Source organism: Clostridium aceticum (assembly GCF_001042715.1).
GTDB classification, from domain to species: Bacteria; Bacillota; Clostridia; order Peptostreptococcales; family Natronincolaceae; genus Andreesenella; species Andreesenella acetica.
Genome location: NZ_CP009687.1, coordinates 288,358 through 346,028, shown reverse-complemented (window position 1 = coordinate 346,028; position 57,671 = coordinate 288,358). Strand labels below are relative to the sequence as shown.

The window sequence follows — 57,671 nt, the reverse complement described above, 5'->3', positions numbered from 1 at the left end:
CTACTCTCTGGAATCAAGCCAATGCCATGATCTAAGGCTTCAGCAGGAGACTTAATCTCTACCTTTTTTCCTTTTAAATAAACTTCCTTTTCTTCTACACCATCAGCACCAATTAATGCTCTTATGGTTTCTGTTCTTCCTGCCCCCACCAATCCAGCAATCCCTAAAATTTCTCCCTTTTTTAGGTGAAAGCTTACATCATTAACGATGCTGTTTTTCAGCTTTTTCACTTCCAGCAAAATATCAGCTTCTTTATTTTCCCATGAGGGTTTCTGTGGAAAACTATTAATGATCTCTCTTCCTACCATCATTTTTACAATATCTTGCTTTGTGCATTCTGTTATATCCTTTGTTGCAACCCATTCACCATCTCTTAAGCAGGTCATCCGATCCGCAATTTTAAAAATCTCATCTAGATGATGGGAAATATAAATCATCGTCACACCATTTTCTTTAAGCGTAGCTATTAATTCAAATAACTTATCTATTTCATTACCCGTTAAACTGGCTGTAGGTTCATCAAAAATCAATATCTTTGTATCTATGGCAATCGCCTTAGCAATTTCAATAAATTGTTGATTAGCAACACTCAATCTAGCCACTGGTTTGTCTAAATCAATCTCTGCATTTAATCTTTCCAGTACCTCACTTGCCTCTTTTTTCATTCTTTTTTTATCTAAAAGTCCGCCGCTTTTTTTAAGTTCTCGACCTAAAAAAATGTTTTCAACAGCACTTAGGTAGGGAATTAAACTAAACTCTTGATGAATAATACTGATTCCCAGCTGTTGTGCTTGTTTTGGATTTGTAAAATTAACTTCTTGACCATTGAATAAGATTCTGCCGGTAGTAGGTCTATAAACACCTGATAAAATCTTCATTAAAGTTGACTTACCAGCACCATTTTCTCCTACTAAGGCATGCACTTCCCCCCGTCTTATATCAAAACTTACACCATTAAGTGCTCGAACTCCAGGAAATTCTCTAGTTATATTTTGAATTTCTAAAATCTTATCCACTTATATCACTTTCCTTTCTATGAGCCCCACTGTGTTTATTGAAGCGCTCCTTTTTGTTGGAGCGCTTCAATATATTAAAGTATGTCTATAAATTTTAATATACGAATCATGCTTCCTGAAACACTAGGCCCCGCATATTAAAACTGAAGTCAAAGAAATATATTACCAGCTAAATCCTCCAGCATTCTCGATGGTTTGTAACTCAACATCGATAGGTACTACTTCTGGTACAACTTCAGCTCCCCATAGTTTAGCTAAAGCCATTCCAAGTCCAATTCTTACTTGGTCACGTGGGAATTGAGCAGTAGTAGCTTTGAAAACACCGTCTTCTAAGATAGCTTCGATTACTTCTGGATGTCCATCTACACTATAAATCCATACATCACGTCCAGAAGCTTCAATAGCTGCAAGAGTACCTAATGCTCCCCCATCATTTACGCTGAAGATGGCATCTAGGTCAGCATGTGCCTGCAACATGTTCTCTGTAACATCCATAGCCACACTTCTTTCTTGTCTACCATTTTGGGTATCTACAATTTCAATCCCTGGGTATTCAGCAACAGCATCCTTAAAACCAGCAACCCTCTCTAAGATAGGTACAACTGGAATACCATCAAGAATCGCTACTTTCCCTGTTCCCCCTAAGTCTTCTGCCATCTTTTTACCTGCTAAGTAACCTGCATCATAGTTTCTAGAACCTACAAAAGAATCAATCGGTCCATTGGCTTGTGCATCAACTGCTACAACAATAATCCCTGCATTTTTAGCAGCAATAACTGCTGTCTCTATCCCTGCACTATCAGCTGGGTTTAATAACAGAATATCAATTCCCTGCTGAATCATATCTTCTATGTCATTTGTTTGTTTACCTACATCATGACGTGCATCAGTAACAATAGCTCTAGCTCCTATTGACTTTGCCGCCTCTTCAAATGCCTCATGCATTGTTATAAAGTATGGATTGTTCATATCTTGAAAAGCCATACCAATTACTAACTGCTCACCTGTACCCCCTGCATTTTCACCTGCTTCAGCGTCCCCATCTACATCTACATTTCCCCCGCTACATCCTATAGCAAATACCATAATTGACATAAGTAATACTAATAATAAAGCAATCGACTTCTTACTCATTGAATTTCTCCCCTTTTCTAATTTTATTCAATTTCGAAACGATTTCCTCATCTACAAAACATATTACCCTCTATGATCAGACACCCTCACCCCCTTGTTCTATATCGTGTTTTAAAGAACTTTTAGATTTCTCAAAAACCCCCTCTCAAACTTGCTTTATTTTTCTGGTTATCTACTGTTTTCTATCTATATATTATCTTGTACCCTTGTATCTTATTGGGGCTTTCTTAAAAAAGACAAAAAAGGGTACCTCATTATACGTATAGCAATTATATAAACCTAAAGCAATACGCAAACAAGGCACCCATAGCCTTAAAGAAATCCTATATCAACCGTAGACATAAAATTCCTAATATATTTTATTGTAGTATACTTTCATCCAAAATCCAATAGCGTAAAACATGATTTAAGTAAGTCTATGCCATCCATAAGCATATAACTATTCATGTAAGTTAACTTTTCAAATTTTCAGTAACTTTGTATTTATTATAATATTTTTGTATTTGGTAGTCAAGTTTCGTTTTTTATTTAACGATATATATTGACTCCGTTTATAAATTGTATCTGCTTTTATTTAAGATGAAATACTACTCAAATTCAAAAAGCTTATCCGCTTCAATAACTTCTTTAGCTACTTCTACTAACTTTTTATTATGATCTCTACTCATTTTTTGTAATCTTTTCATGGCTTCCGGCTCCTTTAAATCCATACGATCCATCAAAATCCCCTTCGCCCTCTCAATATACTTTCGAGCTTCCAAAGCTTTTTTTGTATCCTTAAGCTCATCCTGCAGCTTTGTAAATTCCTCAAATCTAGCTAAAGTGATGTTTATTGCTACTTTGATATCTCTTATATCAATCGGCTTTATCAAATAATAAAGCACACCTTCTTTGGTAGCTCTTTTAATAAGATTTTCATCATGATAGCCACTTACGATGATACTAGGAATAAATAATACTTCGTTCATCTTCTTAATTGCTTCAATACCGTCTAAGATAGGCATATTAATGTCCATGATCACAAGGTCAGGCTTTTTTTCTATAGCTAGCTCCACAGCCTTCATACCATCAGTAGCTTCTGCTACTACTTGATGACCTAATTCTTCAATGTTAGACTTTAAGCCCATTAGACATAAATACTCGTCTTCAGCCACCAAAATTCTCAATGGTTTTCCCATATTTTCCCCTCCAATTCACAACATACAGTGCCTCTTAGGTCATTACTTAATTCTAATCCTTTCATAATTGTTTGATCTTGTGGCACTTGATCACTTTAAAAGAATTTTCTGATCCGGCAGCGTAATTTTAACTTCGGTCCCATCTTCATTATTAAAGTCCATTTTACCATGAAATTCATTGGTAACAATGGCATGTACAATAGATAGTCCTAAGCTGTCTAATTTGCTTAAATCAAATTTTTCTGCCAAACCTACACCATTGTCTTTAACTAACAAGAAAACATCTTCATTGAAACGTTTACATTGAATATGAATTGTTCCCGTATCCCTTCCTAAAAAAGCATGCTTCAAACAGTTCAACACCAACTCATTGATGATTAAAGCTATAGATGAAGCTTTACTATAAGGAATAAATATGTTATCTAAGTCTAAGTAAATAGCTATTTTAGTATCAATATTAATAAAATCCACAATAACTTCAATGATTTTTTTTACATTAATAATACTTCTCCCTAATTTATCCCTAGATAAAAGATCATGAACAGCAGCTATGCTTTTCACCCGTGAAGTAATGTTGTCTAATATGTCATCTATAGATTTTTGAGGATTTTTATCAATAAACCTCTTTTGTAAAGAAATTAAACCTACAATGGATTGAAGATTGTTCTTAATCCGGTGGTGACTCTCCTGCAATAAAGCTGACCGTCCCATTAACCTTGTACTCTCAATAGCTATAGCTGCATGTCTTGCAAAAGCTGATAAATACTTAGACTCCTCTTTGGAATAAACATAAAAGTCTTCATAATAAATCTGAATGATGCCTGTTATTTGAGATCTAATCAAAACTGGAATACAAATAATCGTCTTGATGTCATTCATTTTTTCAAACAAAGAGTTAAACACCCTGTCCTGTTGGTTGGAATAATAGATATCACCTTGCTGTGCTATCTTTATGATAGCTTCTTTCTTTAGCTGAGTTTGAAATTCTTTTCTGGTTTTAAACTCTAAGGTGTCTATAATTGTACTAGTACTTTCATCAATTAAATCAATCACACATCCATCTGCATTCATGACTTTGGTTACTTCCTTTGCCAATAGCCGTAAAACATCCTTGAGTTCATATTCTGATGTTAAAAATTCTGCTGCCTTAAAAACTGCATCCAAAACACTCTGAGTACCTTCGTCTTTATCTTCACGACTTCCTTTATATTTATAGTCCTCTAATATATTCAACAGTGTTTGAGGATCTTTTTTTGCCATGTCTGCCGAAAGCTCTCCGCTAATGCTTCCCTTTGATAAGACTGAAATCTGATCCCCAAGCTTCAAAGCCTCTTCCCACTGTTTTGTAATGTAAATAACGCTGCCGCCATTTTCTTTATAGTCTTGGATGATTCTATATAACTTAGAAACATTGTGTGCTGATAGTCCTTCCGTAGGTTCGTGCATAATAATCACCTGTGGATTCTTCATAAACACTTGAGCTATATATACAATTTTTTTATTTTCTCTTGATAAATTACCCACCTTTGTATTATGGTTCAGTTCAAAGTTCAGCCGATCTAAAGTTTCTTGAGCGGTTTTCTTAAGCTTTTTCCAGTTAATCAAAGGGAAAATTTTTCTTTTGGGTATATTGGTTAAAGAAAGATTCTCAGCTACTGAAAGGTTGTTTACCAATACTGGTTTTTGATGTAAAAATACTATATCACTTTTATTAAGTAAACTTCCATCCATTCTTTTGCCTTTAAACAGTATCTTTCCTTGAATATCTTCTTCAAATGCCTTTAAAGAATGTATAAAAACACTTTGTTCAGAGCTGTTTTTTACTATTAAGACATGTACCTGTTTAAAGCCTAAATTTAAGTTTATATTATCTATATATCCATCTGAATTATGATATGTTAGATTCTTAATTTGATAAATAAATTCAGACAAAATCTATGCCCCCCTCCAAGTAGCCTTAAAATCAACCCTTCTTTATAGATTTTGCACCTGCTTTATACTAAGAGAAATCTTTCCTCGTTCTACATCTAAACCAATAATTTTTACCTCTACCTCATCTCCTACAGAAATTATCTCCATTGGGTTTTTCACAAACTTGTTGCTTAATTCAGAAACGTGCACAAGACCATCCTGCTTTACCCCGATGTCTACAAAAGCACCAAAATCAACAACATTTCTTACTGTACCGGTCATAACCATATCTACCTTTAAATCCTCCATCTTTAGAACATCACTCCTAAAGATAGGCTTGGGCATTTCCTCTCTTGGGTCTCTACCGGGCTTTTTTATTTCTTGGATAATATCCTTTAAAGTAGGTAGTCCTACTTCTAACTCCTCTGCCAAATCTTTTAATTTAGTGTTCCCCTCTGATATTTTTTCTTCAATACTTCTAAGCTTGCCTGCCTGTATATCTTCTTTGCTATACCCTAGCTTTTTTATCAACTTCATTGTGGTTTCATAAGATTCAGGATGAACAGCAGTATTATCTAGGGGATTATCTCCATGAGAGATTCTTAAGAAGCCTGCACACTGCTGGAACACTTTATCTCCTAGTCTTTTAACCTTTTTTAGTTGAAGTCTATTGCTAAACTTCCCGTTCTCTTCTCTATACTGTACAACATTTTTAGCAACAGTAGAGGAAATCCCCGCTACATATTGTAGCAAAGAGGGGGTAGCTGTATTTAAATCTACGCCTACACTATTTACACAATCTTCAACCACATTTTTCAACGTTTCTCCCAGCTTACTTTGATTTAAATCATGCTGATACTGCCCTACACCAATACTCTTAGGGTCAATTTTCACTAGTTCTGCCAGCGGATCCTGTAGTCTACGTCCTATAGAAATAGCACCTCGGATAGATACATCTATGTCGGGATACTCTTCTGTCGCCAGCTTAGAAGCTGAATATACAGATGCACCTGCTTCACTTACAATGGTATAATATACCTTCTGATCAATTTCTTTTATAAGCTCCGCTACAAGAAACTCAGTTTCCCTAGAGGCAGTACCATTTCCTATTGGTATGATATCGATTTTATATTTATCTATAAGTTCCTTTAATACTTTTTTCGCTTCTTCTACCTTATTTTGAGGTGCATTGGGATAAATAGTAGTATAGTCCAATAGCTTTCCTGTTTCATCTAGTACAGCAATCTTGCATCCTGTCCTATAGCTTGGGTCTATGGCTAAAACCCTCATATCCTTCACTGGAGGAATTAAAAGCAGTGGCTTAGTGTTTTTTCCGAAAACCTTTATTGCTTCTTCTTCCGCTCTTTCTGTAAGAATGTTTCTGATTTCCCTTTCCATAGAGGGAGCTATTAAACGCTTATATGCATCTTCGATGGCTTCCTTTATTACTGGTACAGTGATACCTTTCTTGTTGGCAATCACCTCTTCTATTAAGTATGTCATCACTTCTTCTTCTGGGCTTAGCAGTTTTGCCTTTAACTTTTTTTCTTTTTCTCCTCTATTCAAAGCTAAGATTCTATGGTTGGCTATCTTATTTACCCCTTCACTAAAACCATAGTACATCTCATAAACTGTTTTCTCTTCTTTATCTACCGCTTCGCTATGAATCACAGCTTTTCTTAAGTTCATCTCTCTTATTTTTTCTCTATATTGGGCATCATCTGATATAATTTCAGCGATAATATCCTTAGCCCCATTTATAGCATCTTCAATACTCATGACTTCTAATGCCTCATTAATGAAGGGCTGGGCTATGTCTTCAATTGTTCCATGTGAAATTTCCTGTGTTAAGATTACCTCTGCCAGAGGCTCTAAACCTTTTTCCTTTGCAACCGTAGCCCTGGTCCTTCTCTTAGGTCTAAAGGGCCTGTACAAGTCTTCAATTTTTTGAAGCACCTCCGCCGTCAATATTTCCTTTTTTAATTCTTCTGTCAGCTTTCCCTGTTCATCAATCAATCTTATTACTTCTTCTTTTCTTGATTCCAAGTTTCTTAAATATACAAGTCGCTCGTGTAAGTCCCTTAGAACCTCATCACTTAGCCCTCCCGTCATTTCCTTTCTATATCTTGCAATAAAAGGTATGGTATTGCCTTCATCTATCAACTTTATAGTTTCTTCAACTTGACTGGTTTTAATATTAAACTCTTTTGCCAACTGATTTATTAGCTTCATTCTCGTAATCTCTCCTAATTTTATTTTAAAGTCTTTCTTCTTTTTATTATTCTTCTTAGTTATTTCTAATTCCTTTATTTTATCCTTATTTTTCTTTTAAGGTCTCAGCACTCTTCCTTTATTAGTGATCTTTTTTATTAATATCATTTTTTCTCCATTGTTTTACCTCTTCAAACTGCCAATGGTCTGGAGAAGTGACCCCGTAGATTACTTGGCTATGTCCTAGGGCATAGCCTATAATACTACCTAGTGTAGCAGGTACCCCTAGTTTTAATCCCACCATCTCCACCAACATAATAGCCGCTGCAATAGGGACATTGGCAACGGATGCCAAACTGGCCGCCATACCTGTAATTACCAAAGAAGCCGATAATCCAACGCCCCCATCTCCTATAGCCGCTGAAATGAAATTGCCACTGACAGCACCTATAAAAAGAGCAGGAATGACTAAGCCAGCACTTCCTCCTGAAGTCACCGTAAAGGAAGTAGCTACAATTTTACCAATTAGTAATAAAAGCAGCAAGGTTATTGGGAAAACGCCATCAATCATATCTTGAATCACATTGGTTCCTGTGGCCGCCACATCTGGAAGGAAAATAAGAATGATACCAGTGACCAATCCTCCTATAGCAGGATGGATACTTTTAAATGGTAATTTCTGAAAAAAGTTGCTAGTCTGCCGAAAAATTCCCATAAACAAAAGGGATGCTAATCCTGCCGTAATCCCTGCCACGATAAAAGAAGGCACATTCCATACATTGGGCAAATAGTTTGGAATAACAAACATCGGTGTAGCTTTAGCAATCATGCTATATATTACAAATCCCATGGTGGAGGATAACATGGCAGGAAAAAGGTCTGCATAGTGCAAAGAAGATTTATATAGTATTTCTACGACAAAAATCCCTCCACCCAAAGGCGAACGAAAAATAGCTCCGATAGCTCCAGCTGCTCCACATATGGCTAAAATTCTGCAATCTTCGTCACAAAAATAATTTTTCCATCCTTTAAGCCTTGTGATACCGCTGGCAATACTTCCTCCGATCACCAACATAGGGCCTTCCACCCCTCCACTGCCTTGAAAACCTAAAGTAATAGCAGTAGCAATCAGTTTACTAAATAGCATCCTAAAGGGTAGAGGGCTATTTTTTTTGTTTACAGCATAAATATATTTATCCGTACCAAAGCCTGCAGCGTTTTTATCCCATTTATACAACAAAGATACCAAAAGTCCTCCTATAACTGGGGCAATCCACATAGGCAGCATATAACTAACTCCTGTTACAAAGTCTATAGAAAATCTTAAAGCTACAGCCGCCAAACCTCCTCCAATCCCCATCAATGTAGCCACAATCAACCACTTTGTCATATATTCTCCAACGTATTGAAATATTTTTAACATTTATCCTACTCCTCACAGCTATCATAGTTTTTTTGTTCGTCTTTAGCTGAACTAGTTTATTATTTTTCAGTATTTTATTAGTATTCTACAGTTCTGCCTTATTTAAGCAAAATTAATATATGTCGATTACACTATCAAAATGTGCACTTTCCCAGTTCAATAGCTTACTACTTTTCCCTGCTTTTGTCAAAGCACGCTACGCCACGGGGACAGTTCCCATGACTCCCCTCAGTTTGTCATCCTGAGCATAGCGAAGGATCTTGAAATTAAAAAAACACCACCTTAGTAAACTTATTACTAAAGTGATGTTGTTATTATCCTTTTTGCCACTCTTTTCCGTTGTTGACAACATAGTCATTTAGCTGTCCTTTTCCATAGGTCATACCTGCCACAATTTTAGGCCCTTGAGGAGGTGTACTTGTTCCTTGACCTCCTTCTTTTTCACCCAATTCCTTCCACCCTTCATAAAGTGGTGTAATCACTTTGATGGCTAGTTGGAGTTTTTCTACATCTTTGCTGATTTCAGCCTCTGTTATCAACTGATTTACATAGACATAGATACTTTTTAGGTTGTTGGCAATTTGTGAGTTTCCCTGTATTGTAGATAAAAGTTCTGCTAAAATCTCTCTGGCTTTTTGAGAACTAGTATTTAGCTTCCCATAAGCCCCTATTCTTAAATAATCTATATTGTCTTCAAAAGTATCTATTAAGCCTTCATATAATATAGCTACTAATTCCGCTTCATTAGCATTAGCTACACGATTAGCAAGATATTCTTTTTCTATCAATGTATTCACCCCAAATTAAGCTTAAGGTTAAAGTTGAGAACAACTTTAACCTCTGGCTCTTTTGTATTTATATCTTATATTTTAATCGTAACTTAATCAATAGTTTATCATCCTCAAGATCCTTCGCTACCCTCAGGATGACAGCTTGAGAAACCATTTTCATCGTTACCTTAAGTTAACCCCTATGTGGGTTGTCCTATTAGCTTCCTAATAGCTGTAGGATAGACTGTGGCCTTTGATTAGCCTGAGCCAGCATTGCAGTTCCTGCCTGCATTAAAATGTTTAACTTCGTAAACTCTGACATTTCCAACGCCATATCTGCATCTTCAATTCTAGATAGAGCTGCTGTTAAGTTTTCTGTTGTATTGTCTAGATTCGCAGCAGTGTATTCTAGCCGATTTTGAATAGCCCCTAGCGCTCCCCTTAGGCTAGCTACTTTTATAATCGCATCATCATATACTGTTATAGCAGCTGTCGCTCTCTCTTCTGTAGAAACGTCAATAGCATATTCTATGGCTCCTTCTGATAAACCATCTGTAACCTCAATAATCGATCTGAAGGCAGCTCCCTTTACCCCTGTGTTACCTTCGGGCGAAGCAGCACTGATACCTAATTTCTGAGCTCGAATATCTCCTACAGATAGTCTAAATCCTTGTCCTTGATTTGGTCCAATTTGAAGATTCGTGACAAATTCTTTAGGTGTGCCTTCTATGAAAATGGCTTGACCTTTAAAACCGGTATCATTCGCTGTTACAATTAATCGTTCCTTTATATTTGGATCTTGGGATAACTTAGCTCCGTTAATACCAAGGTCTGCTAGTTCTGCCACAAGTTCATCTAAATTTTTAGTTGTACCATCAGTTTTTGATAAATTAATAGGTCTATTAGATCCAGTATATGGTCCTACTCTACTGTCAAAAAACTCTATTTTTTCATCACCAATCGTTAATGTAGAGCCTATTTCAGGAGTATCATTAAAATAGAAGCTTCCCTTTGCTTCACCTGTATCTTTTTCTGGTATACCAGTAGTCCTAAGAGCATCTGCATCAGATGTTCCAAATAAATTTTCTAATACTAAAGTGGTACCTGTTAACTTTACTTCGCTACCACCTCCAATAGAAGTTGTTTTTATTTCTATTTGGTTATTGTCATTCCAAATAGCCTGACCTAAATCTCCCATCGCATTGTTGAAAGCTTCTAAAAGACTATCCTTTGTAGCATTTAGTGCTGTTCCGTCTAATTTGTTTAAAATAACAACTCTTTCTTTTCCATCAATCCATATAGATAACTGCTGTGAAGTTAAGTCACCTAAAGCCGCAACTGCAGCATCGTCAACAAAAGCTTTACCTGCAACTTGTCCACGAGTGGTTATATTAGTATTGGCAATTTCGACATCACCAGTTACTGAAATTCTTAAATTATTGTTAGTTACACCATGGGAACCATCCCCAGTAATGATAATGCCATTCACATCACCAGAAAAAGTGAAACCATCTAGTTCTGTTGTACCAGCAGTACCTTCATATGCACTTAATGCACTTATTATTGCTGCAGCAGTTGCTGCATCTCCAGTAGAACCATTTACTAGTGTAATATTAACTACCTTAGCAGCTGCATCAACAGTTGGTCCAGCCGCCGCTGCCGCTGCATTAATGTTAACTGTTACTCCATTAAAAGAAAAAGTACCTGTACCACCATCTCCTAACGCCTCTACTTTTCCAGTATTCCATTCAGCTGCTACATCATTTACTTGACTTGTATTAAAAGTAGCTGCTGCACCTGTACTCATTCTATGTACCGTCGTATTAGCGTTAGGCGCTTCATTTCCCCTTAAAATATTTCGTGTATTAAACTCTGTTCCATTGGCGATTCTATTTACTTCACAGGTTAGCTGATTAATTTCATCTTGAATAGCTCTACGATCAGCATCGGTTACAGTCCCGTTAGCAGATTGTACAGCCAGCTCCCTCATCCTCTGCAACATGGAATGTACTTCGTTCATCGCACCCTCTGCCGTTTGTATCAAAGAAATACCATCTAATGTATTCTGAGATGCTTTTTTCAAACCCCGTACCTGAGCCCTCATTTTTTCTGAAATCGCCATACCTGCCGCATCATCTGCCGCTTTATTAATTTTCTTTCCTGATGATAGTCTTTCTAACACCTTTGATGAAGCGTTTGTGTTGCTACTTAATAATCTGTGGGCATTTAGTGCTGGAATATTGTGGTTAATTCTCATCCCGATTCCTCCTCATTTTTTCTCTGATAATACTCTATGTAAAATTGCCAAACATATCTTAACTATTTCTTTTAACTCTCATTACATTTATCGTCCTATTCTTTCATTTTCTTTAATTTTTTTACAAAATTATTCTCAACATTGCCTAATAATTATACATCTTTGTGCTTAAGTGTACTTATTTTCCTTGCACTTAAGATTCTTCAACTTCATTTACTGCATTCTAGCTTTTTCAGCCTTTTCCTTATCAATACCCTCTACAAAAACCAGTACCTGTGCTACAATTTCATAAAGCTCCGGTGGTATTTCTGTACCCACTTTAAATTGTATCAACTCCTTCACCAGCCTTTCGTCCTCATACACTTGAACTTCATTTTCTTTTGCTCTTTGTATTATTTTTTCAGCAACATATCCTTTACCAGCGGCAGTAATCTTGGGAACTCGGTCTTTTTCTATGTCGTACTGTAGTGCTACAGCTTTTTTAAGTTGATTTTTTCTCATCACTACACCTCTATATCTTTACGTCCAGTAGGTTTTTCTTTCTTTTTTCTGTAGCATTGATTTCATCCGCCATTGTTAAAATGTGTTGTTGTTCTTCTACTCTAAAACTTAAATCCTTGAGTTCATAACCCATTTCCTGTAAAAGCTCCTTCAACTGATTTTCATGTTTTGTCACCAGCTGTTGATCCTCTTGGCGGTTGAGTCCCATCTTCATAACAACTCTTTTGTAATTTACGCCTACATATACATTCACGTTCCCCATTGTATTGGTGTCAAAGTTTAGAAGAATAGACATATCTCTAGGATCAATTTTTTTACTGCCTTTTTTATCCTTCATAACATAAATTTGAAGATTTTTTAGTTGATCTCCCATCATTACAGGCAGTTGCAGCACTGTATCTTCTTTGTTTAAATTCATTTGAATCTCTAAAGAATCTAAAAGCTTTCCTCCTGTTTTCTGCAGGGATATCTTCGTTTCCTCATCTAGCAGATAAGCCTTTGTTTCCAGTTGCTTCAAGAGTCTTCCAAACTCCTCATAAGGCCTATTGCCCTCCACTTTCCCAACCTTTAGAGTTTCATCTACCCCTTGAAGCAGTTCTCTCATTTTATGAGCAATCTCCTTTATTTCTCTCCTAGAGCTTTTTTCAGTCATCTCTAAAATTTCCTTCATCTGACTTCCTATTTGCTGTTGATTGCCTAAAAAGAAGGAAAGATTTTGTACTTCCTTTAATGTGATAGGCATAGCATTTTTTAAGAGCAAAGAAAGAATACTGTCTTTCTGCTGGTAAGTGATGTTCTCCATACTTTGCAGCAACCCTTTTAATGCTTCACCTTTAAAGATGCCACCCTCCTGCAATAGCTTTGGAGAGGTTTCCTGCTCTACAAAGTCTCGTAGTACCTTTATCGGTGTTTTCTCTAAGGCCATTTCTTTTTGTTCTATCTTTTCAAGTAGATCTGTTGTCATTCCTTCTTTAATGGTTGTCAGGTGTTTTTGTAATTGATGCACACTTTGTAAGTTTGACTTGTTTAAGGATAAATTATTTGCAAGGAGGCTTCTGATAATTTCTTTAATATTTTTGTCCTCTGCTACAGATCCTAATTGGGAAGCATTTTCTTTTAGATAGTTTTTGATGATGATGTCCGTTCCTAAGGAAAGTTCCTCTGGAAACTGCAGTTGAATTCCTTCTAGCATCTCTGTGCTTACCTGCTCTCCCTGTAGAAGCTTTTGACTTAACTCTAAGGCTTCTATAGTTATAGGAAGTTGATTTTTCATTTGAAAAACCAATGTACTTGTCTCTATTTTTTCAAGCTTTTCTAACATCTCCAACCTTTGCAAACCTAAGCTAAAGGTTTTTATCTCTGGTTTTACTATAGCCTCTTCCCCCGCATCAAAAGCTTTCTCCGATATCATTTCTTCCAGTTCAACGCCTTTAGCTTTTATATCTTGAAGTTCCTTGTCACTCTCTATGGATCCTTCTCTCATAGCTTCCTGTGCTATTTCGCTTATCTCTTTTGCTGCTTCTGTTTCCACTTGCTGTACTGCTTTCTCAGGCAAGTTTTCCTTGATGGCTTGCTTTTCTGCATATTCTGCTAAATCCTTTACCTCCAGTTCCTCTAACTTTAAACCCTCTTGTAAACTTCTATCTACCACAGCAGTAGTAAGATTTTCTGTGATGTTTTCCACATGAAGATTTGTTTCATAAAGTTTTGCTATATTTTCTCTGTTAAGAGGTATACTGTTTTTCAGTAAAGCTTGTACTGCTTCTATGTTCCTTGTTTCTACTGTTAAACCAAACTTTTCCCCACTTTTTTCTATAAAGTTTCTAATAGTGTCTATCGTACTTCCCACTGCAATTTTAGGCAGCTTTACTGCTTCCTTCATATACTGCTGTAGATTTTTGGTTAGTCCTTGGCTTTTTTCCTGTAGTTTTTCTACTTCCTTTCCATGCAAGCTGTCTTCTTCTGATAGCTTTTGTACCTCTTCTCTAACCGCTAGCAATTCTTGACTGGTGGATAAGGTTTTTAAGGTCATAGGCAGTTTGTTGTTCATCTGAAAAGCTACTGTGTCAAAACTTAAGTCCTTTAAGTGATTTAACAGCTTCGCTAACCTTAGACTAGTATCCATCACTACCCTTGCTTCGCTTGTTGAAATCCTTGAGACCCCCAAGTCTTCCGATGATTTGGATATCTCTGGAACTTCTCCTCTCTTATCTACTAGTTCCATCAATGTTTTGATATTAATGGACTTTTCTTCTTTGATAAGCTCTATCAGTTTTTCGTTTTCTATCTGCTCCAACTTTTCCAACTTACTTAACAGATTTTTTGTCAGTGGTTCTTTTTCAGATATCTTCATTTGTCTTAGTAGCTCTGTAATCTCTGCTTTTTCCACCTCTATACCCTTACTTAAAAGTTCCGCTGTTTTATCATAGTTAAGATGAGCCTTCAGCTCTTGAATGGCTTCTTTAATTTGTTGTACCTTTTCAATATTCGTCTTTGTAAGATCTACTCCGGCTTTAACAAAATCTTTAGAAAGTCTTACTATTTCTTCTGTTACTTTCACTTCTTCTCTTGCTAAAAGTTCCTTAATATCCTCCTCCATTGTCCTTAAGTCTTTTTCACTCACCCGAGAGTTTCTATAGGAGGTAGCCTCATAAAGATTAGTAACAGCCTTTGTTACAGGTTTTTGTGGCTGAACGTTTCCCTTTACTACGGCATTTTTTAATTTATACAGATAGTCTACAGTGGCATCAATTTTATTTTTCACAGCGTCAATGATGGTTTCTTCTTTTATATTCTGAAGATCATCTACTTTCCTGATGACATCGTGAATTCGATGAATATTTTTCTTTGTAATATCCATCTCTGCTTTATGCAAAGCCCTCATTACATCTATAACGTCTTTACCCATTTTATTGCCATAAAGCCTCATGGAAATTTTTTCTGCATCCTCTGTAGATAATTCCTTTTTTCTTTTAAACAGCTTTAGCAAGGAAAAACCTTCTTTTTCTCCTTTAACCTCCTGTATGCCCATAGCTAAGTTCTGTAATGCTTCTTCTGAAATATCTACATCTTTTTTCAAAAGCTTAATAGCTGTATCATAATCTAGTCCCTCTACCACCTGTTCTAAATGCTCTTTAGCACTAACAAAAGCTTGAAGATTCTCTTTAGAAATTTTCAAACCATGTTTTTCTAAAGCTGTCAGAGCATTTTTTGTGACTTCAGTTATGGGAACATCTAGTTTTTTTAATAATTCTACTTCGGCTTTTTCTTCAGAGACTTCCTCTAGGACTTTTGTATCAGATTCATCGTATAGTTTAGATTTTATGAAATCTTTTTTATCTACAACAACAGTATCCCCTATGTTTCCTTCAATGCCCCCCTTCAACTGTACCTCCAGCATCTTCTGGTCACCTAGGTGAAGGGTAATACGATTTTCCTCTCTACTTACTAAAGTGCCTTTGATTTTAAAGGATTCGTTACCTTTACCATACTGTTGTTGACGTATCCCCATGGTTAATTTTTGAAAAATACTACTGTTCATCCTGTCACCGCCTTTTACCTTCTGTTTACTTTATCGTCATTTTCATGTTTTTCCTTTAGTCTAAATGCAACATGTAGCCAGCAGTGAAAATTTGCAGATATGTCAGTTGCAATAAAACTTTTATAATACAATCATTAGCATTAAATTAAAGTCTATGATAACTCAATTAATGTTTTTTATTTACCTGCCGATAGAATATATAATGGTATAAATTTGATTTTTGTTGTAAAATGTACTTAATAGCTTTTACTGGATAATCACTGGAGGAAATTTTATGGATAAAATTAGCCCTATTCATATCAATGAAATGTTAAATAAATTGGAATCTCAAAACAAAAAACCTGACATCAAGGCCAGTCAGTTTATCTCAAAGTTTCAAGAAATTCAATCTCAACATGTACGAGAACATCTCGAAGACCTGTATGGTAAGATTGTAAAACAATCAGAAAAAATCGGTGAAAAGTTGCATTTAAGTGAAGTGGTCCGTTATAAAAATTTAGTAAGAGAATTTTTAGATGTAGCAGTAAAAAATTCCCACAAATTTTCTAAGCAAAACTTCTTAGACCGCAGAGGGCGTCATAGAGTTTATTGTATTGTAAAAAAGGTAGATAGAGAACTGGAGGATTTAACCAAGGATTTTTTAACACAAGAAGTAGATCGGATTAATGTACTAAAAAGATTGGATGATATACGAGGAATGTTATTCGATACATTTATGTAAAGCCCACAGTAATGTGGGCTTTTATATTTTATATGTGTACTGTTATCTGAAAAACTTTAAGCTGTCTCATCAGTAGTAAATTGTCTAGAAGTCTCATGTAATTCCTGCATCATATTTCCTAAATTTTCTGTAGAGGAGGTGATTTCATGAAGGGACGCCTCCTGTTCTTCAACGCTGGCCAGTACCTCCTGGGATCTCGTGGCAGTCGTTGCAGAAATGCCCCCTACTTCTTCAATCTTATCCTTTACTTCCTCTACCCTTTGGAACATGTTTGTTATGTTAATGGATAATCCCTGCATAGATTCCGATACCCTATAAGTATCCTTTAGAATATCTTTGAAGGATATAGCTGTGCTGTCAATGATGCAGCTTCCTTTTTCTACACCAGTGATGCTTTCTTCTGTAGCCAACACCACCTTTTCTGTCTCTCCTTTAATTCTAGTAATTAAATCAATAATTTCTCCTGACGCACTTCTAGATGCTTCCGCTAACTTTCTAACCTCCTCTGCTACAACACTAAAGCCTCTGCCATGTTCCCCTGCTCTAGCCGCCTCTATAGCAGCGTTCAGTGCCAACAAATTCGTTTGCTCAGCGATCTCTGTAATAAGTTGTCCTGCCATGTTGATTTCCTTAATATTTTCTTCTAAGTCCTTCACCATGGCAGCAGTTCCTTCAGCAACTGTGATCATCTTCTGAATAGTACTCTGGACTTCCTCAATACTTTTTACGCCTCCTTGAGCCAGGTTAGAGGCCTCCTCAGCCGCCATCACTACAGCACCAGCACTACTTTTTACTTCTTTCGCATTTTGTACCAACACTGTCACTGATTCGGTTGTTTCCTGGATATGATTCATTTGTTGTGAGGTTCCCACAGCCACAGACTCTATTGTCTTAGAAATTTCCCTAGAAGCTCTTTCAGCCAGATCAACACTTTCTCCAAATCCATGAATAAGAAGATTTACTTCCCTAATGGTACCGTTCAAATGATTTATAATTCCTGCAATTGACTCCGCCATTTCATTAAAGGCAGATTCCAGCTCTCCAATTTCGTTCTTTTGTGTCACTTTAATTCTATAACCTAAGTTCCCATCCTTTATTTTTTGTGCACCTTCAACTAGGTTCAATATAGGTTTTGTAAATATGTTAGCAAATAGTAATACCATTGCTAAAGCTATGAGGATGAAAATGAAAGCTACGGTTAGATTAAATTGTAATATTTGCCGAGTTTCTGCTGTAATTTCACTGAGCTCTTGCTCTACAATAACCCTCCAACCATTTTTTTCTATAGTAGATGCCACCATCATGGCGGACTGACCATATCGATTATCACCATAGGCAACCGCCTCTTCTTCTAGGGCTATTTTCTTTACGGCTTCAGAAGATTCTCCTGCAACATTCCATCTCCTGCTAACATACTCTGTTGCATCTATTCCATGACCTACTACATAACCCTGAGCATCTAGTACATAGGCATATCCTGTTTCTCCTATTCTTACTTTCTCTACAATTTCATTGATGGCATGGAAATTAACAAATACCCCCAATGCTCCAGAAATGATTCCCACTCTGTCGGCTCTGATGGGTATCGTGATCATCATTACCGGCATACCAGTTCTTTCGTCCTCCATAGATTGACTAATATAGGTTTGTCCTTCAGTAGCAGCTTTAAACCATGCTTCCCCCGAAACATTTCTTCGAGCTACCCCACCGCTGGAGGCCAATATATTTCCCTCCATATCAACATACAAAAAAGCTGTTAGGTCTTCATATTGATAGGCATAATAATTAATAGCTGAGTAAATTTCACTATCCGTTAACCTCGTAAAATTTTGAGAGCTGCCAATCATTTGTACCATATCTACAGTACTCTTCATATAAAGATCAATTTGTGCTGCAATGGATTCCCCCATCATCTGATTGGTGTTTTCTGCTGATGCAATTACCTTTTTGGATTCCATATAATAATTGAAGAAAGTAATGGTTAAAATCGATATCAACAGTATCATTGAAACAATGAGGATCAATTGTTTCTTTATACTGATTCCTTGGTATCTCTTTCCATTACCTTTAACATCCTCTAACACCTTTTCTATTTTTCTCTCTTCTTCTATTATGGTCTTCTCCATTCTAATCCCCCCTTTTGACAAAATATTATGTCAAATCATTTTAGTATAATTTGACATAAATGAAAAAATTCCTTCAATTTTTTAAAACTTCTATATAGATTTTAATAAAAAAAGCAAAGATCATTGATCTTTGCTTTTTTTTAAAAATTCATTAATAAATAAATCAATATCACCATCCATAACCCCTTGAATATTACCTACCTCTGCATTGGTACGATGATCCTTTACCATATTATAAGGGTTAAATACGTAGGAGCGGATTTGACTGCCCCATGCAATTTGGCTATATTCTCCTTGCAGATCTTCGATCCTCTCTTTTTGCTCCAATTCCTTCAACTCTAGCAATTTTGCCTTCAACATTTTCATAGCAGTTTCACGATTAGTATGCTGAGATCTCTCGTTTTGACACTGCACAACCACACCTGTAGGGATATGGGTAATACGGACAGCAGAATCAGTTTTATTTACATGCTGCCCACCAGCACCACTAGCCCTATAGGTATCTATTTTTAAATCCGTTGGTTTGATATCTATCTCTACCGTTTCATCGATTTCCGGCATGACATCTACAGAAGCAAAAGATGTATGACGTTTTCCAGAGGAGTCAAAGGGAGAAATCCTTACTAAGCGATGCACGCCCTTTTCCGCCTTTAAATAACCATAAGCATTCAAACCTTCAATCAAAAGGGTTACACTCTTAATACCTGCTTCAGGGTCCTGTAATAAGTCCAATATCTTTACTCTATATTCTTTCTCTTCACACCACCGAGTGTACATACGCCACAACATTTTAGCCCAATCCTGAGCGTCCAAGCCTCCTGTTCCAGCATGTATAGATAAAATACAGTTGTTTTTATCATACTCTCCTCTAAGCAAGGTCTCTATCTTCATAGCGGCAATGTCTTTCTCCAAAGCATCTAGCCCGCTTATCAGCTCTTTCTCAAAGGAATTATCTCCCTCTTCTATAAAGGCTACCATTGTCTCTAGGTCTTCATAGCGGGTATTTAGGTCCCTATAAGCTTCTATTTTTCCCTGGATATCTTTTGCCTTCTTAGATATCTCCTGTGCCTGTTGAGGATGATCCCAAAAGCTTGCTTCCGCCATTTTGTTTTCATATTCCTCGAGCACCGTTTTTAATGTTTCTATGTCAAAGAGAAACCCTCATTTCTTCAATTTCTTCTTTTAGTTTTAAAAGTTGCTGTCTATAAATATCTAAATTAATCATTGATTCCTTCTTCCCCTACCTTCCACAACACTTCTTATACTTCTTACCACTGCCGCAAGGACAAGCCTCATTTCTACCAGCTTCTTCTTTTTTCTCTACTGGCTTTGCTTTTGCATCTTCCTCACCATGACTAGCAGCAGTTGGTTTAACTACTTGTCGCCGTTGGACCTTTACTTCTTTCTCAATATTAAATAGGTATCTCACAGTATCCTCTTGAATCTTATTGATCATCTCCTGGAACATATCATAACCTTCTACCTGGTAGGCTCTGACAGGGTCTACTTGACCAATCGCCCTTAATCCAATACCTTGTCGCAATTGATCCATAGCATCAATGTGATCCATCCACTTTGTGTCGATAACCTGTAATAAAACAACCCTCTCAATTTCTCGCATTCTCTCTTGACCTAGCTCTTCTTCTTTTTCTTCATAGAGCTTTTCGCAAAGATCCATAATCTTTTCTTTTAATGCATCAATCGTTAAGTCCTCTATATTATCAAAAGTTAAGGTTTCCTTAGGTAAGAAGATATTGGTTAGATTATCCTCTAAGCCTTTTAAGTCCCACTCTTCAGGATATTGGGCATCAGCAGTATACAGCGCGATAGCATTGTCAATGATATTGCCAATCATATTAAACACATGATCCCGCATATTTTCTTCCGCCAGCACTTTTTTACGCTCCCCATAGATAACTTCTCTTTGCTTATTCATGACATCATCATATTGTAGTACATGCTTCCGGATACCAAAGTTTCTTCCTTCCACCTTTTTCTGTGCATTTTCAATAGATCTAGAAAGAAGCTTATGTTCTATAGCCTCGTCTTCCTGTAGTCCCATTTTTTCTACGAAACCCTGCATTTTATCACCGCCAAAAAGGCGCATTAGATCATCCTCTAGAGAAATATAGAATCGACTAGATCCTGGATCTCCTTGACGACCTGCACGACCTCTTAGCTGATTATCTATTCTTCGTGATTCATGCCTTTCTGTACCAATGATATGCAAACCACCTAGAGCAATTACTTCCTTATGCTCTCTGTCTGTTTCTATCTTGTACTTTTTAGAAAGTTCTTCATACGTTCTTCTAGCTTCAAGAATTTCTTCATTGTCTGTATCTGTAAAGCTAGTGGTCTCCGCTAATAGATCATCGCTATAACCCTTTTTCTTCATCTCTTGTTTTGCTAAAAACTCAGGATTTCCTCCCAACAGGATGTCAGTACCACGTCCCGCCATATTGGTGGCAATGGTGACAACTCCCTTCCGTCCTGCTTGAGCAACAATTTCTGCTTCTCTTTCATGATGCTTAGCATTCAATACTTCATGAGGAATACCCTTTCTTTTTAACAGTTTTGATAATTCCTCTGATTTCTCAATGGAAATCGTACCTACCAGCACTGGCTGCCCCTTCTGATGTTTCTCTTCAATGTCTTTTGCAAGAGCTTGAAACTTACCAGTTTCTCTTTGATAAACAGCGTCTGGATGATCTTGTCGAAGGATTTGTTTATTGGTAGGAATTTCTATAACATCCATTTTATAAATAGACATAAATTCTTCTTCTTCTGTTTTAGCTGTTCCAGTCATGCCGGCTAATTTGTTATACATTCTGAAATAATTCTGGAAGGTAATCGTAGCCAAAGTTTTGGATTCCCTTTGAATTTCTAGGCCCTCTTTTGCTTCTATGGCTTGATGTAACCCATCACTATAACGTCTTCCAAACATCAAACGACCTGTAAAGTCGTCTACGATAACAATCTCTCCATCCTTCACTACGTAGTTTTTGTCCCTTTTCATCAAAGTATGGGCTTTAAGTGCTTGGTTAATGTGGTGAGACAATTCCATATTGGCTAAATCCGATAGATTTTCTATGCCAAAGGACCTTTCAGCCTTTTCTACACCCTCCTCTGTCAATGTAACAGAGTTTGCCTTCTCGTCTATGGTAAAGTCAGCTTCTTTCTTTAAGGTTTTTATAAATTGGTCTACAACAAAATACATTTTTGTAGACTTCTCTCCCTGTCCTGAGATAATCAGAGGGGTTCTAGCTTCGTCAATTAAAATACTGTCTACTTCGTCTACAATCCCATAGTTTAAGTCCCTTTGAACCCTTTCTTCTTTGTAAATCACCATATTATCCCTTAAATAATCAAATCCAAATTCATTGTTGGTACCATAGGTGATATCGCTATTATAGGCAGTTCTCCTTTGTGGCTGTGTCAAACCATGAAGAATTACCCCTACAGAAAGTCCTAAAAAGTGGTAAACCTTTCCCATCCACTCACAGTCCCTCTTTGCTAAATAATCATTTACAGTGACGATATGTACACCTTTTCCTGAAAGAGCATTTAAGTATACTGGTAAAGTTGCCATCAAGGTTTTACCTTCCCCAGTCTTCATCTCAGCAATGCGACCTTGGTGTAAAACAATACCGCCATATAACTGCACCTTATAGTGCTTCATCCCCAGCACCCTGAAGGAAGCCTCTCTTACAGTAGCAAAAGCCTCTGGAAGAAGATCGTCTAGGGTTTCTCCCTTTAGTATTCTTTCTTTAAACTGAAAGGTATTCTGTCTTAATTCACTATCACTTAATTTTGAATAAACTGCATCTAAAGCTTCTATTTTTTGAATAAGTTTATCTAACTTCTTAAGTTCTCTTTCACTATAACTACCAAAAACCTTCTCAAATAACTGTTTCAAGCATTTCACCTCATTTATATATTTACAAAATTAAGAGAGGCTTGTTATCTTTAGCCTCAGCTTGATTATACTTGCCCTATCTATCCTATTATTGTATCATTTATCTATTTTTAAAACAATAAAAATAAGATTCCCTATAAAGGCAGCTTGCTTTTATGGTCAAAGTGTAAAATTTTAGATGTTTTGTGATACAAACTGGAAGACATCATATGCTGTACTAAGAAAAATATCCCTACCGCCATCAGTAAATCTCCTATACTGAAAATCTGTTTTAATGGGTATATAGAAGGCATAGAAAGCCCTTTGCCTAGATAAATGCTGTAAAGCGCCGCTTCCTCCATCGGTATATATTGTGGTAACGCTCCTAGCTCAATGGAAGTCATCATATTGCTAAATCCAAAATTTTCTAGTGTTGTCATGTTGATGGGCATACTCCCCTTATTTAACAAAATTGCTAAAAAGTTTGTTATGCTGCCTATTGCAATCAGCCACATACATTTAAAATGCATATTAAAGAACAATGCTATAAACAAAATACTGTAGGACAATAAGTAAAAAATCATTCTATACTGTATCACCAGAGGCTGACCTAAAGAAATCATCACAGAGACTGCCAGTCTCAAAGAAAAAGCCAGCAAAATAATCCATGAAAATCTTAAAGTCGTAGTACCTAATCTTTTAAACTGCCCTCCTCGAATTTTCCCTATAATTAGTCCTAACACAATAGCCTCTAACACCACACAAATCACAACCCTTCGAAATTTCCTTATTTCATACATATTTCTATGCAGACTAACTTTTTCCTGCTGCTTTTAAAAATTTATCATAAATAAAAGATAGAGGGATAAATCTATTGATCCATCCCTCTATCTTTTATTTATGATTTATTTTAATCAAACTCTGGTTCTATCAATCCATAGTTTCCATCTTTTCTTTTATAAACGACATTTACCTCGTCCGTGTCGGCGTTGGCGAATACAAAGAAATTATGCCCTATAAGCTCCATTTGTAGTACCGCTTCTTCAGAAACCATTGGTTTTAGTGCAAAACGTTTTGTTTTTACGATTTTTGCTTCTATGTCCTTATCATCGTCTTCGAAGACTGGAATGTTTTCAAATCGAATTGTTTCATAATTGCTAACACGATTTTTCTCCATTTTTGTCTTATGTTTTCTTAACTGGCGAATCAATTTATCTACGACCTTATCAATAGAAGTGTACATATCATGGGTAACTTCCTCTGCCCTGAGAATAGAACCATTAATAGGTATTGTCACTTCTATCATTTGTCTATTTTTCTCTACTGTCAAAGTAGCCTGTGCCTCAGCTCCCTCATTAAAATATTTGTCTAGCTTAGAGATTTTGGATTCAACTGTCCCCTTCAACGCCTCAGTTACTTCTATGTTTTTTCCGCTTATAATGACCTTCATATCTCCAGCTCCTTTCCCTTCTATTCTATTCAAGCCGGCTAAATACCAACTTAAAATTATAAAACAAAGTTAATGATTTAGGTATTTGTATACATACCCTCTCTAGAGCTTGTCAAACAAAGTTTTTTTATTTTTGTAAAATAATAAAATAAATAGTCTTTGCTTAAGGTTATTATATGAATTTCCTTTGCAAAATAGTCAGTGTTTTTGTATCCACAGATACATTCGTTTTTCTTTTACAAAATCCTTATTTCTGTGGATATGTATAAATGTTTTTTGTGGATAATGTTAATAACATTGTTGATAACTTTATTTTCAAGGGAAACAGCATGTGTATATATATGTGTACAGTCATAAACAACTATAAATTCAGAATTTTCTATTACATATTCTAGCCTAGTTATACAAATCTTTTAATATTTTACCCTTTATTTTTTACATTATTTTAAAAAAAAATCTCTTTTATTCTCCAAATTAAACAATAACTCTTTTATTCTCCAAATTAAACAATAAAATGTTTCAAATAAAAAAAACAACGACTTTCGTCGTCATTGTAGAATATATAAAAAAAAGCCTCGACATCATGCCAAAGCTTTTTCAGTGGTAAATATGGTACAAAAGAAGCTGACCTGGTCTTTGCCCCCACACCCGCCTGCTGGAAGGTTCGCCCAGGGGTTACCTTCACTACTACTTCTCTCGGTGAAATCACCGGCAGGTCTAACATCTAAGCCGCACCATGATCGCTAGTAACTTTTTTACTATCTTACGTGGGTCCCTTTGCCTGCGACTGGCATGGACTTTCAACCACAGACCTTCATTGTACAATACATATTCCATTTTATTATACACTATATTGCCTATCTTCTCAAGAGTTTATTCACTACTTCTTCTTATCTGCTTTTTTACTTTGTATATTCTTTTTAATTTATTACAAACTCTGTGATTATGATTGGGGAATCAGCGGATGTGATGCTGATTTTTTCTTGGCTATCTGTTTCTATAACAAATAACGAGAATCCATCGATATTTCTTTTCTCATTATGATTGCATAGATTTATAACAAAATCCTTCATAGAAAATAGCGTCACAATTTCTGAATTTTGAAGAAAGCATTCGTCTCCGGCCCTTAAGATTTGCATTTTTGAAGAATTTCCACTTTTTACAATAAAATTATAGTCTCTGCAATCCAGGGTGTTTTCTGAAAATGTGCTCCAAGATCCATCGAAGTACTCCACTTCATATTTGTCTAGTTCCCTATTATATAACCCTTTGTGATATAAGCTTAGTTTTCCTTCTAGCGGAAGAATGTACCTTTGGTAACCACTAAAGTCTGAGAACTCTGATTGCGTAGATGTAAATGTAGCTGATGAAACCCGCCATAAAAAGTTCTTCTCCGAAAGAGTTGCATCTTCTGGATATATTGCTAATTGGGTTGTTTCTCCACCAGCCCATTTTGTCGTTATGAAATCTTCCTTCTTAATAATTTTTTCTTTCATAGGAACTCCTTCTTTTTACAACCAAAGGCCTGCCAAGGAGCAGACCTTTCAATTGTATAACTTTATCAGTCTTTTTTATTGCTCATCTAATAATCTTTTTTCTAGTATTTGCTCCATACTGAAGTTTTCTATTTGTAAATAATACTCTGCAGCGTCCAGTAGAGATTTCATTGGAACAGTTCCTATAACCTCGCTGCCTACTACATTTGCTCCATATCTTTTTGCTTCTATTTTTACCATCTCAAAAGCTTGGTAAATTGCTGTTTTTTCATAGTTAACTAGATTCATTGAAACCTGAGTTTGATTTCTTTCTTCTAGTTTTAAGCCTATAGCTTTTACATACACTAGTCCTCCACCCAGATGTCTTACTTTTTTTGCAATTTTATCTGCAATTTCTACATCTGGTGTGTCTAGATTTATATTATATGCTACTAGCGGTACTCTTACACCTACTGCTGTACAACCACTTTTTGCGTTCATTGCTTGAGGTCCAAAATCTGGTTTCCATTCTTCTTTGTTGATTTTTTCAAAGAAACCTTCGTATTGACCTTTTCTTACACTTGCAAGATTTTTTCTATCAGGAGTTGTTGCTGCATCTTCGTATAGATATACTGGAATCTCCCAGTTTCCTATTTCAGCCCCTACTTCTTTTGCAACTTCGATACATTCCTCTATTGTCACATGGGCTACAGGTGTAAATGGAATAACATCTGTTGCTCCCATTCTAGGGTGAGCACCTTCGTGTTTTGACATATCTATAAGTTCAGCAGCTTTTCTTGCAGAGTTTATAGCAGCTTCTTTTATTCTCTCAGGAGATCCTATCATTGTAAGGACTGTTCTGTTGTGATCTTTGTCAGATGAATAGTCCAAAATTGTTATACCTTCTATTTTTCTAACTTCATCAATAATTTCCTCTACGATCCCTGTATTTCTACCTTCACTAAAATTTGGAACACATTCTATTAGTTTTTTCATAACTGCCTCCTAATTTTTAAATTTTTACCTCAAATTTTCAACAAAAGTCTTTATAAACCACACTGTTTGTGGTTGATATATAATATCAACTAAGAAAGCTCCAACGATTGGAACGATCATCATGGCCTTTCTACTCATTCCATAACGGTCATTAACAGCAGTAAGGTTTACAATCGCTGTAGGCGTTGCACCTAAGCCATGACCTAAAAGACCAGCACACATAACAGCAGCATCGTAGTTCTTTCCAAGCAAACGGAATACAACAAAGTAAGTAAAGGAAACTACAAAAATAACTTGACACACTAACACGATAAGCATTGGTCCTGCAAGTCCTGCTAATTCCCACATTCTTAAAGTCATCATAGCCATTGATAGATAAAGACCAAGCGTAACATCTCCAATTCCTTCTACTAATGGATAGTCAAACTTATACCAACGCACTTTTTCATTTAAATTACGTAGGATAACTGCTACAAACATTGCACCTACATAAGTTGGAAATTCCATATTTATTAGCTTGCCTATCCAACCTGAAACCATAGTTCCAAGAGCCATACATACTAAGATAGCAGTTACATTTTTAATAATATCAAGCCCACTTAAAACCTCACCACTGGCAGCATTTATTTCTGTAACACTTGTATCAAAGTCCTCACTATGATCTGGTTTTAAGTTATTTTTTTCAATTAAACGTCGTGCAACAGGTCCCCCCACCATAACAGATGAAATTAGACCAAAGGTTGCAGCTGCTGCTCCTACAAGAGTACCTGCAGGATATCCCATGCCTTCAAAAGTCATACCATATGCAGCACCAGCTCCATGTCCACCAACCATTGTAATAGCACTTGATAAAAGACCATATGCTGGTTCTAAACCAGTTATTTTTGAAACAGCAATTCCTATAGCATTTTGAAAAATAGAAGAAACCCCAGCTATTAACCAATAAACGACTAGTAAAATTCCTCCTTTTTTTAATAACGCCATACTTGCACCAAGTCCAACTGTAGTAAAAAAAGCTAGCATAAAGAAGGATTGCAGCGTTGTAGTAAAACTAAAGGAAAATGCCCCTGTAACGTGACCAATCCATGTAATAAGCATAAATAGAAACCCGCCTACAACTGGTGCTGGGATACAATATTTTTCTAAAAAATTAACCTTCCCCTTAATAAAATAACCAATCACCAGTAATACAGCTGCCATAGCAGTAGTCATCACCATATCCGCACTCATAGTAAAAATATTTTCGATAATTTCAAAAGACATATACCATACCTCCTATCATTGTTTATGTATAGATACTTGCTTAGATAAATATCCTGCTGCCCTCCTCTCACCACCATCCTTATAAAACAAAAATTTTATAAATAATTTAAGATAGCATAAGCGTTAAGTTAATACAATTATTTCCAAAGTTTTGTCCAGCCGTCATCCTGAGCGTAGCGAAGGATCTTGTAATAAGGAAGATTTTTGCTAATACTAAGATCCTTCGGCTCCACTTTGCTCCGCTCAGGATGACAAGTTATGGTTTAAGTTAACGCTAATGATTAAGATATACAATTATATTGCATGTTCCGTGCCAACTTTTAAAAACCTATGAAATGGCTAATTTAAAGGGTTGAAAATTTCATCATATCTTCCATATTTGAGATTTAGGAAAAAAATACCCTGCAAATTTTGCAGGGTGCAAATTTTGCAGGGTTGATTATAAGTTATATTCTTTGATCTTATACCTTAGTGCTCTTTCGGATATTCCAAGACTGTCAGCAGTCCGTTTTCGGTTCTGGTTATTATTTTTCAATGTAAATTCTATTGCCTTCTTCTCTATTTCCTTCATACTTTCACCCATATATATTTTGATGTAATTGTCCGAGGCATCATCTATAGGGTCTATTGCTTTATGTGTAGTTATATGAAGCAAATCAGGTTCAATATATTCCCCTGTGCTTAGAAGTACTGCTCTTTGAATTATATTCTCCAATTCTCTTATATTTCCTTCGAATCTATAGTTTTTAAGTTGCTCATAGTATTTATCAGTAATTCCTTTGACGTTTTTATTAAAAGAAATATTATACTTGTCGATAAAGTAAGGTACCAGATATTTTAAGTCCTCTATGCGTTCTCTTAGAGAAGGAGCTACCAAGTTAATTACATTGATTCTATAATAAAGATCCTCTCGAAAGTTTCCAGCTTCTACTTCCTTTTTTAAATCCCTATTTGTTGCACAAACTATTCTCACATCAACTTTATGTGTCTTTTCATCACCAATTTGTCTTATTTCTTTAGCTTGAAGAAACCGCAATAGCTTTGACTGTAACCTTAAATCCATTTCTCCTATTTCATCAAGTAAAAGTGTTCCTTTATCGGTTCTTCTTATAACCCCAATTTCATCTTTATAAGCTCCTGTAAATGCACCCTTCTTATATCCAAAAAGTTCACTTTCTAAAAGATCTCCCACCATAGCAGCACAGTTTATAGCTACAAAGGGCTTATCAGCACGATTGCTTAATGTATGAATTTTTTGGGCTATAAGTTCTTTTCCAGTACCACTTTCTCCTGTAATTAAAACCGTAGCATCTGTATCCTTTATTTTATTTATTATACTAATAATTTCTTTTATACGAGGGGATTCACCTATAATATCTTTTTTTATATGCCCTTCCAGGTGGCTTATTTTTTGTATCATTTTCAACTTTTCATTGGCTGTATTTAGCAATAATAAAAGCTGATCGGTATCAATTGGTTTCGTTATAAAGTAGTAAGCACCAGTCTTGATAGCATTAATTGAGTTTTCAATGGTAGAAAAAGCTGTCATTATAATGATGATGGCGTTAGGTTCAAACTCAAGCAGACTCTTCATTAGATCAAGTCCACTATCTTCTTTTAATCTTAAATCAAGAAGGACTAGAAATATTTTTTCTTTTCTAAATAGATCTAAAGCTTCTGCAGAATTTTTACTTGTATATATTTCAAAATTTTCCTCTAAAAGAAACTTTAGAGATCTTAATATTTTTGGCTCGTCATCAACTATCAGCAGTTTGTTTTTCATTTAATTCACCCTTTTTTGCTTTTAAAGTAATACACATGCCCTTTTGTTTTCCATCACTTTCAACGTGTATGCTGCCGCCATTTTCATCCACAATCTGCTTAACAACAAACATGCCAACCCCATTACCTACAGCCTTCGTTGTATAAAATGGTTCAAAAATATATTGTATATCATCTTTATTCATGCCATAACCGTTATCTTTAAAATACAGTACTATATTGTCATCAGCTTCAATTGCAGATATTTCAATAATAGGCATATCAACATCCTTAACAGCATCTTTGCTGTTAAGTAAAATATTTAGTACCATTTGCTTAAACTGAGAAATATCAAATTTTATAGAATAAGTCTTATCAATATTAATCTTTAGTTTTATAGTTTCAATCTGAAGCTTAACAAATTTAATCGAACTCATTAGTTCTTCATATAAATTGAAGTCTTCTATAACAGGCTTTTTAGGAGAAGTATATTGCATAAATTCCTTAATAAGTCCATCTATCCTATCTATTTCTTCAGGGATATCCTCAGCTGCAGCTATCATAAATTCCTTGTTATCTATTTTGTTTTTCATCTGACTAGTATATATTTTTATCGAAGTCAGAGGGTTTCGTATTTCATGTGCAACTGAGGATATAATCTTATCCATAAACTGCATTTTATCATAATGTCGAAGCTCATTTATAAGTGCCTTCTGGGCCTCTGTTTTTGCTTGTATTATTTTCTTTAATTTTCTATTAATACTTTGAATGGCTAGAATTATAACTATTAAGGCACCACAAATCCCAAAGGTAACCTTCAATAAAATTTCATACTGCGTTTTTGTATTCTTTATAGGTATTCCAAACCATCTTCTATATAGGGAATCATACATTCCATTCTTCTGAATTTCATAGATTCCCTTATTAAGTTTGTCCAATAAAATTTCGTTATCTATGGCAACAGCCATGGCATATTTTTGCTCATTTAGCGTGTCCCCTACGATCTTTATAAGGTCAATACTATTCATTTCGTTACATAGATAATTAACAGTTAAAGTATTTCCAATAAGTGCATCAACTTTATTATTCAATAAGTCCTGCAGAGCTTCTTCTAAAGAATCATATTGAACTATTTTAACATCGTTAATTTTGCTTATTTCCTGATATACAATATCTTCTTTAATTAGAGCGATTACTTTACCAGCTAAATCCCTCTTACTATAGATTGCTGTATTACTATCTAATACAAATATGGACTGAGAATTCAGCAACAGAGAATCTGTAAATAAAAATTTGTTTTTTCTATCATGAGATTCTTTCATTCCTTGAATTATGTCGGCTTCTCCTCTTTCAATAGAATTATAAGCATCTTCCCACCTCATAGGCAAAAATTCAAACTCTATCCCCGTTACAATACTGATTGCTTTAAGTATATCAACATTAAAGCCTTTATAAACGCCATCATGATCAACATATTCATAAGGGGGAAATTGTCGATCCCCAGCAACTCTATAAGTCCCAGAAACAGCAAAAGATGGCTGAGGTAGTGCAATATTTAATAAAATAAATAGTATTATTACTGCCTTTTTCATTGTCACCACCATTTAATAGTTATTTAACCATAGAGGCAAACTCGTCCCATTCCTTTAAAATCTATTAATCGCCTCTACAATTGTACAGGTATTATTATATCATCCAGCCCATTAAAGGACAAATACCCCTAAAACTCACTACCGCTAGTGTGTTACGGGGTATTTTTTTGATGCTTTGCTTCAAACTTTAAGTTATCTACTACTTTGCCTATCTTCTCAAGAGTTTATTCATTACTTTTTCTTATCTATAAAAAAAGAAGGATTTTCTTTATAGGGTTGATTATAGCCTGTGAGTGCTTTTTTTCCAGTTTTGATAGATTTGATATTCTGCTGTGCTTTTGTAATATTGTTTTTTACTTTTTTGGTATTTGCTTGATCTAAACGCTGAACTTCTTCTATAACTTTAAAAATACCAGCTATTTTTTCCCTAAGTTCTTTAAATGTAGCGGACATTTCTCCCTCATATTCTTGAAGATTTTCTATCCCTAATTCTTCTTTAATCAAGTTATATTTCTCCACAAATTCCTTATCCAACACATCAACCTTCGCCATAACTGTTTGCTTTTCTTGTATCAAGTCTTCTAAGGCTTTTGTGTCCTCTTCTTCTAAAGCTTTACTTTGTTGTTGTGTAATTTTTAGCAAATGATTTACTAAGAGCCGTTTTCCCTCACTGATACGAAGGAGATATGCTACTAGTTCTTCCCTCATTATGTGACCACCTATTTTCCTAGTTTAGCTGTTTCTATAATCGATTAATACTGCTGCTGACCCAACTGAGACATCAACCATGCACTTTGCTGGTTCATCTGGGATAGAGCTTTTTCCATCGCTGTAAACTGTTGCCAATAACGCTCTTCTCTTTTTGCTAAAAGCATCTCTTCTCTAGCGATTCTAGAGTTAATGCCGCTGAGGTCTTTATCTAATACACTTTGAGAACCTGCTGTTACAAAGTCAATTAAGATGTTGGAGCGAACATTTCTGAGTAGTGCAGCATCCTCCCCTGGACCAGATTGTCTGATGACTTCCTTTATTCCATCGATCATACCATCATAGATTCTTTGTACTAAGCCTGTATTCTTCATTTTTTCCTTGTCATCTGTTATACTGGCATCTGGCGTCTTAAATAATAGGTCCACAACACCCTCTGGGTCATCGTTAATCGCTTTTCTGAGTTTTTCTTCATCGATCACTAACTTACCACCACTTTGATAGGCGCCTGTAGTAATGCCTATTTGTGTGATATGATTATAGCTACCAGTCACGCCCTCTACTCTTTCATATAAATTGCTTCGCATCGTCTGTAATGTTCTCGTCAAGGTACTGTCATTTCGAAGTAAGCCACTTTTTGCCTTCTCCTCCCATAGTTCAATATCCTTCTCTGACATGGACTCCTTTTGTTCATTGGTAAGAGGTGAGAAATCTCTATAGTATTTTTCTCCTAATTGACCATTAACCATGTCTATCATCTTATTATATTCATCTACAAAAGATTTTACTTTATCAAAGATGCTATCTACATCTGATTCTACATGAATAGTAATTTCTTTGCCAGGATCTGTACCCTGTAGTTGTAGGTTAATACCAAAGATAGAGAAGTTGTTGGTGGATTTATTAATTGGTTGCTCTCTACTCTCATCATTGAAATAAATTATAGCATCTTGTCCTGTTTTATGTACTGCATCTATACCAAACATTTTGTTTACAAGCTCTTCAGTCCCGCCTATTGTTATATGTTGTTCTTCTCCAGTTTCCCTAGTAGTAATCATTAGCCTGCCTAAATCCTTATCATAGGCTGCTCTAATCCCTAAGTTAACATCTGCTGTACTATTTAATTCTCTAACGACACTGTCTATCGTATTTGTAGCCAGAGTACTTCCCTGATTTAACCCTAGAACACTTAAATCTCCTTCAATAGCTGTAATATTGATGTTTTGTTTTGACGTCATTACCAGCTTGCCTTCATGATCCAAGTCTACTGTAATACTTTCTCCTAGTTTTTTTTGAATTGCTTCAATTAAGCCTTCTTCACCCTCTAAACTCGTATAGTTTCCTGTTAATTCTACTGGAGTATTGTTAACCATAAAAATCAGAGGCTGCTCAGTAAAATCAACAGGAGCTTCTATTACCTTACTCCCCTCTACCTTAGCATCAGCAATAGTAATTTCTTTCTTTCCTCCCTTAGTTGTTATTTCAAATGTCCCATATTCTTTGAAGGTTCCATCAGCATTTAATATCGTATCAGTAAGCCTTGTACTAGCCACGCTAGCCACTTCTGCCAACTGTTCTACTTGTATTTTATGTGTTCCCGGCATAGCACTGGCATTAGCAGTAGCCTTCACCACACTCTCATTACTAGAAGCAGCCTTCTTTACCCAATTAAAACTTTGGGCACTCCTGCTTAGCATAGTACCGGTGTTAGAGACAGTGGTTAAACCAAAAGCTTTTCTTGAATCTAAAATAAAGTTTGCCATACTTCGATTGATATTATTAAAGGCTTCCTGTCGCCACTTTAAACGTTGCTCCTGCTGAAAAAATCTATCAATTCTTAGTCTTTCCGCCCGCATCAAGTTTTGGACCATTGATTCTGTATCCATGCCGGAGGCAATTCCTCCAATTCTCATACGCCCACTTCCTTTCTAAATATGTAGCTAGCAACTTTTATTCTCTAGCATACCCTATATTCTTTATATCGGTACATCAATAAGGAAAGTTTAATGTTTTTTAGGCTTTTTCCAGCTTCTTCACATTTTTGTATATATTTTCTTTTTCCTTAGAAGCTACAAAATAGTTCAATAGGTGGGCCATAATGATAATTCCTGGAATATTGATCAAAAGCCTTGTTAGTGCAAAGGTCTTTCCTAAAGCTGACATTTCAAATAATAAGGTAGGGATTTTTGTAGTAGACCAAGCTCCAATAAAAACTAAAATGTTTTTGAAACCAGCCCCCTTTTTTATTAAAATTAACACCGCAGGAAAAGCCGCATATAAAGGTCCTGCCGCTGCAGATCCCATTAAAAAAGCCAGCACGGTTCCCCTTATACCAGAATCTTCCCCCATATACTTGATCATCAATTCCTTAGGCACCCATACATCTAATAATCCTAATAAAAGAAATACAGGCGGCACAATCATCGCCATTTCCCTAAAGCTAAAGGTAGCTATACCTATGGCTTTCACCCCAATACTTCTATGGAGGAGGGTAATCAACGCCAACACCCCTAACATCCCTAAAAAAAATCTATATCGCTTCAATAGCTTTTTCATCTATACCACCCTCCCTATTATATAAGCTACAAGAAAAGAAAAAATAAACGCCAAAAGGTTTCTCCAAAAGGTTAGCTTTTTTCCTAAATATTGTATCTCTATAGGTGCTGTTAGAACACCTACCATCATTAAAGAGGACACAAAGGCTGCCATCTGCATAAGTCCCGCTCCATTTTCCAATAATAATGCTGCTGTAGGGAAAGCTACAAAAGGCGGCATTAAGGTGATTGCTCCTACTACAGAGGAGATTATCACGCCCAACCACCCTGATTGCCCCCCTAAAACCTTGGCAATCACTTCAGGGTTCAACACCGATAATAAAAGTCCAACGACAATAATAATGCCCAAAAATTGTGGCAGAATATTTTCAAAGGCCCTCCAAGCCTTTTTTAATGCCATTTTTGTTTTTTCCCGATCCTTTATGTAGGATACACCTAAAAAACCAAAGGCAATTACATATAGAATTCCCGTTGTCACTTTTATCACGCTCCTTATAAACATTATAGCCCCCTTATACGGGGGTGTGCAACGATAAATTTTTCTTTTCACTTTGTTCATTGGGTGGTAAAATAATCTTATTAAATGGAGGTGTCATCATGAAGGGAACTCATAAAGAGATGCACAAAGATTACTTTTTAGTTAACGGTGAAATTGCGCCTATCGAAGCCTTTGATCCCTATGAAATTATAAAAACCACTTCAGTCTATGAAGTAATTCGAATCATTCATGGTGTTCCTCTCTTCCTTGAGGAGCATCTAGAGCGTTTAAACCAATCCTTTCAATTGTTGGGTTTTGATTTTTGCATAGATAAAGAAGCTATAGGAAAACAAATCTATAGATTAGTAGAGATCAATCACTGCTATAACTATAATTTAAAGCTTATTGTAAACAATCTGCAAGAAGCTTCTCCTAACATATTTTTATTCTTTATTGAAAGCAATTATCCCAGCAAAGAACAATATAAAAAAGGAATAACCGCCGTTTTATATACTGCCGAAAGAGAAAATCCCAATGCCAAGGTTATTTTAAAAAACTTTCGTCAGCAGGTGGAGGAAACCCTGCAATCCAAAGGTGCCTATGAAGCTATTCTACTAGATCAACATCAACAGATTACAGAGGGCAGTCGATCTAATATCTTCTTGGTGAAAGAGGGGGTACTTTATACAGCTCCAGCCGCAAAGGTACTAAAGGGGATTACACGAAATCGCATTATTGATTTATGTAAAACCTTAAGACTCCCTATAGTAGAAACCCCTATTTCTCTAGACTTCTTAAAAGAAGCTGAGGGTTTGTTTATGACCGGTACTTCGCCAAAGGTTTTACCCATCGTTAAAGTAGATGATCAAGTTTATGATTCTGCAAGTAACCCAATGATTGATAAGATACGCAAAGCCTATGATACTGCTATTGAAGACTATATTCATGCTAAAGTTCATCTTCAACAGTAATTATCCTACCTAAACTAAAAAAACCCTTAGGACTAAGAGCAGGTTACCAAAAAAGTCTTACTTTTGTTATATCATCACAGTCTGTCATTCTGAACACAGTGAAGAATCTAGTCTGCAAAGATCCTTCGCTAGTGCTCAGGATGACAAAAGTACTTTTTAGTAACCTCGCCTAATAGCCTAAAGGTTTTTTTATTTAATTATCCATGCACGCTTTCGCCAAGATATGCTTTTTTCACTTCTTCGTTAGTCAACAATTCTTTTCCCGTACCCTCAAGGGTAATGGTTCCTGTTTCCATAACATAGGCTTGATGAGCGATCTTTAAGGACACATTAGCGTTTTGTTCTATCAAAAGAATCGTTACCCCCTGCTTATGGATTTCTTCAATAATATTGAAAATTTCCTTTACAATCAAAGGCGCTAATCCTAAAGAAGGTTCATCCATCATCAAAAGCTTCGGTCTTGACATCAGTGCTCTGCCTACCGCCAGCATCTGTTGTTCACCACCAGATAGGGTCCCTGCCAACTGCCACGTTCTTTCTTTTAACCTCGGAAATAAGGAGTAAACCCACTCTATATCTTCTTTAATATTTTTTTCATCTTTTCTATAAAAGGCACCTATTTTTATATTTTCCAGTACCGTTAAGTTAGAAAAAACCCTTCTACCCTCTGGTACAAGGGTGATACCCTTACTTACCATATCTTTGGTTTGTACCTTAGATAAATCTTCTCCATGATAAGTGATCTTGCCTGCCTCTGGCTTGGTCAAACCCACGATAGAACGAAGGGTAGTACTTTTACCAGCACCATTGGCTCCGATTAAGGCAACAATTTTTCCCTCTTGTACTTCTAAATTAATTCCCTTTAAGGCTTGAATACCTCCATAGGAAACCTTTAAATCTTCTATTTTAAGCATCTTCACTCACCCCCAAGTAGGCTTGAATTACTCTCTCATTATTCTGAATCTCATAGGGGCTTCCCTCTGCAATCGTAACACCATAGTCTAAAACATAAATTCTATTGGATATATCCATAACCACCTGCATATGGTGTTCAATCAGGAAGATCGTTAGATCAAACTCATCTCGAATTTGTCTGATAAAATCCGTTAAATCATTGGTTTCCTTTGGATTCATTCCTGCAGCAGGTTCGTCCAGCAATAGCAGCTTAGGATCAGTAGCTAGGGCTCTAGCAATTTCTAACTTTCTCTGAACCCCATAAGGCAAACTACTGGCTTTTTCGTGTCTTAAATCTACTAGTCCTACCTTTTCCAACAGCATGTGGGATTTTTCTAAAATTTCTTTTTCTTCTTTTTTATACTTAGGCTGCCATATTTTATCTAAAAAGTCAGGGTACATCTTCCCGCCAATCGATTGAAGCAGATTGGATTTTAAGTGTAGATGGTTAGCAATGAAAACATTGTCCAATACACTCAGTTCTTTAAATAAACGAATATTTTGAAAGGTTCTAGCCATCCCCCGTTTTGTAATCTCATGGGGTTTTAAGCCTGTAATTTGTCCATTGTTAAAAATAATTTTGCCTTCTGTAGGTCTATAAACCCCTGTAATCATGTTGAAGGCAGTTGTCTTTCCCGCTCCATTAGGGCCAATCAAAGCAACAATTTCCCCTTGATGAATCTCAAGATTGAACTCTTTAACAGCAGTTAAACCTCCAAATCGCATTGTAATATGATCTGTCTTTAATATTGTCATTATTGTCCTACCCCCTTCTTGCTAAAGGGTCTTCTTTGAAAGAAGTTAAAAAGTTTATCCCAGCTAAATTCATTGGTACCCATTAAACCATTTCTAAAGAAAATAACTACAATCATCAATAAAGCAGAAAAAACCACCATTCGGAGTCCAGCAATTCCCTCTAGTCTAATGAAACCAAGGTTAATAGACTCATCTAAAAATCTCAAGTATTCTAGACCTGCTGTTACAACAAAAGCAGAGATTACTGTTCCTGTGATACTTCCCATACCACCTAAAACAATAATCAATAATACATTAAAGGTTAAAACAAATCGGAACATCATAGGGTTAATGGTGCCCAGTAGGTTTCCTAATAGACCTCCCCCTACACCAGCAAAAAAAGCACCAATGACAAAAGACATTACCTTATGCTTAAATAAGTTAACCCCCATACTTTCTGCAGCAATTTCATCTTCTCGAATAGCTTTAAAGGCTTTTCCATAACTGCTTTTAATCAAAGAAACCATTACCATGATTGTAAAAAGCATCGTACCAAAGCTCCACCAAAGGTTGGTTGTATTAGGGATGGATTTCAATCCTAAAGGTCCATTGGTGATATTTTGCGTATTGGTAAAAATAATACGGATAATCTCTGAAAACCCTAAGGTTGCAATAGCTAAATAATCTCCCCTTAGCCTTAAGGTAGGTGCACCAATCAAGAAAGCTACAAAGGCTGCTAACAAGCCCCCCAGCAGCAATGCTATAAAGAAAGGCAACGTCACCTCCGCCAATGGTGCGATAATAGGTTCTAGGAAAAAGGTCATCTCCTTACTTTCCGGTGTCATGGTCAATAAAGCGGTTGTATAAGCCCCCACCGCCATGAAGCCAGCATGTCCTAAAGAAAACAAGCCGGTGAAACCATTGATTAGGTTCATACTAAGTCCTAGTACAACATAAATGGCACATAGGTTCAGAATTCTTACTTTATAAGCGTCAAAGTTTTTATTGGCATACCCTAGAAATGCTACTAATAAAATAATAGATAAGATGGTTAAAATTACATTTCTCTTCTTCATAGTCTACACCTTCTCCGATATTTTTTCTCCCATGATGCCCGTTGGCTTAAATAGGAGAATAACAATCAACAATACAAAAGCGAAGGCATCACGATAACCAGTTAAATTTGGTAAAAATGCGATGAGCATAATCTCCCCTACGCCAAGAATAAATCCTCCAATTACCGCTCCCGTAATATTACCAATGCCGCCTACAACAGCAGCAACAAAACATTTCAATCCTGGCATAACCCCCATTGCTGGCTGAATTTGTGGAAACTTCGCCCCCCACATAATCCCTCCGATGGCTGCTAAAATAGAACCTATACCAAAGGTAATGGTGATAATTCTATTGACATCAATTCCCATCAATCTAGCAGTTTCATGGTCCTTAGATACAGCCCGCATTGCCATACCTGTTTTTGTCTTATTTACTAAAAATAATAAGCTAAACAATAAGATAATCGTTACAACAGGAATAATTAATGTTAATCTTTGAAGAGAGACAGCGCCAATCTGCATAACATCTGTTAACAGCTTTACATTTGGAAAAGCCTTCGGTCTACCGCCAAAAATAACAATAGAAAGGTTTTGAATAAAAAAGGAGGCTCCAATGGCGGAAACCATAATGGTAATCCTCGGGGAATCTCTTAATGGTTTGTATGCCGCTCTTTCTACCAGCATCCCCAATGCTGCGGTCATAATAATCGCCACTAAAAAGGATAGATACCATGGCATATTAAATATACTAACACCATAAAAAGCAAAATATAAGGACATCATAAAAATCTCACCATGGGCAAAGTTAATAAGTCGAAGAATTCCATAAACCATCGTATAACCAATAGCAATAAGTGCGTATAAACTCCCCAGTGATATCCCGTTGGTCAAGTACTGCATAAACTGATCAAAAGTCATTTGAAACATGATATGTCCACCACCTCATTAGAATTTATATACTAATTTTTCCATTTGGTATATCACATAACTACGCTTCCCTCTAAAACAAGAGGGAAGCGCATTTTTTGAAATTATCTTTCTAATAAGGCTCTATTGTATCTAAGTATACAAATTCACCATTTTTTACAGTTTTGATAACAGCACTCTTTACAGCGTCACCGTTGGCATCTAGCGTAATCACCCCAGCAGCTCCTTCAAAACCTGTTGTTTTAGCAATTTCATCTCTAATCGCCACCGTATCTGTAGTACCTGCTCTTTCAATAGCATCAAGAATTAATATGTAAGCATCATAACCTAGTGCTGTAACGGCAGCAGGCTCTTTACCATACTTGCTTCTATAAGCATCTAAGAAAAATTCTGATTCTTTTGTAATCGGTGTTTCAGATGTAAAGAAGGTTGAGAATACAGCACCTTCTACATGATCTTGGCCGATATCAATGAATTCTGGTGTTTCCCAAGTATCTCCACCAATAATAGGGATATTAATTCCTAATTGTCTTGCTTGCTGAATCACTAGAGCAGATTCAGTGAAATTACCAGGTGCGAAAATTACATCTGGGTTTTTAGCAGCAATATTTAATAATTGTGAAGAAAAATCTTGATCTCCAGTATTATAGTTAGCTACCTCAACAATGGCACTGTCATCACCAGTTAGTTCGTTAAAGGAATCTGTAAAGAACTTAGCTAAACCAACAGCGTAGTCATTAGAAACCTCTTGCATAATTGCTGCCTTCTTCGCTCCAAGATTGTTGAAAGCGTAGTTTGCCATAACAGTTCCTTGGAATGGATCGATAAAGCATACTCTAAAATAATAATCATTTCCTTGAGTAACTAGTGGATTTGTAGCAGATGCAGCAACTGCTGGTACTTCAGCATCTCTAACGATATCTCCAGCTGCTATAGAATAACCACTACCCCAACTTCCAATAATCGCTGTAACTTTGTCTCTTTCCACAAGTCTAGCTGCTGCACTGGCTGCCTCAACAACGTCAGACTTATTATCAGAAATAACAAGCTCTACTCTCTTACCTAATACCTCTGGATATAATTCATTTGCTAATCTAACACCTTCCACTTCTAGTGCCCCACCGGCAGCATTGGCACCAGTAATTGGTTCAAAAACACCAATTCTAATTACATCATCTGATGCCTCTGAAACTTCTCCCTCGTCAGGTGCTGGTGTATCTGCTGGTGCTTGGCTGCTACAGCCTGTTAATCCTAACGATAGTACCAACAGCATTACCAATAAAATTGAAAGCCATTTTTTCATGTGAACTCCCCCTTGATTCTTCTTTTTTGTATGGGATCTCTGTATTTTCCATCGAACCCATTTATTATACATATTGTCATTAAATAGCAATATGTATTTCATTGGAAAACAACTGTACATGTCTATCCAATAATTTCATTATAATATAAAATTTGATAATTTACAAAACTTTTTTAAGTAATGGTTTTGATAAATAGCAAAAGCCATGAAGATCTGCATATCTCCATGGCTTTTATCCATTAAAAAAACAGTGGTATATATACTAGTAGTAACAATACTACTAGTAATCCTAACATAAAGGGTAAAATAGATTTTGTTATTTTTTCAATAGGTAGACCCGTTACAGTACTAGCTACGTACAGATTAATCGCTACTGGTGGTGTAATCATACCAATGGCTAACCCTACTACAATAATTAAACCAAAATGAACAAGATCAACACCGATCTCCCTCACCAAAGGTAAAAATACTGGTGTCAATATGATTAATGCAGAGGCAGTCTCCATAAATACCCCTGCTATGACAATAATTAAAGTAATCAAAAGCATAATGATATATTTATTGCTAGATAGAGATAAAACACCATTAGCAATAGCAGTAGGTATACTATAATATGCCAACACCCAGCTTAGTATGCTGGAGGTAGCAATAATAAACATCACCACAGACATCGTAATGGCTGATCTACATATAATGTCAAAAACATCCTTTAACTTCATATCTTTGTAAACGAACAGCGCTACCAACAGAGAATAATTTACCGCAATTACCGCTGCTTCGGAGGGTGTGAAAATCCCTGTAAAAATACCACCTAATATGATCACTGGAGTTAAAATCCCCCATATAGCTTCCTTAAAGGTTTTGATAACATTTTTGACAGAAAAAGGTGAACCTTTAGGGTAATTATTCTTATAAGCATGCCTTATAGCAATAGTAATTAACATCAGTCCCATCAGTAACCCTGGTAAAAATCCCCCTATAAATAACTTTTCTACAGATTGGTCTGCAATCACCGCATATAAAATCATTGGAACAGAAGGTGGGATAACTACACCAATGGTTCCGCTGGCGGCTATAAGAGCAGCGGAGGTAGCTTCATCATAGCCTTTCTTTTTTAGCTCTGGTATAAGTGGGGTCCCTACCGCTGCTGTAGTGGCTGCACCAGAACCCGAGATAGCAGCAAAAAACATTGAAGCTAAAACACATACTACAGATAGGCCCCCCTTTAAAAATCCGAAGATGGCGTCAGCAAAGTCCACCAACTTTTCTGATACCTTTCCCTTGGCTAAAAGGTCCCCTGCCAAGATAAAAAAGGGTACTGCAATTAGCGGAAATGTATCGGTTCCAGCAAACATTCTCTGCACCATCACCAATAAAGGCATGCCTTCCTTCACCAACACAACATAAGAGGCCAATCCGATGGCCACCGCCACAGGAATACCTAGTAACATAAAAAACAAGAAAGAAAAAAAGATAATTGCACCCATCTACACTTCCACCTCCCCGTGCTTCGTTAGCATCTCAAACAAGAAGGCTAATCCATGTATAAACATGATGGCAAAGCTTAAAGGAATACCTAGGTAAACATATTTCATAGGAAGTCGAAGAGCAGGAGAAAGTTGAAAAATTTGCATTTTTATTAGTTCTAGTCCATAGTAGGCACATACCCCGAAGAAAAACATCGACAAAACAATACTGAGTAACATCACTACTTTTTTTAATTTTCTAGGCAACTGCTCTACCCCAAAAGTAACCGCTATATGCATTTTTCTTTTATAAGCTAAAGTAGCCCCTAAAAAACTACTCCAAATTAATAAGTATCTAGCAGCTTCCTCTGTCCATACAAGGGCACTAAAAAATACCCTAAAGATGATTTGCAGGGTAATGGATATAATCATCCCCACAATACCTATAAAAACAACTCTTACCATAATCCAATCTAATAAATCACTGATTCTTTTCATAGAATAGGACAATTTCATTCTGATCCCCCTTTGTTTTCAAATTAGCCTTGGTAATAGTTACCAAGGCTAATTTGAAAAACTTTATTTATTCAATTCTGCCTGTATCTTGTCCATGTATTCTCCATACTGATTTCTGTATTTATCATATACAGAGCTAACCGCTGCTTGGAAAGCTTCCACATCTACCTCTGTAATCTCCATACCTCTTTCTATCAATTCTTGTAATTGTACTTCTTCGCTTTCTGTATTCACTGCTCTTGCATATTCTGCTGCCTCTTGTGCAGATTTCTCAATAATTTCTTGAATGTCCGCTGGCAACTTATTAAATTCTTTCAAACTCATCATAATCGTAGCTGGTGAATAGGTATGTCTTGATAGTGAAAGATGCTTCTGGGTTTCATCTAACTTAAAGGAATGGATTACGACAACTGGATTTTCTTGACCATCAATCGTTCCCTGCTGTAGTGCTGTAAGTGTTTCGGTCCATGCCATTGGAACTGTGTTTGCACCTAACGCTTGGAAGGTATCGATATACACTGGATTTTCCATAACTCTTATCCTTAATCCCTGCATATCATTAGGTGTAGCAACAGCACGCTTAGAGTTCGTAAGGTTTCTAAAACCTCTCTCTGCAAAAGCTAACCCCTTTAAATTAACATCTTCCATCTTTTTTAGGATTTCTTTTCCTACAGTACCATCTAAAACGCCATAAGCCTCTTCGCGGTTGCTAAATAGGAAAGGAAGTTCAAATACTGCTACCTCCGGTACAAAGTTAGCGATAGGTCCATTGGTAATAACCCCCATATCAATAGTGCCCATTTGCATACCCTCTAGTAAAGTTCTTTCGTCACCTAATGTGGCATTTGGATGAAGTTCTATTTCCACTTTCCCCTCTGTTCTTTCCTCTACTAGCGCCTTGAACTTTTCTGCTGCAATATGAAAGCTGTCATTTTCATTTACTACGTGTGCTAAACGATATTTTACCCCTTCAAAGGCAACATCTTCCCCCCCAGCTGCTGGTGCTGGTTCTTTTTGGCCACAGGCAGCTAATAAAGACACCACCAAAACCATGCATAATAATAAACTTAACTTCTTTTTCAAATTGATTTCCCCCTTATCCTTTTGTCATATGTTATCTAAAAGCCAATATTGGCTTTTAAAAAAATTAAGCTCATTTTTAATATCATAGACGTTAACTTAACACGATCATTACCAAAATTCTCTCCAAATGTCCTCCTGAGCGTAGCGAAGGATCTTGGAATAACGAAGAATGATAAATTACGGTTTAAGTTAACGCTAATGTTTTTAATATTTAAATACAGCTCCTGTACTTGCTGAGGTAACCAATTTGCTGTAACGATATAAATACGTTCCCTCTTCTGCCTTTGACGGTGGTTGTGTCCAACTCTTTAGTCGATTTTGCATTTCTTCATCACTTAAATCTACTTTTAACACTCTATTGGCAATATCAATTTCAATGATATCTCCTTCTTGAATAATAGCAATCGGTCCTCCCTCAGATGCCTCTGGAGAAACATGTCCTATGCAAGGTCCTCTAGTACCGCCGGAGAAACGTCCATCGGTAATCAAAGCAACAGACTTCTCCAGTCCCATTCCTACAATGGCTGCAGTAGGACTCAGCATTTCCCTCATACCTGGACCACCCTTAGGCCCTTCATAACGAATCACCACAACATCCCCTGATACAATCTTTTTGCTGATGATGGCATCATAGGCTTCTTCTTCTGATTCAAACACCCTTGCTGGTCCTTTGTGTAGCATCATTTCAGGCTCCACTGCCGATTGTTTAATAACAGCCCCATCAGGTGCAAGATTTCCTCTTAGGATGGCAATACCACCTTCTTTATTATAAGGATTTTCCATATCCCGGATAACATCATTGTCCCAAACCGATGCCTTTGCCACGCTCTCCCCTAAGGTTTTGCCAGTAACAGTAATTTCATCTGGATAAATCATACCTGCCTTAATCAACTGGTTGATAACAGCAGAGATTCCTCCTGCCCTGTGAAGATCCGTGATGCTATAGGTCCCGGCAGGACTTAGCTTGGTGATATTTGCAACCTTTCTGCTGATTTCATCAAAAACTTCAAGGTCTAACGGCACTTTTGCTTCGTTAGCAATTGCCATCAAGTGTAGTACTGTATTGGAAGACCCGCCTATAGCCATATCCACAGTAACAGCATTTCTAAAAGCTCCTAGGGTTAAAATATCTCTTGGGCGGATATTTTCCTTGACTAATTCCATAATTTGAAGTCCAGCTCTTCTTGCTAGTTGTTTTCTTTGTCCATAGGGAGCAGGGATGGTTCCATTCCCTGGAAGACCGATTCCTAGCGCCTCAGCAAGACAGTTCATAGTGTTGGCAGTAAACATACCAGCACAGCTGCCACAAGTAGGACAGGATTCCATTTCAATTTCCTCTAATTGTTGTGCATCGATATTTCCTTCCACATAAGAGCCCACTGCTTCAAAGGCCCCTCTGATTAAGTCCACTGTTTTTCCTTTGTGGCTTCCTGTTAACATAGGACCACCACTGATATAAACAGCAGGTATATTCATTCTGGCAGCAGCCATCATCATTCCCGGCACAATTTTATCACAGTTTCCTATTAAAACCAGTCCATCAAATTTGTAAGCCACTGTCATAGCTTCAATAGAATCCGCAATAAGCTCTCTAGTGGACAGAGGGTACTTCATACCACTATGGTTCATAGCGATACCATCACATATACCGATTACAGGAAACTCCATAGGGGTTCCACCCCCTGCACTTACCCCTAGTTTTACTGCCTGTGCTATCTCATCTAAGTGAAAGTGTCCTGGGATCACTTCGTTATGGGCGTTCACTACCCCGATAATTGGTTTTTTTAAGTCCTCTGGTAAATAACCCATAGCATAAAATAGAGAACGATGGGGTGCTCGATCTACACCCTGGTAAGTATTGTTTATTTTCATGATTATTTCAACTCCTCGTTGCTTTTTTATATACTTTATCAAAAAAAAAGACTCAAAACTATTTATTATTTGAAGGAATAGTTAGAATCTTTTGTCATGGTGGCTTTTACTTTTTTGTTATTTTTTATTATTTTGTCATAAGCTGTCGTCTATAACTGGTAGGTGTCATACCTTCATATCGCTGAAACACTATACTAAAATAACTTAAGTCCTCATAACCTACCCTATAGGAAATTTCATTTAAGTTTAGATTGGGGTTTTTCATAAGTTCCTTGGCTTTATAAAGTCTTACCTTGTTTAAATAGCTGGAAAAATTGATACCAGTTTTTTGCTTAAAAAACTTAGAAAAATAGGTGCTGCTTAAACCAGCATAATTTGCCACATCCTGTAACTGTACTTTCTCATGATAATGAGCTTCTATATATTCTCTTGCTTTTACAACCACTTCGTCTTCGTAGTTTTCCCCTTCACTTATTGTAAAAGGTTTTTCTGTGGCTTTTTCTGTTAAATCCAGCAATCTTTCCAGAAGCTTCTTTAAGTCTTTTGGAGCAATGGGCTTCAGTAAATAATCTATAGCTCCTAATCGTAAAGCTTCTTGTGCATACTCAAACTTATCATAGGCAGAAAGAAAAACAATCTTTATGCCGGGTAATACCTCCACAATTTTTCTTGCTGCTTCTAACCCATTACCCTCTGGCATCTTAATATCCATCATAATAGCAAAGGGTTTTGTTTTTTTTGCCATCTCAAGAGCTTCTTTACCAGTGGAAGCCTCTGATACTTGTATATTCAATGCTTCCTCTTTAATAACAAATCGGATATATTCTTTAATCATCTTTTCATCATCTACAACTAATAACTTCATTACTCAGACTCCTTTTTGTAATTGGTTATTGGTAGTTTTATAAATACCTTGGTACCTTCTCCTCGCTGGCTTTGCACATCAAACTGAAAGTCTTCTCCGTAATAATAAGAAAACCTCTCCTTCAAATTGTTCAGCCCAATACCAGTTCCTTTTTTTTCATCACTATTTTTATCAAATAATTTCTCCATTACTTCTTTTTTTATACCACAACCATTGTCTATTACTTGAAGATAAATATGATCCCTCACCTTTTTTCCTTCTATAATAATAGTAACTTCCTTGCCTAAAGCCTCTACGCCGTGGGCTATAGTATTTTCTACCAATATTTGCAATGTCATAAAGGGAATCTCTATGTCCAAAACCGCTTCCTTCATATTTATCTTTGTTTGGATAAGATGCTGGAAGCGCTTTTTTTGAATAAATAAATAATCTTGAATATAGGCTAACTCTTCTCTTACCGTTACCATCTCCTCTGACTTCTTCAAAGTAGTTCTTAGTAGACTAGAAAGGGCAAAGGTAGTTTCCGCTGCCTCCTTGGCTCCTTGCATATAAGCCAATTCACCAATGACGCTTAAGGTGTTGAAAAGAAAGTGAGGACTTAGCTGTGCCTGTAATACCCCCATTTTCACCTCTTGGAGTGTCTTTTCTAACTCTATTTTCTTTTTTTGTTCCTCCAATACCTGAATCGTCTTTTTATGAAGTTCCTTTTGCGCTAAGTGGCTGATGCCAGATTCCACAATGAAGTGGCTCATGGTCATAAGAGATTCGATAATAGCATGCAGTCTCCCCTTTGTCATTCGCCGCAGATTGAGGTAAGCCTCCATCCGCTCTTGATCTCCCTGTATTTCCTCTTCCAAGTGTTTTATTACCTCTTTAGAGGGTTCATTTAAAAATACTGGTCCGCAACTAATACTTCCTATATAGGTATCCCCCATAAAGATTGGGGTATGGACGGTAACAAGATCTAAGCAACAATTTGCTACCTTGGTCTCACTGTCTCCTGCCATTACCTTCTTGTTTTTCAAGTGACAATTTGTGCTGTAGCCGCAATGTTGTTTACAAAAGGCTGAAAGATTGCTGGGTTCTGTAATAATTTCGCCCTTCTCATCTTTGATGACAATGGCCATTTCAGAAGCCTCAGAAAACTTGTCTTGAATTTTTTGCAACATCGTCAAATCGATAATATTTTTTAAGTTTTCCATAGCAAAACGTTTTGTAAATTCTACAGGAGGCAGTATTTCCCTATAATTCAAGCTGGTGGCATTGTATACTATAATCATTTCTAAGGCTTCATCACTTAAGTTTTTCACCTGATGTTCTGCGTAGGGAGGTATATGATAAATTCTCCCATAGGACAAAAGGTATTCTTCCCCATCAATCCAATGCAATCCCTTACCAGACAAAATATATAGTATTTGTTCATCCCCTGTATGGAGATGTTTTTTTTGCTCTGTATTCGGTAAAAAAGTAATATGCCCCACCATCAGCTTTCCCTTGTCCAATTCCTCTGGTTCGTGAAGCCATTTGACGCTTCCCCATTCAAAGTACTGTTTTAGAGGTCTTATTACATTTTTATTGTTATATTTTTCTTTTTTCATCTTTTTCCCTCGATTTTTTTCTTCATATATTCTATCACACTTATATTTATTATACCATTTTCATTTCTTATACTTCTGGAAAAATTTTGTTAATATTTTTACCTTAGTGTTGTTGAACTTCAGCGGTTTTGTGGTATAATAGCAATAATTTTACCACTTCTAGTGAGGAGAGATCTATATGGATGAGAAACAAGCTTTAACCACCGTAGCAGGAATCAGTGTCGGTTCTTATGCTGTAAGGATGAAGATATCAGAGGTCCTCCCTGAGGGCAAGACAAGAACCTTAGAACGCACCAGCAAGTCTATTGCTTTAGGAAGAGATACTTTTTCTAAAGGAAAAGTAAGTTATGAAATAGCAAATGAGGTTTGTGAAGTCTTGAGGGGTTTCAAGAAATTAATGAACGAGTATAAGGTAAAAACCTATCGTGCTGTAGCTACTAGTGGTATTCGTGAGGCTGAAAACAATGACTATATTTTAGATCAAATTTATTCCAAAACAGGGCTAGATATCGAAATTATCAATAGTTCTGTAAAGAGATTCCTCGCCTACAAAGGAATTCGTGAAAGTTTACAAAACTACCAAAAACTTCGGGCTGAAGGTGTCATGGTTTTAGATATTGGATCAGGAAATATCGAGGTTTCCATCTATCAACAGGGCAGTTTAACCTTTAGTCAAAATCTAAAGCTGGGTTCTCTACGACTAAAAGAAATTTTGTCGGAGTTAGAGAGTAAAACCTTAGACTTTCCTAAACTTCTAGAGGATTATATCAAAAGCAATGCCGACATTTTGCTAAAAACTTTTGACATTAACACCAATATCCAACATTTTATTGTGTTGGGGGATGTGATGAAGGACCTAGGGAAGCTATGTGATTGTCCCGATAACTATATAGATAAAAGTCAATTTCTTATGGTATATCAAAGCCTTTTACATAAACCAACACACAAAATTTCCAGCACCTATAAGATTTCTAAGGAAGGGGCCTATACCTTAATTCCTTCCTTTATCCTCTTAAAGGTATTCTTGGATATGACCTCCTCCCCTCAAATTTATACGCCTTTGGTAAATCTGGAGGATGGTATTGTGGCAGATTTAGTAGACCAAAAGCTAATTACTCAAAGAAAACAGGAATTTCTTCATGATATCTATACGCTAGTACGATCCTTAGCAAAAAAATATCATTATGATGAAAATCATGCCAATGAAGTGATGGATAAATCCCTTTGTCTATTTGACGGATCAAAGAGATTGCACGGCTTAGGGGAAGAAGAAAGATTTTTGTTGCAATTAGCAACGATTCTTCATGATGTTGGAAAGTTTATTAATATCAACCAACACTATAATCATTCTTATGACATCATTATGGCCTCTAATATTATGGGTATTTCTCAACAGCAGTTGGAAATCATAGCAAATGTAGCAAAGTATCACAGCACCTTAACCCCTAAAATAAGTCATGAGAACTTCAATAGGTTGAGCCATAAAGATCGTGTCGTCATTGCAAAGCTAGTATCTATCATCAGAATTGCTGATGCACTAGACCGAAGTCATCAACAAAAGATTAAGACTATCGAAGTGAAGCTGCAAGAAAACAAGATGATCATTAAAGCCAGTACTGTAGAAGAAATTTTGCTGGAGGAGTGGACTTTTGAAGCAAAATCCTCTTTCTTTCAAGAGGTATTTGGCATAACACCTATTTTAAACATAAAGAGGGAGATATCATGTTAAAAGAAGTGAACTTAAATAAAAGCGAATATTTTATCAATAGAGAATTAAGCTGGCTGGAATTTAACGATAGAGTTTTGCAAGAAGCTCGGGATAATAAGAATCCTCTACTGGAAAGACTAAAGTTTTTGGCCATCACCAGCTCCAACTTGGACGAGTTCTTTATGATTCGAGTAGCTTCTTTGAAGGACCAGGTCAATGCTAATTACCATAAAACAGATCCCTCTGGCTTGACTCCTAAAAAACAGCTAAAGGAAATTTCTCTTCGTACACAACAAATGGTCTACCAGCAGTATCATACTTTTAATCGTTCTATCATGCCGGTGCTTAAAAAAAATCACCTTTATCTTCTTACAAAGGAAGAGTTGCTGGAGGGGCAAAAAATCTTTTTACAGGAGTACTTCAAAACTTTTATTTACCCAGTTTTGACCCCTATGGCAGTAGATTCCAGCAGGCCCTTTCCCTTGCTTTTAAACAAGAGTTTAAATATTGCCGTATTGCTGGAGGAGAAGGAAACTCCAGATGACGTGATTTTTGCCACCGTCCAGGTACCTTCTGTATTGCCTAGAATGATTGAACTGCCTAAAGATGCTGAGGAAAATCGTTATTTTATCCTTTTAGAAGAGGTTATCTCACTATTTATTGAAGACCTGTTCTTAGGCCACACCGTTCTTTCTGCCTATCCCTATCGAATTACTAGAAACGCCGATCTGACCATCGAAGAGGAGGAAGCAGAGGACCTATTGATCGAAATTGAACGCTCTTTGAAGAAAAGAAAATGGGGAGCGGCTATTAGGTTAGAAGTAGATGAGGATATAGATGAGAAACTTGTAGATATACTAAAAAACGTTTTAGAAATCCACAATGGGGAAGTCTATTATATCAATGGTCCTTTGGATTTAACCTTCTTGCTTCAACTATATGCCTTGGAGGGCTATGACCATTTAAAATACGTGGAGTACGTTTCCCAGGTTCCAAGAGACTTAATAGATTGTGAAGAAATTTTAGAAGCTATTGATGAGAAGGATATCTTCCTGCATCACCCCTATGAAAGCTTCGATCCAGTAGTAGAGTTTGTTAGGAAAGCTGCTACTGACCCAAAGGTATTAGCTATCAAACAAACCCTCTATAGGGTCAGTGGCAAATCCCCCATTGTTCAGGCACTGGTAGAAGCCGCTGAAAGGGGTAAGCAAGTGACGGTGTTATTAGAGGTAAAGGCTCGCTTTGACGAGGAAAATAATATTCAGTGGGCGAAAAAACTCGAGAAGGCAGGATGCCATGTCATCTATGGTCTTGTAGGCCTAAAAACTCATTGCAAAATCACTTTGATTGTTCGCATGGAGGAAAACAGGATTAAGCGGTATGTTCATTTAGGTACAGGAAACTATAACGATATCACCGCTAGGTTTTATACAGACATGGGTTTATTTACCTGCAATCAACATTTTGGTGCTGATGCTTCTGCCATCTTTAACATGCTTTCAGGTTATTCTGATCCCCCTGATTTATATAAGCTGGAGGTAGCTCCTCTCAATTTAAGAAATAAATTTATGCAGCTTATTGAAACTGAAATTGAAAATGCACAAAAGGGAAAGCAGGCAAGAATTATTGCTAAGATGAATTCCCTAGTGGATACAGAAATTATCAAGAACCTTTATCGTGCCTCGATTGCTGGTGTAAAAGTAGAGTTAATCATACGTGGAATATGCTGTTTGAAACCTGGTGTTCCAGATATCAGTGAAAACATTACTGTCATTAGTATTGTCAGCAGATTCCTAGAACATAGTAGAATTTTTTACTTTTACAACGATGGCCAAGAAAACCTTTATCTATCCAGCTGTGACTGGATGCCTAGAAATTTAGATAGGAGAGTGGAAATACTTTTTCCTATAGAAAGTCTACAGATTAAAGAAAGAATTATCGACATATTAAAAATTACACTTTTAGATACAATTAAAGCCAAACAGTTAACTGCTGAAGGTAAATACATAAAAATAGATAAGAGAGGAAAAAAATTGCTTCATTCTCAAAAATACTTTTGTAAACAGGCCTTGAAAACAGCAAAAAAGCATCTAAAAGAAAAATCTCTGCCAGTTTTTCAACCAATCCTCTCAGATAAAAGTATAGGAGAGGATGAAAATTAGTCTATCAACAAAGGGTGAAAAAATATGAACAAAAAACTTGCTATTATCGACTTAGGGTCTAACTCTGTACGAATGATCATTATGAAAATCTATGAAGATGCCTCCTATAAAATGATTGAACAAGTCAAGGAAATGGTGCGACTCAGTGAAGGGATGGGGGAGGAAAGAACCTTAAAAGCCTTGCCTATGGAAAGAACCCTTAATGCTTTAAAATTGTTCAAGAGATTAATCGATGTCCACAAGGTGGATGAAGTTTTTCCTATAGCCACTGCTGCTGTAAGAATCGCTAGAAATCGAGAACTTTTTCTAGAAAAAGTTCAAAAGGAAACCGGCTTTGTTTTTGATGTGATCTCTGGTGAAGAAGAAGCGTATTATGGTTATATGGGGGTAGTCAATACCATCAAATTCACAGATGCTTTGATGATTGATATCGGAGGAGGTAGTACCGAATTAGCTTGGATAGAAAATAAAAAGTTAAAAAAAGCTGTAAGTCTTCCTTATGGCGCTGTTACTTTGACAGAGATGTTCTTACCTAAGGAAATCATTGAGTCCTCTGCTGTCAAACACTTGGAAAGCTTTATGAAAAAACAATTTGATAAAGTTCCTTGGCTAAAAGAGGTACAAGGTCTACCAGTGGTAGGATTAGGAGGAGCTATTCGAACACTGGCAAAGGTGAATAAGCACATGATTAGTTTTCCTTTGGTGAGCCTCCATAACTACCAAATTACTTTTCAAGAAGTTTCAACGATTTATGAGAAAATTAACCACGGTACCAAGGCAGACGTAAAAAGAATACCAGGTGTAAAAAAAGAGCGTGGAGATATCTTGACCGCTGGGCTTGTACCGATCATGTCTTTAATGGAGCATACAGAAGCGAAACAATTGATTATCAGCGGTAATGGTCTCAGAGAAGGTGTGTTTTATAAAAAGTATCTAGATATTACTGACCAAAACCACTTAATAGCTGACGTTCTTTTCCACAGCATAGAAAATCTATTGGCCAACTATGACATGAACAAAAAACATTGTTATCATGTAAAGGACCTCGCATTGGCATTGTTTGATGAGACTAAGGAACTGCATCACTTAGGTCAAGAAGAACGAAGACTCTTGACGGCCTCTGCCCTGCTGCATGACATTGGAATGTATATCGACTATTATAACCATCATAAGCACGGTTTTTACCTTGTTCTCAATAGCGTGTTAAACGGCCTCAGAAATAGAGAAAGGTTAATGTGCGCCTTCATCGTTTCTAGTCATCGCGAGATGAAATTTCGTGAAGATTGGAAAAATTATACAATGTTGATTGATAAAAATGACTATGATATTATAAGAAAACTCACTGTTTTTCTTCAAATGGCGGAAAAACTAGATCGTGGAGGTTATGGCAGTGTCAAGGACCTTTACTGCACCATCACCCATGATAAGGTCAAGGTGAGGCTTCAAGCTGACCATCCAGTAGACCTAGAAATTAGTGGTGCCATGAAGTTTGAAAAGTGCTTTGAAAAAATATTTCATAAAAGCTTAGATATCCAAGCCAGTATTTTTCATTAAAAAATCAACCCCCGCTTCTCTACAAAGCGGGGGATTTTACACTATTTTTTCAACTTATTTGCTAGTAATTCTCCGCCTACGCCAACGTTTTCTAAGTCATTTTCTCTAATCACCACAGTAAACGCTTCTTTAGGCAGTTTTAAAACACTGGTAGAAACTTCTGTAATCTTTCTTACTAGTTCTTCTTTTTGTTCCTTTGTCAGCTTAGGACCTTCAAAACTAATATGTGGCATATTTTTCCTCCTGGGTTCTTAAAATAAATTGAATATGTAAAATCTCACTAAGCCTTTGCTAAGAAATCCTTTTCAAACTCGTCAATAGATTGTTTTAGTAATGTTACAGAGTAAGCCATAGAAGGGCCTGCACCAAAAGCAACTGCCACCATAGCCGCCTCCATGATTTCTTCTCGAGTTGCTCCAGCTTCTAATGCCTTGTAAACATGGAACACAATACAATATTCACAACGATTATAAGCACCAATCGCTACACTGATTAATTCCTTTGTTTTTAGATCTACTACATCAGTTTTGTAGGCTGCTGCATTTAACTTCATAAAGGCTTCTACTTGGCTAGCATTGGTTGCCTGTACAGCTCCTAAGCCCTGTACAAATTCATTAAATATTTCTCTTGGATTCCTTGTCATAAGGACCCCCCTTTATAAAAAATAGTTGGTACTGCTCTTTCAGTATACCAACTATAGTTTAGAAGTTCAATAGAATATTTGAAATTGTCAGACTATGCCCTTTGTCTTATCTTCTCCTTCTGCCGAATCCTGTGACAGAAGTTTTCTTTCTTGCGTCAGGACTTTCTCTCTCCTCTGACAGTGCATCTCTTAAGCATCTGCTGCAAGCCCTGCCAGACTCCAATACTGCACCACATTTTGGACAATGGGCAAGTATACTTCTTTCCTCCAATAAAGATAGCCGACCTTCTTTTACATATTTTAAGATTAAGTTTTTACTCACTCCAGTGGCTTCCGCCACCTCCATCACAGATGCCCCTTGATGATGATATACATATTCACGGATGACTTTATAAGGATTCCCTTCCGCTTCTGCACATCTATTGCACAGTACTTCCCCATCACCAGAATCCCTTATCAACCTACCACACTTTGGACAGTTAATCAAATTCATAAGCAGCACCCCCACGGTCTTCAGTTGATTTTATCTCTATTATATCTTATTTTTAGAGAAATCACCATAGGGAGCTGCCTTATCAATACCCTTTAAACATACCTAGCAAATTTCAGTTTGGTTCTTTTTCTCGTCAATACCTTTTTTGATATCCATCCTGTTAAAAGTGTCATAGGTACGCCTAAAAGAAACAAAACTTTTCTATGATCAGGCATGTATTCCCAGAAACCCTCCCATAGCACCTCTAGAATTTCCTTTAAATCTTCCCTTGGAAGCTGTATTCTAAAACCCTCCTCTGTTCTCAAAAGAAAAGCATTTTCTTCTCTCTCTATAGGGATTTCCTCTTTTCCTTCATAATCAATCCAAAAGTGACTTAAGGAAAAACTTTGTTGATAAGGAATATTCAAAGCCTCAAATACAGAAGCTAACACAATAAAGCGGCTTTTACAGTCTCCTGCTCCATTCCCTACTACTTCTGCTGCTGTAGGAAAATAAAAAGGTACCCCATAGGTCTGCCAATCAAACTGATAAGGAACTCTTTCTAAAACAAAATTTTCAATATCCCGTGGCAAAGCAGGGGCTTCTTCTAGAAGCTCAATCACCGCTGCTGCATCTACTGGGGGATGGAAAATACGATATACACTGACAAAAAGCCGATACGGATTTGGATACAAAACAAAAAGTGTCCATAATGAGAAAAAAACAACCATGATCAATGCAACTTTCCTTTTCATAGTACTCCCCCTTTCTCACCTCATTGTAGGTAGAAAGACTGTATTTGTCAATGGATTGAATTTACTAGACTTGAAGGCATTTCCTTTTTTATGGTTTTATCTGGTTTTAATAGAAGAAAGTGGGTAAAAAAGGAAATAGTCTATAGCGACTTATTGAAAACACTTTTATATAGTTTTCATAAGCGTTAACTTAATTCACTTATTTCAAAAATTCTGTCGAACTGTCATTTTGAGGGTAGCGAAGGGTCTTGGAACAACGACAAATTTTGGTTTAGGTTAACGCTGATGATATAGTTTATTAATAAGAGGGGGTTTTGATGAAATGCAAGAAACTATAAAGTATGTTATTATTGGCAATGGAATTGCTGGCTTATCTGCTGCACAAACCATTCGTAAGTTTGATCCACAGGGCAGCATAAAAATTATCAGCAGTGAAAAATACTTAACTTATTATCGGGTAAAATTATCTCACTTCATCAGTAAACGCTTTGAAGATGAGGAGCTTTTACTCAACAAAAAGCAGTGGTATGATGAAAACCATATTGCCGTAGATTTAGGGGTAACAGTAGAAGCACTTAACCCAGATCAGAAGGAACTTCAATTATCTGACGGTAAAAAAATATTTTATGATAAGTTGCTCATTGCCACAGGCAGCCATCCTTTTGTGCCACCTGTAGCTGGTGCACAAATGCCAGGAGTTTTTGCTTTAAGAACATTAGAGGATTTGAAAAGTTTTCAACATTATCTTGAAAACTGTCAAACAGTTACTGTCATTGGAGGGGGCTTGTTGGGATTAGAAGCTGCCTGGGCTATTAAGGAACTAGGTAAGAAAGTAAATGTAGTTGAATTTTTTCCTTACCTACTGCCTAGACAACTGGACGAAGAGATTTCTAAAGTCTTCACTGAAAAGCTACAGCAAAAAGATCTTCATATTTATACAAATACAGCAGTGGAGGCTATTTTAGGAGAAGAAAAAGTAACTGGATTAGCTTTAAAAGGCGGACAGGAACTACAAACAGATGCAGTATTATTCTCAGCTGGTATTCGGCCTAACCTAGATTTAGCAAAGTCAGCGGCTTTAGATGTAGATAAAGGAATTAAAGTAGATCATCAAATGAAAAGTAATCTAAAAGACATTTTTGCTGCGGGGGATACAATTCAAATTGAAGGAAATATCCTAGGACTTTGGAACACCGCCAGTGACCAAGGAAAAGTCGCTGGGGAAAACATGACAGGGGGCAGTCAACGCTACCAGCCTAGCCAATTAAGTACTTTACTAAATATCGGTGGATTGTCGGTTTTTTCTATAGGCGATGTACAAGACTTCACAGATACCTTCAGCACTTTTGATGGAGAAGCACGCTATAGGTTTTATGCCAAAGATGGCATACTTACTGGAGGAGTAGTTATCAACAATATGTCCAAAGTCCCAAAAGTAAAAAAAGCTGTCCTTAACAAAATCTCTATTGCTGAAGAATTAGGGGCAGGGAAAAGTCAGCAGGAAATTGTTGATGGATTGCTTCAATAACCCGAGCAAAAACGACAGACTACGTAAAAACTAACCTTATTTGTATCTTTATTTTTATCTTTAATTGTATCTTTAGTATTTGTATTTTTGTCATTCTGAACGTAGTGAAGAATCCTATATTCTAAACCTTATAAGACCCATTCTCTACGCTCAGGGTGACAATTTTCACGGAATCTGACGAAACATCCTCCCAGTTTAAGTTCATGATGAACTTTAATGAAGAATCGTAATCTCAATTCTTCTATTGCTGGCTCGTCCCACTGCCGTATTATTGGTGGCAATAGGATGATTTTCTCCAAAACCACTAACAGAAATTCGTTCTTCTGCTATGGACTGATCCTCTATCAAAACCTTTGCTACATTAATAGCCCTAGCTACAGATAGTTCCCAGTTTGATGGGTATAAGGAAGTACTTATAGGGAGGTTATCTGTATACCCTGCTACAATAATTTTGTTATCGATTTTTTGTAACTTGTCTCCAATATGGTTTAATACTACTTTACCCTCCTCCGATAGGTCGGCTCTTCCGCTAGGGAATAGGA

47 protein-coding genes (2 of these 47 only partly in view) are annotated in these 57,671 nt (G+C 36.6%); 6 read left to right on the top strand and 41 right to left on the bottom strand.

The genetic code is table 11. The features are described from left to right. The 10 genes from CACET_RS01595 to CACET_RS01550 form a co-directional block, all read right to left on the bottom strand. Positions 1–1,016, bottom strand: the 5' portion of a protein-coding gene (locus CACET_RS01595; protein ID WP_044826154.1) for a sugar ABC transporter ATP-binding protein. Its footprint begins 511 nt before the window's first position; the window shows 1,016 of its 1,527 coding nt (coding positions 1–1,016); it begins with the start codon at positions 1,014–1,016; its stop codon lies off the left edge, out of view. Positions 1,017–1,178: 162 nt separating this feature from the next. Then, positions 1,179–2,150 carry an ABC transporter substrate-binding protein gene (locus tag CACET_RS01590; protein ID WP_044826153.1) on the bottom strand — a complete coding sequence of 324 codons (972 nt, stop codon included), beginning with the start codon at positions 2,148–2,150 and terminating at the stop codon, positions 1,179–1,181. Positions 2,151–2,737: 587 nt separating this feature from the next. After that, a complete protein-coding gene (locus tag CACET_RS01585; protein ID WP_044826152.1) occupies positions 2,738–3,328 on the bottom strand; it encodes an ANTAR domain-containing response regulator in 591 nt (196 codons plus the stop codon). A gap of 90 nt (positions 3,329–3,418) precedes the next feature. After that, positions 3,419–5,260 (bottom strand): histidine kinase dimerization/phosphoacceptor domain -containing protein, encoded by a 1,842-nt coding sequence (locus tag CACET_RS01580; protein ID WP_044826151.1) that lies wholly within the window; start codon positions 5,258–5,260, stop codon positions 3,419–3,421. A gap of 42 nt (positions 5,261–5,302) precedes the next feature. Beyond that, on the bottom strand, positions 5,303–7,471 hold the full coding sequence (locus CACET_RS01575) for a Tex family protein (RefSeq protein ID WP_044826150.1): 2,169 nt from the start codon (positions 7,469–7,471) through the stop codon (positions 5,303–5,305). A gap of 121 nt (positions 7,472–7,592) precedes the next feature. Next, a complete protein-coding gene (locus CACET_RS01570) occupies positions 7,593–8,873 on the bottom strand; it encodes a chloride channel protein (protein ID WP_044826149.1) in 1,281 nt (426 codons plus the stop codon). Between the two features lie 314 nt (positions 8,874–9,187). Further along, complete coding sequence (locus CACET_RS19330; protein ID WP_052661550.1) at positions 9,188–9,661, bottom strand: flagellar export chaperone FliS; 474 nt, start codon at positions 9,659–9,661, stop codon at positions 9,188–9,190. 199 nt (positions 9,662–9,860) lie between these two features. After that, positions 9,861–11,900: a flagellin N-terminal helical domain-containing protein gene (locus tag CACET_RS21050; RefSeq protein ID WP_044826148.1), complete on the bottom strand. Its 2,040-nt coding sequence runs from the start codon at positions 11,898–11,900 to the stop codon at positions 9,861–9,863. A 213-nt stretch (positions 11,901–12,113) separates the two neighbouring features. Then, the gene (locus CACET_RS01555; protein WP_044826147.1) at positions 12,114–12,401 is read right to left on the bottom strand and encodes an EscU/YscU/HrcU family type III secretion system export apparatus switch protein; all 288 of its coding nucleotides are present in this window, start codon (positions 12,399–12,401) and stop codon (positions 12,114–12,116) included. 10 nt (positions 12,402–12,411) lie between these two features. Then, complete coding sequence (locus CACET_RS01550) at positions 12,412–15,942, bottom strand: DUF6240 domain-containing protein (RefSeq protein WP_044826146.1); 3,531 nt, start codon at positions 15,940–15,942, stop codon at positions 12,412–12,414. A 274-nt stretch (positions 15,943–16,216) separates the two neighbouring features. On the opposite strand from CACET_RS01550, the gene CACET_RS01545 reads away from it, so the two are divergent. Further along, entirely contained in the window at positions 16,217–16,663 is a 447-nt protein-coding gene (locus tag CACET_RS01545) for a YaaR family protein (RefSeq protein WP_052661549.1), read from the top strand. 56 nt (positions 16,664–16,719) lie between these two features. Here the strand turns inward: CACET_RS01545 and CACET_RS01540 are convergent, their stop codons facing one another. From CACET_RS01540 to CACET_RS01470, 15 genes are all read right to left on the bottom strand, one after another. Further along, positions 16,720–18,789, bottom strand: a complete 2,070-nt coding sequence (locus tag CACET_RS01540; protein ID WP_044826144.1) for a methyl-accepting chemotaxis protein — start codon at positions 18,787–18,789, stop codon at positions 16,720–16,722. Between the two features lie 120 nt (positions 18,790–18,909). Continuing rightward, a protein-coding gene (gene prfB, locus CACET_RS01535) for a peptide chain release factor 2 (RefSeq protein ID WP_144414697.1) occupies positions 18,910–20,014 on the bottom strand; the annotation gives its coding sequence in 2 pieces (ribosomal slippage) (positions 18,910–19,950 and positions 19,952–20,014; 1,104 coding nt in all). Between the two features lie 15 nt (positions 20,015–20,029). Further along, entirely contained in the window at positions 20,030–22,705 is a 2,676-nt protein-coding gene (gene secA, locus CACET_RS01530; RefSeq protein WP_044826142.1) for a preprotein translocase subunit SecA, read from the bottom strand. 134 nt (positions 22,706–22,839) lie between these two features. Next, positions 22,840–23,454: a DUF5317 domain-containing protein gene (locus tag CACET_RS01525; RefSeq protein ID WP_152640007.1), complete on the bottom strand. Its 615-nt coding sequence runs from the start codon at positions 23,452–23,454 to the stop codon at positions 22,840–22,842. A gap of 140 nt (positions 23,455–23,594) precedes the next feature. After that, the gene (gene hpf / locus CACET_RS01520; protein WP_044826140.1) at positions 23,595–24,134 is read right to left on the bottom strand and encodes a ribosome hibernation-promoting factor, HPF/YfiA family; all 540 of its coding nucleotides are present in this window, start codon (positions 24,132–24,134) and stop codon (positions 23,595–23,597) included. Between the two features lie 502 nt (positions 24,135–24,636). Next, complete coding sequence (locus CACET_RS01515) at positions 24,637–24,858, bottom strand: hypothetical protein (protein ID WP_044826139.1); 222 nt, start codon at positions 24,856–24,858, stop codon at positions 24,637–24,639. Positions 24,859–25,054: 196 nt separating this feature from the next. Next, entirely contained in the window at positions 25,055–25,630 is a 576-nt protein-coding gene (locus tag CACET_RS01510; protein ID WP_044826138.1) for a HutD family protein, read from the bottom strand. 75 nt (positions 25,631–25,705) lie between these two features. Next, positions 25,706–26,605 carry a glutamate formimidoyltransferase gene (gene ftcD, locus CACET_RS01505; protein ID WP_044826137.1) on the bottom strand — a complete coding sequence of 300 codons (900 nt, stop codon included), beginning with the start codon at positions 26,603–26,605 and terminating at the stop codon, positions 25,706–25,708. A gap of 24 nt (positions 26,606–26,629) precedes the next feature. Next, positions 26,630–27,868, bottom strand: a complete 1,239-nt coding sequence (gene gltS, locus CACET_RS01500) for a sodium/glutamate symporter (RefSeq protein WP_044826136.1) — start codon at positions 27,866–27,868, stop codon at positions 26,630–26,632. A 439-nt stretch (positions 27,869–28,307) separates the two neighbouring features. Continuing rightward, complete coding sequence (locus tag CACET_RS01495) at positions 28,308–29,651, bottom strand: sigma-54-dependent transcriptional regulator (RefSeq protein WP_044826135.1); 1,344 nt, start codon at positions 29,649–29,651, stop codon at positions 28,308–28,310. Beyond that, a complete protein-coding gene (locus CACET_RS01490) occupies positions 29,626–31,221 on the bottom strand; it encodes a transporter substrate-binding domain-containing protein (RefSeq protein WP_044826134.1) in 1,596 nt (531 codons plus the stop codon). The genes CACET_RS01495 and CACET_RS01490 overlap by 26 nt, the downstream gene beginning before the upstream one ends. 231 nt (positions 31,222–31,452) lie before the next feature. Further along, positions 31,453–31,929 carry a flagellar protein FlgN gene (locus CACET_RS01485; RefSeq protein ID WP_044826133.1) on the bottom strand — a complete coding sequence of 159 codons (477 nt, stop codon included), beginning with the start codon at positions 31,927–31,929 and terminating at the stop codon, positions 31,453–31,455. Between the two features lie 44 nt (positions 31,930–31,973). Next, complete coding sequence (gene fliD / locus CACET_RS19325) at positions 31,974–33,842, bottom strand: flagellar filament capping protein FliD (RefSeq protein ID WP_044826132.1); 1,869 nt, start codon at positions 33,840–33,842, stop codon at positions 31,974–31,976. 100 nt (positions 33,843–33,942) lie between these two features. Then, complete coding sequence (locus tag CACET_RS01475; RefSeq protein ID WP_044826131.1) at positions 33,943–34,485, bottom strand: permease; 543 nt, start codon at positions 34,483–34,485, stop codon at positions 33,943–33,945. Further along, positions 34,486–34,986, bottom strand: a complete 501-nt coding sequence (locus CACET_RS01470; protein ID WP_044826130.1) for a permease — start codon at positions 34,984–34,986, stop codon at positions 34,486–34,488. A 95-nt stretch (positions 34,987–35,081) separates the two neighbouring features. Here CACET_RS01470 and CACET_RS01465 point away from each other — a divergent pair, with 95 nt between their 5' ends. Further along, the gene (locus tag CACET_RS01465) at positions 35,082–35,933 is read left to right on the top strand and encodes an aminotransferase class IV (RefSeq protein WP_044826129.1); all 852 of its coding nucleotides are present in this window, start codon (positions 35,082–35,084) and stop codon (positions 35,931–35,933) included. A gap of 197 nt (positions 35,934–36,130) precedes the next feature. On the opposite strand, the gene CACET_RS01460 is transcribed toward CACET_RS01465, so the two are convergent. The 11 genes from CACET_RS01460 to CACET_RS01410 form a co-directional block, all read right to left on the bottom strand. Continuing rightward, on the bottom strand, positions 36,131–36,847 hold the full coding sequence (locus CACET_RS01460; RefSeq protein WP_044826128.1) for an ABC transporter ATP-binding protein: 717 nt from the start codon (positions 36,845–36,847) through the stop codon (positions 36,131–36,133). Next, positions 36,840–37,643 (bottom strand): ABC transporter ATP-binding protein, encoded by an 804-nt coding sequence (locus CACET_RS01455; protein ID WP_044826127.1) that lies wholly within the window; start codon positions 37,641–37,643, stop codon positions 36,840–36,842. Before CACET_RS01455 ends, CACET_RS01460 begins: the two co-directional genes overlap by 8 nt. After that, positions 37,643–38,698, bottom strand: a complete 1,056-nt coding sequence (locus tag CACET_RS01450; protein WP_044826126.1) for a branched-chain amino acid ABC transporter permease — start codon at positions 38,696–38,698, stop codon at positions 37,643–37,645. The genes CACET_RS01455 and CACET_RS01450 overlap by 1 nt, the downstream gene beginning before the upstream one ends. A gap of 3 nt (positions 38,699–38,701) precedes the next feature. After that, positions 38,702–39,604 (bottom strand): branched-chain amino acid ABC transporter permease, encoded by a 903-nt coding sequence (locus CACET_RS01445; RefSeq protein WP_044826125.1) that lies wholly within the window; start codon positions 39,602–39,604, stop codon positions 38,702–38,704. Between the two features lie 112 nt (positions 39,605–39,716). Beyond that, positions 39,717–40,907: an ABC transporter substrate-binding protein gene (locus tag CACET_RS01440; protein WP_044826124.1), complete on the bottom strand. Its 1,191-nt coding sequence runs from the start codon at positions 40,905–40,907 to the stop codon at positions 39,717–39,719. Between the two features lie 239 nt (positions 40,908–41,146). Then, complete coding sequence (locus CACET_RS01435; RefSeq protein WP_044826123.1) at positions 41,147–42,394, bottom strand: TRAP transporter large permease; 1,248 nt, start codon at positions 42,392–42,394, stop codon at positions 41,147–41,149. After that, complete coding sequence (locus CACET_RS01430; RefSeq protein WP_044826122.1) at positions 42,395–42,889, bottom strand: TRAP transporter small permease; 495 nt, start codon at positions 42,887–42,889, stop codon at positions 42,395–42,397. 63 nt (positions 42,890–42,952) lie between these two features. Continuing rightward, positions 42,953–43,972, bottom strand: a complete 1,020-nt coding sequence (locus CACET_RS01425; protein ID WP_044826121.1) for a TRAP transporter substrate-binding protein — start codon at positions 43,970–43,972, stop codon at positions 42,953–42,955. 204 nt (positions 43,973–44,176) lie between these two features. Further along, entirely contained in the window at positions 44,177–45,844 is a 1,668-nt protein-coding gene (ilvD, locus tag CACET_RS01420) for a dihydroxy-acid dehydratase (RefSeq protein WP_044826120.1), read from the bottom strand. Positions 45,845–45,971: 127 nt separating this feature from the next. Continuing rightward, positions 45,972–46,709 carry a response regulator transcription factor gene (locus CACET_RS01415; RefSeq protein ID WP_044826119.1) on the bottom strand — a complete coding sequence of 246 codons (738 nt, stop codon included), beginning with the start codon at positions 46,707–46,709 and terminating at the stop codon, positions 45,972–45,974. Then, the gene (locus CACET_RS01410) at positions 46,709–48,307 is read right to left on the bottom strand and encodes a PocR ligand-binding domain-containing protein (RefSeq protein WP_044826118.1); all 1,599 of its coding nucleotides are present in this window, start codon (positions 48,305–48,307) and stop codon (positions 46,709–46,711) included. The genes CACET_RS01415 and CACET_RS01410 overlap by 1 nt, the downstream gene beginning before the upstream one ends. 178 nt (positions 48,308–48,485) lie before the next feature. On the opposite strand from CACET_RS01410, the gene CACET_RS01405 reads away from it, so the two are divergent. The 3 genes from CACET_RS01405 to ppx are packed head-to-tail and all read left to right on the top strand — an operon-like array spanning position 48,486 to position 53,731. Then, complete coding sequence (locus tag CACET_RS01405) at positions 48,486–50,036, top strand: Ppx/GppA phosphatase family protein (protein WP_044826117.1); 1,551 nt, start codon at positions 48,486–48,488, stop codon at positions 50,034–50,036. Then, positions 50,030–52,177, top strand: coding sequence for an RNA degradosome polyphosphate kinase (locus CACET_RS01400; protein WP_044826116.1), 2,148 nt, complete (start codon positions 50,030–50,032; stop codon positions 52,175–52,177). Before CACET_RS01405 ends, CACET_RS01400 begins: the two co-directional genes overlap by 7 nt. 24 nt (positions 52,178–52,201) lie before the next feature. Further along, on the top strand, positions 52,202–53,731 hold the full coding sequence (gene ppx, locus CACET_RS01395) for an exopolyphosphatase (RefSeq protein ID WP_052661548.1): 1,530 nt from the start codon (positions 52,202–52,204) through the stop codon (positions 53,729–53,731). Positions 53,732–53,772: 41 nt separating this feature from the next. Here the strand turns inward: ppx and dmpI are convergent, their stop codons facing one another. From dmpI to CACET_RS01375, 4 genes are all read right to left on the bottom strand, one after another. After that, positions 53,773–53,964 (bottom strand): 4-oxalocrotonate tautomerase DmpI, encoded by a 192-nt coding sequence (dmpI, locus tag CACET_RS01390; protein WP_044826115.1) that lies wholly within the window; start codon positions 53,962–53,964, stop codon positions 53,773–53,775. Between the two features lie 47 nt (positions 53,965–54,011). After that, the gene (locus tag CACET_RS01385; protein WP_044826114.1) at positions 54,012–54,374 is read right to left on the bottom strand and encodes a carboxymuconolactone decarboxylase family protein; all 363 of its coding nucleotides are present in this window, start codon (positions 54,372–54,374) and stop codon (positions 54,012–54,014) included. Positions 54,375–54,480: 106 nt separating this feature from the next. Next, positions 54,481–54,867, bottom strand: coding sequence for a hypothetical protein (locus CACET_RS01380; protein WP_044826113.1), 387 nt, complete (start codon positions 54,865–54,867; stop codon positions 54,481–54,483). Positions 54,868–54,959: 92 nt separating this feature from the next. Beyond that, a complete protein-coding gene (locus CACET_RS01375; RefSeq protein WP_052661547.1) occupies positions 54,960–55,601 on the bottom strand; it encodes a hypothetical protein in 642 nt (213 codons plus the stop codon). A 322-nt stretch (positions 55,602–55,923) separates the two neighbouring features. Here CACET_RS01375 and CACET_RS01370 point away from each other — a divergent pair, with 322 nt between their 5' ends. After that, on the top strand, positions 55,924–57,129 hold the full coding sequence (locus CACET_RS01370; RefSeq protein WP_052661546.1) for an NAD(P)/FAD-dependent oxidoreductase: 1,206 nt from the start codon (positions 55,924–55,926) through the stop codon (positions 57,127–57,129). A 213-nt stretch (positions 57,130–57,342) separates the two neighbouring features. On the opposite strand, the gene CACET_RS01365 is transcribed toward CACET_RS01370, so the two are convergent. Beyond that, positions 57,343–57,671, bottom strand: the end of a protein-coding gene (locus CACET_RS01365) for an OmpA/MotB family protein (RefSeq protein ID WP_158385937.1). The gene runs 397 nt beyond the window's last position; 329 of the gene's 726 nt are visible here — the last part of the coding sequence; its start codon lies beyond the right edge, outside the window; it ends in the stop codon at positions 57,343–57,345.

Coding starts and splice junctions, on each gene's coding strand:
- CACET_RS01590 (WP_044826153.1), bottom strand. CDS start 2,150: ATGAGTAAGAAGTCGATTGCTTTATTATTAGTATTACTTATGTCAATT.
- CACET_RS01585 (WP_044826152.1), bottom strand. CDS start 3,328: ATGGGAAAACCATTGAGAATTTTGGTGGCTGAAGACGAGTATTTATGT.
- CACET_RS01575 (WP_044826150.1), bottom strand. CDS start 7,471: ATGAAGCTAATAAATCAGTTGGCAAAAGAGTTTAATATTAAAACCAGT.
- CACET_RS01570 (WP_044826149.1), bottom strand. CDS start 8,873: ATGTTAAAAATATTTCAATACGTTGGAGAATATATGACAAAGTGGTTG.
- CACET_RS21050 (WP_044826148.1), bottom strand. CDS start 11,900: ATGAGAATTAACCACAATATTCCAGCACTAAATGCCCACAGATTATTA.
- CACET_RS01555 (WP_044826147.1), bottom strand. CDS start 12,401: ATGAGAAAAAATCAACTTAAAAAAGCTGTAGCACTACAGTACGACATA.
- CACET_RS01550 (WP_044826146.1), bottom strand. CDS start 15,942: ATGAACAGTAGTATTTTTCAAAAATTAACCATGGGGATACGTCAACAA.
- CACET_RS01545 (WP_052661549.1), top strand. CDS start 16,217: ATGGATAAAATTAGCCCTATTCATATCAATGAAATGTTAAATAAATTG.
- CACET_RS01540 (WP_044826144.1), bottom strand. CDS start 18,789: ATGGAGAAGACCATAATAGAAGAAGAGAGAAAAATAGAAAAGGTGTTA.
- hpf (WP_044826140.1), bottom strand. CDS start 24,134: ATGAAGGTCATTATAAGCGGAAAAAACATAGAAGTAACTGAGGCGTTG.
- CACET_RS01515 (WP_044826139.1), bottom strand. CDS start 24,858: ATGTTAGACCTGCCGGTGATTTCACCGAGAGAAGTAGTAGTGAAGGTA.
- CACET_RS01510 (WP_044826138.1), bottom strand. CDS start 25,630: ATGAAAGAAAAAATTATTAAGAAGGAAGATTTCATAACGACAAAATGG.
- ftcD (WP_044826137.1), bottom strand. CDS start 26,605: ATGAAAAAACTAATAGAATGTGTTCCAAATTTTAGTGAAGGTAGAAAT.
- gltS (WP_044826136.1), bottom strand. CDS start 27,868: ATGTCTTTTGAAATTATCGAAAATATTTTTACTATGAGTGCGGATATG.
- CACET_RS01495 (WP_044826135.1), bottom strand. CDS start 29,651: ATGAAAAACAAACTGCTGATAGTTGATGACGAGCCAAAAATATTAAGA.
- CACET_RS01490 (WP_044826134.1), bottom strand. CDS start 31,221: ATGAAAAAGGCAGTAATAATACTATTTATTTTATTAAATATTGCACTA.
- CACET_RS01485 (WP_044826133.1), bottom strand. CDS start 31,929: ATGAGGGAAGAACTAGTAGCATATCTCCTTCGTATCAGTGAGGGAAAA.
- fliD (WP_044826132.1), bottom strand. CDS start 33,842: ATGAGAATTGGAGGAATTGCCTCCGGCATGGATACAGAATCAATGGTC.
- CACET_RS01475 (WP_044826131.1), bottom strand. CDS start 34,485: ATGAAAAAGCTATTGAAGCGATATAGATTTTTTTTAGGGATGTTAGGG.
- CACET_RS01470 (WP_044826130.1), bottom strand. CDS start 34,986: ATGTTTATAAGGAGCGTGATAAAAGTGACAACGGGAATTCTATATGTA.
- CACET_RS01465 (WP_044826129.1), top strand. CDS start 35,082: ATGAAGGGAACTCATAAAGAGATGCACAAAGATTACTTTTTAGTTAAC.
- CACET_RS01460 (WP_044826128.1), bottom strand. CDS start 36,847: ATGCTTAAAATAGAAGATTTAAAGGTTTCCTATGGAGGTATTCAAGCC.
- CACET_RS01455 (WP_044826127.1), bottom strand. CDS start 37,643: ATGACAATATTAAAGACAGATCATATTACAATGCGATTTGGAGGTTTA.
- CACET_RS01450 (WP_044826126.1), bottom strand. CDS start 38,698: ATGAAGAAGAGAAATGTAATTTTAACCATCTTATCTATTATTTTATTA.
- CACET_RS01445 (WP_044826125.1), bottom strand. CDS start 39,604: ATGTTTCAAATGACTTTTGATCAGTTTATGCAGTACTTGACCAACGGG.
- CACET_RS01440 (WP_044826124.1), bottom strand. CDS start 40,907: ATGAAAAAATGGCTTTCAATTTTATTGGTAATGCTGTTGGTACTATCG.
- CACET_RS01435 (WP_044826123.1), bottom strand. CDS start 42,394: ATGGGTGCAATTATCTTTTTTTCTTTCTTGTTTTTTATGTTACTAGGT.
- CACET_RS01430 (WP_044826122.1), bottom strand. CDS start 42,889: ATGAAATTGTCCTATTCTATGAAAAGAATCAGTGATTTATTAGATTGG.
- ilvD (WP_044826120.1), bottom strand. CDS start 45,844: ATGAAAATAAACAATACTTACCAGGGTGTAGATCGAGCACCCCATCGT.
- CACET_RS01415 (WP_044826119.1), bottom strand. CDS start 46,709: ATGAAGTTATTAGTTGTAGATGATGAAAAGATGATTAAAGAATATATC.
- CACET_RS01410 (WP_044826118.1), bottom strand. CDS start 48,307: ATGAAAAAAGAAAAATATAACAATAAAAATGTAATAAGACCTCTAAAA.
- CACET_RS01405 (WP_044826117.1), top strand. CDS start 48,486: ATGGATGAGAAACAAGCTTTAACCACCGTAGCAGGAATCAGTGTCGGT.
- CACET_RS01400 (WP_044826116.1), top strand. CDS start 50,030: ATGTTAAAAGAAGTGAACTTAAATAAAAGCGAATATTTTATCAATAGA.
- ppx (WP_052661548.1), top strand. CDS start 52,202: ATGAACAAAAAACTTGCTATTATCGACTTAGGGTCTAACTCTGTACGA.
- dmpI (WP_044826115.1), bottom strand. CDS start 53,964: ATGCCACATATTAGTTTTGAAGGTCCTAAGCTGACAAAGGAACAAAAA.
- CACET_RS01385 (WP_044826114.1), bottom strand. CDS start 54,374: ATGACAAGGAATCCAAGAGAAATATTTAATGAATTTGTACAGGGCTTA.
- CACET_RS01380 (WP_044826113.1), bottom strand. CDS start 54,867: ATGAATTTGATTAACTGTCCAAAGTGTGGTAGGTTGATAAGGGATTCT.
- CACET_RS01375 (WP_052661547.1), bottom strand. CDS start 55,601: ATGAAAAGGAAAGTTGCATTGATCATGGTTGTTTTTTTCTCATTATGG.
- CACET_RS01370 (WP_052661546.1), top strand. CDS start 55,924: ATGCAAGAAACTATAAAGTATGTTATTATTGGCAATGGAATTGCTGGC.